This window comes from Rahnella sp. PD4, assembly GCF_049199325.1.
GTDB lineage: Bacteria > Pseudomonadota > Gammaproteobacteria > Enterobacterales > Enterobacteriaceae > Rahnella > Rahnella perminowiae.
Window position 1 is genome coordinate 172,484 of the sequence record NZ_JBLZQF010000004.1, and the last position, 57,671, is coordinate 230,154.

The following is a 57,671-nucleotide window of genomic DNA, read 5'->3' on the forward strand; positions in this document are numbered from 1 at the left end:
GCCAAACACCCTGAGATTTTCTTCTGTGTCGGTAAGCAGGATTTTATATCCTGCTTCTTTGGCTTCATCGAGTAAATCAGGCCCCTGTACCACGCTTGCCCCACCGAGTAATAACAACCAATTCTCTTGCACCCGTGAACCCTCATTTTCAAAATGCCTGAATAGAAATGTATTGCTTTCAGTCTCCAGGTATTCATAACAATACGTTAACTTGTTAGCAATAAATTACATCATAACCAAAATTTATCAAGATAGAAAAATGCATTTTTTTCATTAATAACAAGAAGATGAAAACATTTCATTCAGAGTTTTAATCCTGATATGGCAACATTAACCACTGTTTATGTTGTCACCTGAATTATTTAAGTTGAATACACTGGTGTCGGGGTCGCTGGATTCAAACATGCTTTTTTTTCCCGATCCCTCAGGTTCAGCCCTATTTATTAGCAAAATTTATAATTATCGCGGGTATCATTTTCTCTCCTTCTCCCGTTCCGCAGGCGAGACGGATCTCATCATGTTACCGGTATCACACAAATCAAAAATCATAAGAAATTTATGATATCTCGCAATTGTCGCTCTCTTTTAACCATTCTATAACAAGTCCTCGGGCCACGGACGGACTGACTTTTTTATGTTTAACCCTACAAAAGGCAGGACGAAAAATGACTGCGAAACTATCCGTAACGGCGAAACTATCCGTAAAAGAAAAGGTGAGCTACGGTCTGGGGGATATGGCGAGCCATATTGGCCTGGATAATGTGATTATATTTTTGACGTTTTATTACACCGATGTTGTGGGATTACCGGCAGTATTTGTCGGAACAATGTTTCTGGTTGCCCGCGTCGCTGACGCCATTGTGGACCCCGCGATGGGGCTGATCGCTGACCGGACGCAAACGCGTTTCGGTAAATTCCGGCCTTATATTCTCTGGCTTGCGTTACCTTTCGGAGCCAGCTGTTTGCTGGTTTATGCGGTACCGGAATCCCTGACCTTGGGCGGAAAGATGGTATACGCCAGCGTCACCTATTGCGTGATGATGCTGATGTATACCGCCATCAACATTCCTTATTGCTCGATGGGCGCGATCATCACGCCTGATAATACCCAGCGTATTTCCCTGCAATCCTATCGGTTCTTCCTTGCCACGCTGGGTGGTGCAATGTCCACCTTCCTGATGATGCCGCTGGCAGAGATGATGGGTGGCGGCAATAAACTTGACGGCTATTTTGGTGCGATGACAATCATGGCGTCGATCGCCGTGGTGATGTTCCTGTTGTGTTTTTTAAACACCAAAGAACGTATCAGTGCGCCGCCGACGCACGAGAATTTTCTCTCCGATTTACGTGATTTAGTGCGTAATGACCAGTGGCGCGTGGTGGCGGCGCTGATCTTCTTCAATATCTCCTTCGGCGTAGTACGCCTCGGCGCGATGATGTACTACGTCACCTATTATCTTGGCCACGCCAGCTACTTTATGTGGCTGCTGGCTGCACATATTGTGGGTAAGAGTCTCGGCAGTTTGCTGGTAAAACCGCTGACCCGCAACCGCAGCAAACTCGCGGCCTTCACGCTGTGCGCGGTGCTGACCGGTGCGCTGAGCGCGGCGATTTTCTTCGTTCCGGCATGGATTTCCCTGCTGGTGGGCATGACGTTGCTGGTTTCAACCTTCTATCAGGTCACTACCACACTGATGTGGGTGATGATGTCTGACGTGGTGGATTACGGCGAATACAAACAAGGCAAGCGCATGGATGGCACGGTGTTCTCCACTTTGCTGGCGATCCTCAAAATGGGGATGGCGGTGAGCGGAGCGGTGGTCGGCTGGACACTGGGCATAAGCGGTTACGTGCCCCATGCTGCCCAGCAGAATACCGTCGCGATGCTGTCGATTATCGCATTGTTCTCACTGGTGCCGGGCATCTTGTCGATGTTCAGTGCATTGTCGATGGGCTGGTACAAACTCGATGACGCCACCATGAAACAGATTAATCAGTCCAAAATTTCCCGGGAACATGAGCCTGAACGTCAGGCCACCTTGCATACACAGGAGTCCGCATGAGCGAATTAATCGCCGAAAAAAACCGTATCCTCTGGCATTTCGATCAACAAACGCTGGTGATTGAGCCCTGGGGAGAAAACAGCCTGCGCGTGCGGGCCACCTGCCGGCCTGAGCTCAATGATTCGTTATGGGCGCTACTGCCAGCGGATGTTCAGCCAAAAGCTGAGATCAGCCGCAGCGCAGAAACCCTGACGCTGCGCAACGGCAACATCACAGCATCGGTGAATATCAAAGGGCAGCTGGCGTTTTATAACTCACGCGGCGAGCTGATCCTTGAGGAATTCTGGCGTCAGCGTTCCACCGTCGGCATCGGTGCGACGGAGAAAAGTCAGGACAAATACATCAGTGCGCTAAAGATGGATGCCCGCGAATTTAAAGCCATTCCCGGCGGTAAACATCAACTGACCGTACGTTTTGAGTCGCGCGCGGATGAGAAAATTTATGGCATGGGGCAATACCAGCAAAATTGTCTGGATCTGAAAGGCTGCACACTGGAACTGGCACAGCGAAACTCCCAGGCCAGTGTGCCGTTTATGCTTTCGAGTCTGGGGTATGGCATGTTGTGGAACAATCCGGCGATTGGTGAGGCGACATTCGGCAAAAATATTACCCGCTGGGAAGCGCAGATCACGGAGCAGATGGATTACTGGATCACCGCTGGCGATACGCCCGCTGAGATCATGCATCAGTATGGCCGTGCAACCGGCACCGCGCCGCAGATGCCGGAATATGCCACGGGTTTCTGGCAGTGCAAATTGCGTTACCGCACACAGCAGGAGGTGCTGGAAGTCGCGCGTGAATACAAGCGCCGCAACCTGCCTGTTTCGGTTATTGTCATCGACTTCTTCCACTGGCCGAATCAGGGCACCTGGTGTTTTGACCCGGTGGATTGGCCGGATCCGAAAGCGATGGTCGCTGAGCTGAAATCACTGGGTATCGAAACCATGGTGTCGGTCTGGCCGACGGTTGACAACCGGACAGAAAATTATAAGGAGATGAAATCAAAAGGTTACCTGGTGAACACGGATCGTGGTGTATCGGTGAATCTTGATTTCCTTGGCAACTGCACCTTCTTTGACGCCACACATCCCGGCGCACGTCAGTTTGTCTGGGAGAAAGTAAAGCAAAACTATTACGATCTGGGGATCCGTACCTTCTGGCTGGATGAAGCTGAGCCGGAATACCGCGCCTATGATTTCGATAACTATCGCTATCATCTCGGGCCGGTGCTGGAAGTCGGCAACATTTATCCGCAGAAGTTCGCGCAGGGCTTTTACGAGGGGTTACAGCAGGAAGGCGAGCATGAGATCGTTAATCTGGTGCGCTGCGCCTGGGCGGGCAGTCAGCGATATGGTGTGCTGGCGTGGTCGGGCGATATCCATTCTTCTTTTCACGCGCTGCGTAATCAGATTGTCGCTGGCCTGAATATGGGGCTGGCGGGTATCCCGTGGTGGACGACGGATATAGGCGGGTTCCAGGGCGGGAATGTTAATGATCCGATATTTCAGGAGTTACTGATCCGCTGGTTCCAGTGGGGTGTGTTCTGCCCTGTTATGCGTCTGCATGGTTACCGTGAGCCACAAATTCAGCCGCCGGAACCGTGGCGTGACGGCATTGCGCAATGCAACAGCGGCGCACCAAATGAAGTCTGGAGCTACGGCGAAGAGAATTACACGCTGATGAAGAACGGGTTATTCCTGCGTGAGAAACTGCGTCCGTACATCAGCCATGTGATGCAGGAAGCGCATGAGAAGGGGGATCCTGTAATGCGCACGATGTTCTATCAGTATCCGGCTCAGGCTGAAAGCTGGCAGGTGGAAGATCAGTATATGCTTGGCGCCGATATTCTGGTCGCCCCGGTGTTGTACGCCGGTCAGCGCGAGCGGGAAGTGTGGTTACCGGCGGGAGAAACGTGGGTGGCGCTGAATGGAGAACGCTATGAAGGGGGGAGAGCGATTAGGGTCGCCGCCCCAATGAGTGAAATTCCTGTGTTTGTGCGGGAGGAGGCAGACCCGGCTGCACGGGCGATTTTGTAATCTGGTTGCAGATGGCCGCTGCAACGGGGCGGCTGCCTGAAACAGAAGGGTGACAGTTTCGGTTTTACAATAGCGGTGATCGCACAACGCGCTGCGCCTAAACCGCCCAAGAGAGGGAAGTGCTTTCCCTCTCTTAGATCTCTCCCCGCTTTTCTACTTCGCGCTCCGCTCGCTGGCACCGCACAGCGGTAATCTCCTACTTATCACAAAACCGTTAACTCTCCGCGAGGATTCCGTAATCCCTCCCCTTGTAGTCTGATGTCATCGACAGTAACCGCAACGGTGGCAACAATGATTAACAGACGTAATTTCCTGCTGGGCAGTGGTGCGGTCTCGGCCGCTGCGCTGATGGGGTTGGTCCCGTCACTGTTTTCCCGCAGCGCCGACGCACAGGCGAAAACTGCGAAATTCGACATCATGCTCACTGAGGCTCAGTGGCATCAGCGCCTCAGCGATGATCAATACCGCATTTTGCGTGAGGCGGGCACTGAACGGCCTTATTCCAGCCCGTTAAATGACGAACACCGGGTGGGTGAATTTGCCTGTGCAGGCTGCAATCTTGCTCTTTTCTCCTCGGCGACCAAATTCGACAGCCATACCGGCTGGCCAAGTTTCTGGAAACCTCTGGGCAACGCCGCGCAAATCAGCCGGGATACCTCGCTCGGTATGGTTCGCGATGAAGTGCATTGTCGCCGGTGTGGCGGACATCTGGGGCATGTGTTTGATGACGGTCCGCAGCCGACCGGCCTGCGCTATTGCATGAACGGGCTGGCGATGACGTTCACTCCACAAGCTTAATCAGTCAGGAAATTACCCATGAAAATTGCATCGAAAAAAATGCGTCATTACAGTCTGATCGCCGGACTGGTGCTGGCGTCAGCGTTCGCGTTCCAAAATAATGCCTGGTCATGGGGCGGGGGCGCTGAACCGGCGGTGATAATCCCTGCACCGGCAAAAGATGAACCTGCGGGTACGTCGCACAGCGAGACGGCGTTGTTTGCCGGTGGCTGTTTCTGGGGAATTCAGGGCGTGTTTCAACACGTGAAAGGCGTGACCAGCGCGGTGTCCGGTTATGCGGGCGGCGACGCGCAAACGGCGAGTTATGAACAGGTGAGTACCGGCGATACCGGCCACGCAGAATCGGTCAAAATTACCTTTGATCCGTCGCAGGTGACGTATGGCGAACTGCTGCATATTTTCTTCTCGGTGGGGCATAACCCGACAGAGTTAAACCGTCAGGGTCCGGATACCGGCAGTCAGTATCGCTCGGCGGTTTTCCCGCTCAGTCAGGCTCAGGCAGAAGTGGCGAAAGCGTATATCGCTCAGCTCGATGCCAGCCACAGTTACAGCGAGCCGCTGGTGACAAAAGTGGAAAGCAGTGCACACTTTTATCCGGCAGAGGCTTATCACCAGAACTTTTTAAACGATAATCCGGATTATCCGTACATCGTGGTGAACGACCTGCCAAAAATTAACGACTTAAAACAGCATTTCCCGGCGGATTATCGCGAACAGCCGGTGCTGGTGAAGCAATAACGGGGCATGATCTGTTTATCACTCAGCCCGGCAGGCTTCTGGTCTGACCGCCTGATCCGGGCTGAATTCTCTTCAGATTGATGCAATCGGGTGAATTTACTTCGCCAGCAGTTCTTTCCGGACGATTTCTGCGCCGGCACTTAACGCATCTAACTTGCCTCTTGCTACGCCACGCGGTAATGGGATCATGCCGCAGTTGGTGCAAGGATAGAGCTTGTCGGCGTCAACATATTGCAGTGCTTTTCGAAGCGTAGCGGCGACTTCCTCGGGTGTTTCAATAGTATTGGTTGCCACATCGATAGCACCGACCATCACTTTTTTACCCCGGATCAGCTCCATCAGCTCCATCGGAACATGGGAGTGATGACATTCCAGTGAAATAATATCGATATTAGATTTTTGTAGTTTTGGGAAAATCTCTTCGTATTGTCTCCACTCTGTTCCCAGCGTTTTTTTCCAGTCTGTATTGGCTTTGATACCATAGCCGTAGCAGATGTGGACAGCCGTTTCACATTTCAGCCCTTCAATGGCTCTTTCTAACGTGGCAATACCCCAGTCGTTCACTTCATCGAAGAACACGTTAAATGCCGGTTCATCAAACTGGATAATATCGACACCCACAGCCTCTAATTCCCGGGCTTCTTCATTGAGAATTTTAGCGAATTCCCAGGCGAGTTTTTCGCGACTTTTATAGTGATTATCATAGAGCGTGTCGATCATGGTCATCGGCCCCGGAAGAGCCCATTTGATCGGCTGTGTTGTTTGCTGGCGCAAAAACTTCGCATCTTCGACAAAAACGGCCTTTTGACGACTGACCGGGCCAACAACAGTCGGCACACTGGCTTCATAACGGTTGCGAATCTTAACGATCTCGCGGTTCTCGAAATCAACGCCGTTGAGGTGCTCAATAAAGGTCGTGACGAAATGCTGGCGCGTTTGCTCGCCATCGCTGACGATATCAATACCTGCCTGTTGCTGATCTTCCAGACACAAACGCAGCGCATCTTTTTTGCCGTCGAGTAACTCCTGACCTTCAAGCTTCCAGGGGGACCAGAGTGTCTCCGGCTGCGCAATCCAGGAGGGCTTAGGTAAACTGCCCGCAGTCGATGTCGGTAATAATTTTTTCATCACAGGTGACCTTATATTTTTAGTAAATCAAAGAACGGAATGAGCAGACCATTGTTTAAGAACAGTTTGGTAAGGTTTAATAAAATGTTCCTCGGTAAATTTCCCCTGCTCAACAGCCAGCTGGCTACGTTCTTCCCGGTCATAAATAATCCGGGTTAATGAATAATCCTGGAAATTCAGGCTTGGCTGATACTGTTTCCCGGCCGCGGAGTTAGCATTGTAAATTTCAGGGCGGTATATCTTCTGGAAAGTCTCCATCGTGCTGATGGTACTGATCAGCTCAAGATTGGTGTAATCGCTGAGCAAATCGCCACTGAAGTAAAACGCCAAAGGCGCAACGCTGTTTTCAGGCATGAAGTATCGCGCCCGCAATCCCATCTTGGCGAAATATTCATCAGTCAGGGAAGGTTCGTCCTGCTGATATTCGATGCCTAATACAGGATGTTGATTGCCGGTACGGTAATAAGTGTTTTTACTTGAGACGCTCAGGCAAATAACGGGTGTTTTATTAAAGAATTCTTTGTAAATATCGGAGTTAATGAAACGCTTAAAGATATCACCGTGTAATACACCAAAATCATCCGGCAGGCTAAATCCGGATTTATTCTTATTATGCTCCGGCAGTAAAACGCTAAAATCATAATCCCGTACATAAGAAGAAAAATTATTACCTAAAATACCGTCAAAACGTTCATGGGTTTTTTTATCAACGATAGTGGTTTTTAATACTTCAATCACCGGAAAAACGTCGCTCTTCCCTGCAATATTAATGTTTAACTGGGCTGTAATGATATCGAGTTCAACGGAGTAGCGGTCACCCACAGGGTTGTCCCAATGCGCCAGTGAATTGAAACGATTGTCAATCATCACTAAGGTGTTGCGCAGGTTTTCCTGGCGTTTTTCACCCCTTGCCAGATTGGCAAAGTTAGTCGTAATACGCGTATTTTCCGAGGGGTTATAGTCTTCGTCAAAACGAAGGCTTTTAATAGTGAATGTAATTTCTTTTTTCATTTTTATCAGGTGTCCTGGCTGCTGAAAAACCTAAATTATTTCAGTAGCCTTCATATTTTTAAGAGTGAATCGCGATGACTCTTTTATGCCTGAGTCATTGAGTGAAAAAAAGTGATTTAAATTCACTGAACATGAGCAAAGTTCATGATCCAGCTTGCGCGTCACCGACATACTTCGGCGCTGACCGAAGCATCCCCTTTTAGCCGGTAATAAGCTGAGCGAAATTCATGAGGGAGCAGAAAGATGATCGCAGTACTTTTTGAGGCAGACGCAGTAGCCGAATCAGACGCTTGTTTTTCGATGCGTCAGAAATATCCCCAAAAAAGGCCCAAGCCTGTCACGAACATCCGCAATAAAAAACGGGTTAAACACAGTGTCTGCAATGAACGAATCGACATATTTTACCCTTCAGCGTTATTAAACAGTTTCATACGCGATGAAGTATAAGCAGGATTTTTTCATCCGGGATGACAGGAATGTTAAAACTCAGGGTGTGGTTTTCAGCGTTGCAGTCCCTCCTTAACGCCAAAAGACATTGAGGAGGGGATTTTGTGAGGTATGGCAGTCTGAGTGTTCGTATTACCACTCCCCTCAGAGAGCGGCTTTCGCTCGTTGTTTCACGGCATAAATCAGTACCACGGCGAAGCACACCATTGGCAGGGCGTAGGAAACGGCGGTGTTGTAATGGTCAGCAATCGCACCCATCAGGTATGGCATCACCGCGCCACCCACAATCGCCATGATCATCACAGAGCTGGCGCGTTTGGTCTGTTTGCCCATATTCTTGACGCCCATTGCAAAAATGGTCGGGAACATGATCGACATGAAGAAGAAAATCGCCACCAGTGCAATCACCGACACGTTATCAATCCCCGCGACCACCACGCCGCACAGCACAATATTAATGATGGCGTAAACTACCAGCAGCGTGGCCGGACGGACAAAGCCCATCAGCCAGGTACTGAAGAAACGGCCAACCATAAAACTTACCATACCGACGGAAAGCAGGTAAGACGCATTCTGATTCGACAGTGTGTGCCAGTGTTCGGTGGTGTAGTTAATGAAGAACGCGCCGACACCTACCTGGGCCGCGACGTAGAAGAATTGTGCAATCACACCACCGGTGAAATGGGCATGCTGCCATAATCCTTTTCCGCCACCCTGATCCCCGGCCGCGCTTTGCTCACGAATATCCGGCAATTTGGTGCGCCCGAACAGGAAGGCAATCAGAAGCACTAACACGGCGATGGCGACGTAGGTAGTTTTTACAGATGACAAGCCGTCCGCCGTGGTGCCTTGCGTGGCAGAGAAGAACAGCGAACCGCCGATAATCGGGCCGATAAACTGTCCTAAACCATTGAATGACTGAGAAAGGTTCAGGCGACGTTCTGCTCCGGCCGGATCGCCCAGCACGGTAGCGAACGGGTTAGCGGCGGTTTCGAGACAGCCCAGACCGAGGGCGATCACGAACAGTGCGAACAGAAACATAGCGAAACTGCCTGCGGAGGCGGCAGGCACAAACAACAGCGCGCCCAGTGCATAGAGACATAATCCGACCAGGATCCCGGCTTTATAGCCAAACCTGTCCATGAAGAAACCGGCAGGCAGGGCGATGATAAAATATGCCCCGAAATAGGCGGCCTGTAACAGGCCAGACTGGGCTTTATTGACGTGTAAGACTTCCTGGAAATGTTTATTCAGGACATCCAGCAACCCGTAGGATAAACCCCACAGGAAAAACAGCGTGGTGACCAAAATGAACGCCAGGCGGAAACCGGACGTCGTTTTGCGCTGCGCATAAGCGGGCGCGGCAGTTTTATCGGCGAGCATAGTGTATTCCTCAGTATCTGGTAACGCATGTAGGGGGTCAGCTCAGGTGGCTGATTTTTATGTCAGATAACGTGAAAAACGTGATGAACTCCCTGAGAATAGGGAGAGCTTTTGCTCCTCCCACATTCACAGGGTTGAGCGGGTTTTGCTTTGCTCCTTCCCTTCGCAGGGGAGGGAGCCGACCGGGTTTTACTCAATCTGTTCAGCAAGCGAAAAGATCTTCTCCATTTCTACCCACTTTTTACCGGCGGGTGTCCACGGCGTGGGGCGCTGATATTTCCACATCAGGGCTTCCCACTCACACACTTTCGGATCCTCCAGACTGCGGCGTTCGAACAGCCCGCTGTCAAACTCTTCCGTGGTTTCCATCACCATCATCAGCCGGTTGCCCAGCCGGTAAATTTCCATCTCTGCGATGCCATAACGGCGCAGATGCGCGGTAATTTCCGGCCAGATTTTGCGGTGATGACGCTGATATTCTTCGATAAGCGCCGGATCGTCCGCCAGATCCAGCGCCTGACAATAGCGTCGCTTCATGTCAGCGCCCGGTCGAGATGCATATAACCACCGTCCACGGTCAGCCACTGGCCGGTGGTGTGAGACGCGCGGGAAGAGAGCAGGAATACCACGGTGTTGGCGATTTCCTGCGGCGTGGTCATCCGCTGTCCCAGCGGAATATGCGAGGTGATTTGTTGCAACTTTTCGTCGGGATGATCGAAGCTTTTGATCCAGCGTTCGTACAGTGGCGTCATGACCTCTGCCGGGATCACCGCGTTCACGCGGATGCCGTCGCCGAGCAGCGCCGCCGCCCATTCACGGGTCAGCGCCAGAATGCCGCCTTTGGCTGAAGCGTAACCGCTGGTGTTGCCTTGTCCGGTTAAGGCGGTTTTCGAGCTGATATTAACGATCGCCCCGTGGCTTGCGCGCAGGGCTTCCAGGCTCAGGTGTGCCATCAGGTAATAGTGGATCAGGTTTTGTTCTAACGATTGCACAAAGGCTTCCCGACCGGCGTCCAGTCCGACGCTGTCGTTGGCTCCGGCATTGTTCACCAGCCCGTCGATACTGCCGTAGCGGGTAAGCACCTCCTGTACCGCCGCCGTGCAACTGGCTTCGTCGCGCAGTTCGGTCAGCACAAAACTGGCCTGCGGAGAAAGCTTTTGCAGTTTATGCATCAGTTGATTGGCAGGTTCGGTATTGCTGATGATCACCGGAATGGCACCTTCTTCCGCCAGCGTCAGCGAAATCGCCGCGCCAATACCGGACCCGCCGCCGGTGACGATCACCACTTTATTTTGCAGATGCAGATTCATCAGTCATTTCCTGTAATCGGTAAAGGCTGTAATCGGTAAACCGTGCAGGCATTGCCGCCATATATGGCAGCCTGCTCGTCAGAACTGAGTGAGGCCGTGGCCTGTTCACATAAATCCCATGGATTCTCATCGCCGCCAGCCAGTAAGCACACCGGCCAGTCGGAGCCAAACATCAGGCGTCCGGGCCCGAAAACCTCCAGTGCGGCATCGAAATAGGGCAACAGGTCGCGGGCAGACATCCCCGCCGGGCGCGGCTCAGTCAGTAGCCCGGAAAGCTTACAACTGACGTGTTGTAACGCCGCCAGCGGGGCGATCTGTTTCTTCCAGTACGCAGCGCCCAGGCTGAGATCCGGCTTGCCGAGGTGATCGAGCACCAGAAAATGCCCGTCATGCCTTGTGGCAAACTGTACGGCTTCGGCAAGATGGCGGTGCGTCACCAGAATTTCATAAACATATTCCTGCTGCTGAAGCTGGCGAATACCGGCATTGATGGCCGGATCTGCCAGCCATTGTGCAGGCGAAGGTTCATCCTGAACCTGATGACGAAAGCCGCGCAGCAGCGGGTGTGAGAGAGCATCCAGCTCCCGTTGCAGCGCGGACGACGACAGTTCGACCCAGCCGGTCACGGCGCACACAAAGTCAGTTTTTCCGGCGATATCCAGCAGCCATCGGGTTTCACTGGTGCATGAGCATGCCTGAACCAGTACCGTGCCCTGAATGTTGTGACGTTGTAACGTTGACGTCAGTGTTTCCGGCAAGAAATTCTGTTTCAGCACCGTCATTTCATCGCTTATCCAGCGGTAGTCCTGCGGGGTGTAGCGCCAGAAATGCTGATGGCTGTCGATTCGCATCATCGGCCTCCTCCTTGCTGCTTTTTCGATCATTAAGGTCAGGCGTGATGGCGGTATTTTTCGACCGACGCCTGATGCATCTCGACAGAGAATCCCGGTGCCTGTGGGGGCATATAAGCTGCGCCGCGAATATCGCACGGGTGTACAAAATGCTCGTGAAGATGGTCAACGTATTCAATGACCCGACCGTCGTGCGTACCTGAAATGCACAGGTAATCAATCATAGACAGATGTTGGACGTATTCGCATAACCCGACGCCACCCGCGTGCGGGCACACCGGCAGATTGTATTTGGCGGCCATCAGCATCACGGCCAGCACCTCATTGACGCCGCCCATGCGACAGGCATCAATCTGCACCACGTCGATGGCTTCGCGCATAATGAACTGCTTAAACATGATGCGGTTCTGGCACATTTCGCCGGTGGCGACCTTAACCGGCGCAACGCCCTGACGGATTTTGCGGTGACCTTCGATGTCGTCCGGGCTGGTCGGTTCTTCGATAAACCAGGGTTTGGCAAAGGCGAGGGCATTGACCCACGGGATCGCCTCGTCGGTTTCCCACACCTGGTTGGCGTCGATCATCAGTTTGCGATCCGGGCCGATGACTTCGCGGGCAATGCGCACGCGGCGGATGTCGTCTTCGAGGTCGCGCCCGACTTTGAGTTTCAGATAATCGAAACCGGCGTCGACCGCTTCCTGGCATAAACGGCGCAGTTTGTCATCGGGATAGCCCAGCCAGCCTGCTGACGTGGTGTAGCACGGGTAGCCTTCTGCCAGCAGTTTCTCTCTGCGTTGGGCCTTGTTGTCAGCGCGTTGCCGCAATAAGGTCAGTGCCTCGTGTGGCGTAATGCAGTCGGTGATGTAGCGAAAATCGATGCAGCGCACCAGCTCTTCCGGTGACATGTCGGCCACCAGTTGCCACAGGGGTTTACCGGCGGCTTTGCTCCACAAATCCCACACCGCGTTAACTACCGCGCCGGTCGCCAGATGGATTGCGCCCTTATCCGGACCAATCCAGCGCAACTGACTGTCGCTGGTAAAATCGCGCCAGAATTTACCCATATCGGCGGTGATGTCTGCCAGTTCGCGCCCCACAATCAGGTGTTCCAGCGCCTTGATCGCTACGCAGCAGATTTCGTTGCCGCGCCCGATGGTAAAGGTCAGTCCGTGGCCTTTCAGCGCCGGATTGTCAGTGTCTAAAATCACATAGGCAGCGGAATAATCCGGATCCGGGTTCATGGCATCCGAGCCATCGAGCGCCAGCGAGGTCGGGAAGCGCACATCTTCAACACGTAAAGCCGTAATCGTTGTCATCGCAAAATTCCTTTAGCGTAAAGGGGCTATGCCTGCACTGTCTTCTGACGCTGTTCACCCAAACCTTCAATGCCAAGCCGCATGACCTGACCGGCTTTCAGGTATACCGGTGGTTTTTGCCCCAGTCCGACCCCCGGCGGTGTGCCGGTAGAAATGATGTCGCCGGGTTGCAGGCTCATGAAACGGCTGAGATAACTGATGATTTCGGGGATGCGGAAAATCATGGTGCGCGTATTGCCGTTCTGATAGCGTTTGCCGTCCACTTCCAGCCACAAATTCAGCTGGTGCGGGTCAGGAATTTCATCCGCCGTCACCAGCCACGGGCCGGTCGGACCAAAGGTGTCGCAGCCTTTGCCTTTGTCCCAGGTACCGCCGCGTTCAATCTGAAATTCGCGCTCAGATACATCGTTGATCACGCAGTAACCGGCGATGTGTGACATCGCATCGGTTTCGCTGATATAGCGCCCGCCGGTGCCGATCACGACACCAAGCTCTACTTCCCAGTCGGTTTTAACCGAATCCCGGGGGATCTCTACGTCATCGTTTGGTCCGACAATCGCACTGGTCCATTTGCTAAAAACTACCGGTTCTTGCGGGATTTCTGCGCCGGTTTCGGCCGCATGATCGGCGTAGTTCAGCCCGATACAGATGAATTTCCCCACACTACCCACACAGGCACCCAGACGGGGTTCGCCGCTGACCCGTGGCAGGCTGTGCGGATCGAGCTGGCGCAGCTTATCCAGCGTTTCGGGCTGTAAAAATTCGCCACGGATATCGGCGATATGTGCGCTGAGATCGCGTAACTGGCCGTTGTCATCCACCAGGCCCGGGCGCTCAGAACCCGGATTGCCGTAACGTAATAATTTCATGTGTCAGTATCCTTCTGTGAAAGTCAGATGTTGTTAGCCGCGGTCGACTCAGTTGCTCCAGCCGCCGTCAATAATTTGCACCGTGCCGGTGGTATAAGAACTGGCGTCGGAGGCCAGATACAGTGCCAGCCGGGCGATTTCTTCGGTTTTACCGATGCGCCCGATCGGCTGGCGGGCAACGAACGCGGCGTACACCTCAGCTTCGCTGCGGCCTTCGGCCTGCGCCTGTGCGGCAATACGCTGGCGCAGGGACGGAGATTCCACCGTGCCCGGACAAATCGCGTTACAGCGAATGCCTCGGGTGACGTAATCCGCAGCAACAGAGCGGGTCAGGCCAATCACAGCCGCTTTTGAGGCGCTGTATGCAAAGCGGTTCGGCACACCTTTGATGCTCGAGGCAACGGATGACATGTTGATCACTGAACCGCTGCCGCGCTCAAGCATGGCGGGCAGAAAAGCGCGGATCATGTGAAACATCGCAGTGACATTGAGATCGAGCGCAAACTGCCATTCGTTTTCTGTACAGGCGAGGATATCGCCGCTGTGGACCACCCCGGCGCAGTTGAACAGCACATCGAGCGGGCCGGTTTCTTCTGCCAAAGCAGCAATCGCCCGCGGGTCTGTCACATCAAGTAAGCGCGGGGTAATCCTCGGAATATCCTGTAACGCACCGATATTGATGTCGGTGGCAATTACCTCGGCACCCTCCAGGGCAAAAAGCGTGGCGGTGTTGAAGCCAATACCTTGTCCGGCGGCGGTGATCAGAACTTTTTTCCCTGCCAGGTTCATAACAATTCCCCATCAAATATTGCTTTATAGGTCTAATGGTCAGGCCATTGAAGGTGAAAAAAACGCGTTAAAAGCAGTGCTTTTTGCTAAGATGTCCGGCAAGCTTCTGCTTAAAACGCCATTCCCGTTAACCAATTTTTTACATGCATAAAACAAATCAGCAAGATTTTTGTCCGAAAAATGCTAGCTGAATCACTTAATGAGAATTGACCTCAGGTGTGCGATGCCGATAAAAAAGTTAGAAAATCCCAGAATATACAGGCAGATAGCTGACCAGCTAAAAACATTGATTGATAATAAAGAATTTCCACCCGGCAGTCGTCTTCCGGCTGAACGTGAACTGGCGAGTCAGTTACAGGTGAGCCGCGCCTCGGTGCGTGAAGCCCTGATTGCGCTGGAAGTGATCGGGCTGGTGGATGTGCGGGTGGGAAACGGCGTAATTGTCCGTCAGCCGCCTGTCGTTGCGGCTACGCCCTCGCTGGAGCCGGTGATGTCTCAGGCGGGACGCAACCAGTGGGCGGACGTGGATGATGAGCTGAATATCGCGCTGGATTTTACTGCTGAATTGCCCCCTTTTTCGCTGTTGCAAACCCGCCGTCTGATAGAACCTGAAACGGCCGCACTGGCGGCAAGAAACGCAACTGACGAGGAACTGGCGGCGATCAGGCAGGCATATGAGCAGAATTGTCGCGATAACCGTCATGGTTCAGCAACGCATCCCGGCGACCGTTTATTTCATATCCGCATCGCTCAGGCCAGCGGTAATCCGGCCTATGCATTTATCATCGCCCACCTGCTTGGCCACCGTTATGGCACCATGTTCCGTAGCCTGCAATTACATTACACCCCGCAGGACATGCCGCACCGTTCTGAGATTGAACACCTTGAGATCCTGACGGCGCTGGAGGCCAGAGACAGTCGCGCCGCCAGGAAGGCGATGAAGGAACATCTGGATGCGGTGATTAAGATTTTTGGGCAAGGGTAAGAAAAGCCGCTGCATGTCATCACTTATTTTTAATGCGATTTCATTCCGGCGGCTGTCATCATCATTCTGAATAAGAATGCCACCACAGCCAGCGATAATACACTTAACGTATAAATGATTATCAGCCAGACGACGCGCTTCCAGAATGGCTGCTTCCTATTGATTGTCTGATCCTGCATCAGGAACCTCCTGTGAAAACCGGGCGAAAATAATGCCGTCACGCCGCCCGGTAATATTCAGATCAATGATAACCCTCGTTTTCCTTGATTTTCCCGCGGAACACGTAATAACTCCAGAAGGTATAAATCAGGATAACGGGAATAATGACCATCGCGCCAACCAGCATAAATGCCAGACTTTTTGGAGACGACGCTGCATCCCAAATTGAGATGGACGGAGGAATAATATTCGGCCAGATACTGATCCCGAGCCCCGAAAATCCGAGGAAAACAAGCGCGAGAGTCAGCAGGAACGGCATATAGTGCGCGTGACTTTTTATCGCCCGCAAAATTCCCCAGGTACAGGCTAAGACCAGGATGGGTACAGGCAGAAATGCGATCAGATTTGGCATGCTGAACCAGCGATGCGCGATATCGGCATGCGTCAGCGGTGTCCAGATACTGATAATACCTATGATCGCCAGCAAGGTGATGACCAGGGGTCTGGCGAGTTTGCACATTTTCTGATGCAGGGAATTTTCGGTTTTCATGATAAGCCAGGTACAGCCGAGCAGCGCGTAGGCGACCACCAGGCCAACGCCACAGAAAAGGGGGAAGGGAGCCAGCCAGCTTAATGCCGGGCCGGTAAACGTCCTGCCCGTGACCTCAAAACCATTGAGCACGGTGCCGACGGCTACCCCCTGACTGAAGGTTGCCACGATCGAGCCTGCAATAAACGATTTATCCCAGAACGGACGATGCTTCTCCGTGGCTTTGAAACGAAATTCAAACGCCACACCGCGGAATATCAGACCGAAAAGCATCAGGGTTAACGGGACGGAAAGTGCATCGGCGATAACCGAATAGGCCAGCGGGAAGGCCCCGTATAAGGCTGCACCGCCCAGTACCAGCCAGGTTTCATTACCGTCCCAGACCGGCGCAACGGTGTTTACCATCATGTCGCGTTCGGTTTTGTCTTTATTGAACGGGAATAAAATGCCAATACCCAGATCAAAGCCATCCATCACGATGTACATCAGGTTCGCAAATACGATAATGGCAAACCATATAACAGTATAATCAATCATGGTTTTTATTTCCCCCGGCGGTGTTCAACCCTTCATGTGCAGCAGACAGCGGACGTGCGGGTGTGCTTTTCTTACCGGGTCCGCCGTGCGAAACCTCATCGCCTTCACCGGTCACCGGCCCTTTCTTAATCAGGCGCATAAGATAGACGTATCCGATACCAAAGACCGATGAATAAACCAGCAGGAAAGCTAACAGGCTGAGGCTCATGTGCATTTCACCGTGTGCGGAGACAGCATCACGGGTGCGCTGAACGCCATAAACGACCCATGGCTGTCGGCCAATTTCAGTGGTAAACCAGCCTGCCAGCAGGGCAATCAGACCGGAAGGCCCCATCAGCAAGGTAAACCAAAGGAACGGACGGGACTGATAAAGCCTCTTTTTATAACGCAGCCAGGCACCCAGCACACCGGCTGTGATCATCAGCAGACCGAGAGCCACCATCACCCGGAAAGACCAGAAAATGACCGGTGAGAAAGGGCGATCTTCTTTCGGGAAACTTTTCAGCGCGGGCACTTGTTTCTCCAAACTATGCGTGAGGATCAGGCTGCCCAGATAGGGGACCTCAAGCGCATATTTCGTCCGTTCCTGTTGCATATCCGGCATGCCGAACAGAATTAACGGCGTGGACTCTCCGGGCCGGTTTTCCCAGTGGCCTTCGATTGCTGCAATTTTCGCGGGTTGATGTTCCAGAGTATTCAGGCCGTGGGCATCGCCGACCATTGCCTGAATGGGGGCGACGAACAACGCCATCCACAACGCCATGGAAAACATTTTCCGAACCGCTGGTGTATCGTTGCCGCGAAGCAGGTGCCAGGCACCCGAGGCGCCGACAAAGAACGCACTGGCGAGGAATGCCGCGATGGACATATGGAACAGGCGATAAGGAAATGACGGATTAAAAATGATTTTAAACCAGTCCGTTGGCACTACGACGCCATTCAGAATTTCATAGCCTTGCGGGGTATGCATCCAGCTGTTCGACGCCAGGATCCAAAAGGTAGAGATAAGGGTGCCCAGCGCCACCATGCAGGTAGCAAAGAAATGCAGGCCCGGTCCGACCCGGTTCCAGCCAAACAACATCACGCCCAGAAAACCCGCTTCCAGGAAGAAGGCGGTGAGTACTTCATAAGTCAGTAAAGGGCCGGTGATACTGCCGGCAAATTGCGAGAACCCGCTCCAGTTAGTGCCGAACTGGTACGCCATGACCAGCCCTGACACAACGCCCATACCAAAGTTAACAGCAAAAATTTTGGACCAGAAATGATAGAGATCCCGATAACTGCGATGGCCAGTTTTCAGCCACATTCCTTCAAGCACAGCCAGAAAACTTGCCAGCCCGATCGTAATGGCAGGAAATATGATGTGAAAAGAAACGGTGAAAGCGAATTGTATTCTTGCCAGGTGAAAAGCATCTAATCCAAACATTGCTTACATCCCCTATAGAGAAAATGGGACAAGTTAATTAAACGTAACATAAATTGTATACTTGCGATTTATACGGATTTTAGTCGAAACGATTGTGCACTGAGATTATTTTTAGAAGTAGATACAGTTTCGTGAAAAAGTACTATAACAGTTCAGGTGATTTTATTTTTTATATTTATAATTCAATGGTTTGTTATCATGGTTGTTCACGGGTTCAAAATGATTTTATTTCCCGGCTACATTGTATGAAAATTGAAAACATTGTTGCTACCACAATATAGTCTATTGATTAATAAGTTTTTATGTCTTATCCGTTTGTTTTGCCTACGCCGGGAATAAAACGTACCTCTAAAACGCAGACTCAATTTTAATATAACTGTTATAGCCCTGACCTGTTCACGGAAATAAGCCGGAAACAGTTTTAACATGATGATAAATTGAGTATTTGAACACGATAGCAACAATGTTTGTGTGGAATTAATTTTAGTTATTTTTAGGAATTTACTGAAAGATTGTCAGCGTATTTCCTGACGCTATCCGTGCTGGAGGGACGCGCTTTCTGCACCGTCTCCGGACAGACCGACCCTGACGCACAAGGCAATGATCAGCGCGGCACTTAACATCACAATACCCGCGGTAATAAATACCCCGGAGATCCCCCCCAGTCCGAACATGACACCTCCCAGTGCCGCACCGGCCGCGATAGAAGATTGCACGGCAGCCACCACCATGCCTCCTGCGCTCTCAGCCTGATCGGGCACCGAGCGGGTTACCCAGTTTGACCAGGCGACGGGCACACCGCCGAATGCCAGCCCCCAGAGCAAAACCAGCAGAGTGAGCCCGGTTATCTGAACGGGCAGTAATATCATTCCCAATGCCGCGATGCCGACCAGGCAAGGCATTACAATGAGCGTCAGACGAAGGCTGTAAGTCATCACCCAGCCAGCCAGCAATGTACCTGCAAAATTGGCCACACCGAATCCGAGCAAGAGCAGGGCCAGTCCGCCCGCATCAATATGACTCACGCTTTCCAGAGAAGGGCGAATATACGTAAACAGGGCATACTGACCGGTATGTGCCAGCACGCAACCAAACATCCCCGTTGCAATGCCGGGACGGCGCAGTAAGGTTAAGACTGATTCTGTATGCGTAACCTGACGGGGAGCCATGCGCGGTAATGTGAACCACTGAAAAGCAAGCGTGACCCCTCCCACCAGAGCCGCGGCAATAAACGCGCTGCGCCAGCCATAGAGCTCACCAAGAAAACTTCCCAGCGGCACCGAAACGACGGTTCCTACGGCGATGCCACTGAAGATAACCGACAGGGCTCTCGGCACGAATTTCTCTGGAACCAGCCGCATCGCCACCGCTGCGGCCATACTCCAGAATCCGCCCAGCGCGACGCCAAGAAGGATCCGCATCACCAGCAACACGACAAGGCTTGAGGAAAGGGCGACCAGCAGGTTTGAGGCGATCATCAGCACGGTAAAACTTAACAGGACGGTTCTGCGGTCAAGCTTACGCGTCAGACCCGGAACCAGCAGCCCGGCAAACAGCGCGATAACAGCGGTGACCGTCACCGCCTGACCCGCTAAGGCTTCCGTCACCTGCAGATCTGAGGCCATGGGCGTTAACAGGCTGGCTGGCAGGTATTCCGCCGTGAGCAAGCCGAACACGCCCATGGTGAGGGAGAAGACGGCCATCCACGCCGGCGGAGCCTGTTGCACATCTCGTTGGATCGCGGGCGCTGAGCCCTGCGTTTTATGATTCATTTCAAACATTCCTGAAAATTAACGTAGCGCAAATTCTAGGCAGGATGGTTGAGATGATCTATGATTCGTAATCCTTGTTTTTTGACTATTACTCCTGAAATGACACAGCACGATCCCTTTGCCCTTTCTTCTGACCTGATCAGTGAACTCCTGACAGGCATGCGTCTGCGCGGTGTGCAATATCGTCGCATCCAGACCGGCCCTGAGTTTGGCATGGCTTTCAAACCGAGGCCCGGCCATGCTTATTTTCACTATCTTGCCGTCGGTTCTGCTGTCCTTAATACCGGGGATGGCGTGCTTCACCCCTTGTCTGCCGGGGATGTCGTTTTTCTGCCGCATGGAATGGCACATCAGCTTCTTTCTGAACCAGACAATACCGCTCAGGATATTGACGACTTCGATGTCGCGCCCCTGGGAGAAGCGGTGAGTGGTGTGGATACCTGCCCGAGTACGGACACGATACCGGGCGCGATTCTTTTTTATGGCTGCATGGAGTTTGATCTGGGCGGAATGCAAAGTCTGGGCAAACTGATGCCGGATACGATGGTGGCGGATGCCAAAGGCGAACGTTATCCCGGACTGTTGCCGGTAATTGACGCAATGAAACGTGAAATATGCTCCGGCCGCATCGGCTTTGCAGGCATTCTGGCCCGGCTTGCGGAAGTTGCCGCGGCAATGATTGTCCGGGGGTGGGTTGAATGCGGATGTGAAAATGCCTCGGGCATTGCCGCTGCATTGCGGGAGCCACGGCTGGCAAAGGCAATTCTGGCGCTGCACCGGCAGCCGGGCAGGAACTGGACAGTGGCGGAGCTGGCGGCAGAGTCGCACATCTCGCGCTCGGTTTTCGCCGCGCGTTTTCAAACCATGATTGGCGTATCGCCGTTGCGTTACGTGACAGAACTGCGGATGCAACTCGCCACGCAGTGGCTCGCAGACAGCAAGATCCCTATCGAGACCGTCGCATTTCGTCTGGGTTATACCTCACAGGCCGCTTTTAGCCGGGCTTATAAGCGCATTTCCGGGCAATCGCCCGGTGCCAGCCGTTAATCAATCTGCGAATAACTCCCTTTCAGGCTGCTTCGGCATAATGTCGACGCAGCCTTTAAGCGTTATCAGAGTGAGCCGTGGCTCGCCAAAAATCCTTCCACGCATTTCATACAGGCTTCACGTTCCTCGACGTGTGGCATGTGGCTCGAATTTTCGAAAATCACCCATTCGGCGTCTTTGATGAAATCCGCGAACGGTTGCACCACTTCGGGGGCCGCTTCGTCGTAGCGACCGGAAATTAGCAATACCGGCACATTAATGGCGGGCAGACGGTCGATCACCGTCCAGTTTTTCATGCTGCCGATAACGTGGAATTCGGTCGGGCCGTTCATGGCGAGATACACGGTCGGATCCTGGTCCATTGCCGCAAAAGTGCGTTTTACTTCCTCCGGCCACGGATCGAGGCGGCAGACATGACGGGCATAAAACACCTGCGACGCGGCTTTGTATTCCGCGCTGTCGAGGGTTCCGGCGGCTTCATGTGCCAGTAAGGTTTCCTGAACGTCCGGCGGCAGTTCGCTGCGCAGGCGGGCGGCGGCCTGCAGCCAGAGTGCCATTGAGGCCGGAGAGTTGGCAATGACCAGCGCTTTCAGGCCCGGGGGTTGGGTAACAGCGTGTTCAGCACCGAGCATGCCGCCCCAGGACTGACCGAGCAGCGCGTAATCCTTTTCAATACCCAGATGGCGTAGCAGATTGTCCAGTTCCGCCAGAAAAAATGACGGCTGCCAGAAGTCAGCCGGTTTGTCAGGAAGGTGCGTCGAGCGGCCATTACCAATCTGATCATAATGGATCACCGCGCGGCCGGTTTCGGCGATATCGCGGAAAGCATCGACGTAATCATGGGTGCAGCCGGGGCCGCCGTGGGCAATGACCAGCGGCGTTTTGCCACTGTTTAAATCGCCACAGATGCGATACCAGGTCTGGTATTCCTGAAACGATGCATAGCCTTCAGTGATGTTGTACATTTTGTTTCCCCTGCCGGTGAATAATCTTTACAGGGTAAACATCGGGGCTGCGCTGAACAGCTAGTAAAAAAGATAGAAAACCGGGCAGATCAGCTGTCGAGCAAACGGTAATGCATCGCGCGCACCACCGCCTGCACACGGTTACTGGCACCCAGTTTACGGGTTGCGGTATTAAGATGCAGCGTGACCGTGGCAATTGACCGGCTGAGTTTGCGGGCAATCTCTTTGGCGGTTAACCCTTGCGCGGCCCACGTCAGACATTCGCGTTCGCGCTTGCTTAAATGCACATGGCGGCAGGTGAGAATGCTGCTGTCGAACAGGGGAAACACGCACTCCTGAAAGGTCAGCGCCAGCAGGCTCAGTTCGGCCAGTACATCATGAATATCCAGCTCATGCCCCGCACCGGTATGAATGCCCGTGACGGTCACAAAGCCACCGTTCGGTAAATGCAGTGGCACCGTTGCACCGCTCGGCATGTTGTTATCGCACATGTAATGGGTAACCGGTTTATTGAGTTCACTGAGTCGGTTTTGCAGCGAAGTATTGTCCGGGCGCTGATAAGACCAGACAAAGGGTGCGCAGCTTTCGAGGGCGTAATGCTGTACCGGATCGACCTGATAATACCCGCTCTCCAGCCATAATCTCTGCATATCGCCGGGCACATTGCACATCCTCAACAACGACGGCGTGATCAGCTCGCCCTGGAGCGTTCGCGGTACCGGCGTGTAATCGTAAATCAGGGCATCAAACCCCAGGCGCGAGGTCTGGGCGAAAAGCTGATCAAACGCACCATCAACGGTGGTTTCCCGTAAAGACACTGCACTCTCTTGCACCGCGAGCTTCATGAATTTATCTCCACATCATTTCTTTCCGGGCTAAATAGGCTGATCGGGCATCGATTTTGCTCAACCTCACTTGTTAAAGAAAAGTTATGCAATCGCGGTGCCACATCGCTGCGGGTGCAAACCTAGTATTTTTGCTAACTACCGGGGGAGTCTGGCTGCGGCTAACGTAAAGCCACAGGGGAAAAGACTCTCGCTCTGCACCAGAAACTGCCATTAAGAGGATTGTCATGCACCGTTACCGATTTTTGTTATGGCGACCGCTGCAACTGCTGCCGGTGTTGCTGGGGATAAGTATGCTGACTTTCGCGATGGTGCGTGCCATACCTGGCGATCCGGCGCGGATCCTGCTCGGGGTGCGCAGCACACCGGAAGCTATTGCCCGCATCCGTTTGCAGTACGGGCTGGATCTGCCGGTCTGGCAGCAATATCTCTATTTTCTGCGCAATCTGTTTCATGGCGAGATGGGCAAATCACTGATTTACCGCGTGGATACGCTGAAGCTTATCATGTCGCGTATTGAACCCACGCTGTATCTGGTGCTCGGCAGCGTGGTGCTGGCGATGCTGTTCACCGTGCCGCTGGCGGCCGGGGCGGCGCGACATCGCGGGCGGCTGGCGGATCAGGTGATCCGTCTACTTTCTACTATCGGCCTCGGATTACCGGCGTTCTGGCTGGCGATCATGATGATTTTGCTGTTCAGCCTGTCACTCGGCTGGTTTCCGGTGTCGGGCTATGGCAGCGACTTTGGTGAGCGGGTTCATCATCTGTTTCTGCCGTGCCTGACCGTTGCGCTGGCGCTGTCGGCGGTACTGACCCGTAACCTTCGCGCCAGTCTGCTGATGGAGTTACAGAATGATTACGTTACCGCCGCCCGTGCGCGGGGACAGAACGAAAACCGTATTTTCTGGCGACATGTGATGCCCAACTCGCTGGTGCCGACGGTCAATCTGCTGGCGGTGAATATCGGCTGGCTGATTGGCAGCACGGTGGTGATTGAAAGCGTATTTGCCATTCCCGGCATGGGGCAACTGCTGGTGAAAGCCATTATCAGCCGCGATTACATGGTGGTGCAGGGGGTGGTACTGGTGTTTGCGCTGGCGACGGTCGCAGTGAATTTGCTGGCGGACTTACTGACTGTGGCGCTGGATCCGAGGGTGAAGCTATGAGCATGGCCGAAAAGATTGCGACACAGCGAATGGGATATTTTCATCTGCGCTGGTTGCCGCGCCAGCAGGCGTTACGGCTGGGGATTGTGATGCTCAGTGTCTGGGTTCTGATTGCGCTGCTCAGCCCGTGGATCGCGCCGTTTGACCCGATAGCGCAGGATGCATCAGTGACACTGTCACCGCCATCGTTCGCCCATCCTTTCGGCACCGATAACTTTGGCCGCGACATTCTTTCCCGTGTGATGTGGGGCGCACGGATTGATCTGCAAATCTGTCTGATTGGCGTCATTTTTCCGTTTATCTTCGGCACGCTGACCGGCGCGTTTGCGGGGTATCTCGGCGGTGCAGTGGACACCTTTTTCATGCGGGTGATAGACGTGGTGCTGGCGTTTCCTTTTCTGGTGCTGATGCTGTCGATTATTGCCATTCTCGGGCCGGGACTGGGCAGTTTTTATATCGCGATGGCCCTGGTCGGCTGGGTGTCGTATGCCCGTCTGGTGCGTTCCCAGGTGCTGACGCTTAAACACCGGGATTTTATTCTGGCCGCGCGCAGCCTGGGCTACAGCCATCCGCGTATCTTACTTTTGCATTTGCTGCCCAATGCGCTGACCAGTTCGCTGGTGTTCTCAATGTCCGACTGCGTGCTGGTGTTACTCAGCGGCGCGTCGGTGAGTTATCTCGGCCTCGGCGTTCAGCCGCCGGTCGCGGAATGGGGTGTGATGGTCGCTGAAGGCCAGAGTTTTATTACCACGGCGTGGTGGATAACAACCTTCCCCGGCCTGGCGATTGTGGTGCTGGCGATGAGTTTCAGCCTGCTGGCGGACGGACTGGGTGACAAACTGGGGGAGCGACCATGACGTTAATGCAGGTTTCCGGCCTGACCATTGAAGACCGGCAGGGTGTGGCGCTGGTAGACAGGCTTTCGCTGACGCTGAATGCGGGGGATATTCTCGGACTGGTCGGCGAAAGCGGTTCCGGTAAAACGCTGAGTTGCCGTGCCATGATGCGCCTGCTGCCGGGCGAAGGGCTGCATATCCGCACTGGCGAAATCCGCCTGAACGGTACCGATTTATTGACCCTGAGCGATAAACGCATGACGGCCATTCGCGGGCGCGAAATTGGCATGATTTTCCAGAATCCGGCCAGTCATCTGAATCCGGTGATGACCATCGGCCAGCAGATTGCTGAAAGCCGCCGTCTGCATTTTGGGGCCAGCCGCCGTGAGGCACAGGGACAGGCGGTGGAACTGCTGCGTCAGGTCGGTATTCCGGACCCGCAGCGACGGGCAGATAACTACCCGCATGAGTTTTCCGGCGGCATGCGTCAGCGGGCAATGATCGCCGTGGCGCTGGCCTGCGAACCAAAAATGCTGATTGCCGACGAACCGACCACGGCGCTGGATGTCACCGTACAGATGCAGATTTTGCATCTGCTCCGCGATCTGCGTGAGCGGCTGGGTATCGCCATCATTCTGATCACTCATGATCTGGGCGTGGTGGCACAAACCTGTGACCGCATTGCGGTGATGTACGGCGGACGTTTGTGTGAAACCGGTGAAAAACGCCCGGTACTGGCGCAGGCACTGCATCCGTACACCCGTGGCCTGATTGACTGCCAGCCGGTCAGCGAAGGTGGCGCCGGACGGCTGATCACGTTACCCGGTCAGCCGCCGGTAGCGGCACGATTCCCGTCCGGTTGCCGTTTTCATCCGCGCTGTGCGCAGGCGACGGCGTTGTGCCGGGACAGCCAGCCCGCGATGCAAACGGGCAGCCACGCCACCGCCTGTCATCATCCGCTGATCCACGGGAGGGGAAATGAATCATTTGCCTGATCTCACTGTGCAACCTTACCCGCTACTCGAAGTGGAAGATCTTTGCGTGACGTTTCCGGTTTCCGGTTTTGGTTTTAAAAAGCGCCACGTTCAGGCTGTGAATGGCGTATCACTGCACATCCGTGCAGGCGAAACGCTGGGGCTGGTTGGTGAATCAGGCAGCGGAAAAAGTACCCTTGGCCGGGCGATGTTGCAGCTGGAAAACACCAGCGCCGGACGGGTTCGCTTTAACGGGCAACTGATTACCGAAGGTATGAAACCCGACATTGCCCGTCTGCGCCGGCAAACCGCCATGATCTTTCAGGATCCGTTTTCCTCACTCAATCCGCGCCAGACGATTGGCGAAAGTATCGGCGAGGTGCTGCGGGTACACAGGAAAGTGACGAAAGCGGAGATTCCCGCGCGGATTAATACGCTGCTGACCCTGGTCGGGCTAAGCCCGGAACATGCCACACGCCGTCCGCAGGCATTGAGCGGCGGGCAATGTCAGCGCGCCGGTATTGCCCGTGCGCTGGCTATCGAACCGCGCCTGATCGTCGCCGATGAATGTGTTGCGGCGCTGGATGTGTCGATTCAGGCGCAGATTATCAATCTGCTGATGGATCTGCGTGAAAGTATGGGTCTGGCGATCCTGTTTATCGCCCATGATCTGGCGATTGTGCGCCGCCTGTGTGACCGCGTAGCGGTGATGTACCTCGGGCGTATTGTCGAAAGCGGGCCGACGCAAACGGTATTTAGCGCGCCGCGGCATCCGTATACCGCCGCGCTGGTGGCGGCCATTCCTGAAATCGACCCCGACCGGCCGCTGCCGGAGCATCCGTTACAGGGTGAACCACCCAGCCCGGTTTCGCTGCCTGCGGGCTGCGCTTTCCATCCACGCTGTGCCTTTGCGCTGCCTGAGTGCAGACAGGGTGCGGCACCCGAAACCCGGCACATTGCCGACCATGCCTTCGCCTGTGTTCTTGAAAACCACAAAAGCGACGGAATTAATCCGATGACTGAAGGAATGTTATATGAAACAAAAGCATTTTAACGTTGTGGCCGCCGGAGTGCTGCTGGCGCTGAGTCTGGTCAGCGAAATGGCGCAAGCGGCGGGGGTGCTGACCATTGGTCGTCGTGAAGACAGCACTACATTTGATCCGATCAGGTCAGCGCAAAACGCCGATAACTGGGTGTTCTCCAATGTCTTTGATCCGCTGGTGCGTGTTGATAACACCGGCACCAAACTGCTGCCGGGTCTGGCGGAAAGCTGGACGATTTCGCCGGACGGCAAAACCTATACGCTGAAAATGCGTGAGGCGAAATTCTCTGATGGCACGCCGGTGACCGCTTCCGATGCGGTGTTCAGCCTGACGCGTATCCGTGATGATGCCGGATCGCTGTGGAAGGATTCGTACAGTATTATCGATACGCTGAAAGCCCCCGACGCTCATACGTTGATCATTACCCTGAAAACACCGTCGGCGGCGTTTCTGTCGCAGCTGGCGCTGCCGAATGCCTCGGTGATTTCGCAACAGGCGCTGACCAAACAGGGTGCGGATGACTTTGCGGAACATCCGGTCGGTTCCGGCGCGTTCAGCGTGAAAGAGTGGACACGCGGCGAGAAAGTTGAACTGGTGAAAAACCCGTATTACTGGGATGCCGCGAAAGTGAAACTCGATGGTGTCGAGTGGCTGACGCTGCCGGATGACAATACCCGCATGCTGAAAGTGCAGGCCGGAGAAATTGACGCGGCGCTGTCGATCCCGTTCTCACGCATTTCATCGCTGCAAAAAGATCCGAAACTGGCGGTCGAACTGGATACCTCTACCCGTGAGGATCACCTGCTAATCAACCATTCCCACGGGGATTTGGGCAAAGTGGAAGTGCGTCAGGCGCTGGATTTCGCCATCGATAAAAAAGCCATTATCGATACCGTGACGTTCGGTTACGGCAAAATCGCCAACTCCTACATTCCTGACGGGGCGCTGTATCATTACGCCGGTAACCTGCAACGCCCGTATGATCCGGAAAAAGCCAAACAACTGCTGGCGGCGGCCGGGGTGAAAAACCTGACCCTGAAATATCTGGTGAATGCCGGTGATGAGGTGGATGAACAGATTGCCGTACTGCTGCAACAGCAACTGGCAAAAGCCGGGATCACTGCCAACTTGCAGAAAGTGGATCCGAGCCAGAGCTGGGACATGTTAGTGGCGGGAGACTATGACATTTCGGTGATGTACTGGACTAACGACATTCTCGACCCGGATCAGAAAACCACCTTTACGCTGGGCCACGACTCGAACATGAATTACATGACGCGTTATCACAATGACAAAGTGAAAGCGCTGGTGGCTGCCGCCCGGGTGGAAATGGATCCGAAGAAGCGTGAGCAGATGTACATCGATTTGCAGAAAATGGCGAAAGCCGACGTGAACTGGATTGACCTGTATTACAGCCCGTATCGCAACGTGACGCGTAAAAATATCAAAGATTTCCACCAGAATCCGTTAGGGCGTTTCACGCTTGAGGAGACGGTGAAAGAATAAGAAATCCTGCACCAGGGAGATAATAAGAAAGTTGAGACAAAAGTCTGTTTTGTTGTTTTTAGCCCGCTTCCGAGCGGGCTTTTTGTTGCCGAAATCTGCCATTTCCGGGTTTTTTCCGGCTGCTGCCGGAGAAATAAAAAGGGAGAAGGCAGAGCCGTGTCGTCTGCTAAACCCCCTCCGACTTTCTGCACTTAATGACTTCTCATTCCCGCCGCAAACATCAGCAGATGAAACACCGATGCCACAACAAATAACGCCAGCACGCTGCCGCCCCAGATGACGGCCATCCAGCCGACACGCTTTAAAAACGGGGCTTTAGTAATGTTATTGCCATCCATTTTTCTGATGAGATTCATAATGCGATTCCTCAGTGATAACCCTGATCCGGCGTGACTTTCCCGCGGAACACGTAGTAGCTCCAGAAGGTGTACACCAAAATAATCGGGATGATGAACAGGGCGCCGACCAGGATAAAGCCCTGACTTTGTGGCGGTGAAGCGGCCTCCCAGATAGAAATGGACGGCGGGATGATGTTCGGCCAGATGCTGATCCCCAGGCCGGTATAGCCCAGGAACACCAGTGCCAGCGTCAGCAGGAAGGGGGCATGATGCGCATTTTTACTGATGGCACGGAACATCCACACCGAGACCAGCACCACCAGCACCGGTACCGGCAGGAACCCATAAAGGTTAGGGCGCGAGAACCAGCGGGTGGCGATATCAGTGTGTGTCAGCGGCGTCCACAGGCTGACGGCCAGCGTCACCAGCAGGAATATCACCAGCAGCGGTTTGGCGATTTTGTGCATCGCTTCCTGCAATTCGCCCTGGGTTTTCATGATAAGCCAGGTGCAGCCAAGCAGGGCATAAGCCACCACCAGCGCAAAACCACAGAACAGCGTAAACGGTGTCAGCCAGTCCAGTGCGCCACCAGCGTAAGTGCGGTTCACTACCGGAATGCCGTTGATCACAGCACCCAGCACCACGCCCTGACAGAAGGTGGCGATCACCGATCCGCAGATAAAGGATTTATCCCACACGTGACGTTTGGCCGGGCTGGCTTTGAAACGAAATTCAAATGCCACACCACGGAAGATCAGACCAAACAGCATCAGGGTCAGCGGAATAGTCAGTGCATCCAGAATCACCGAGTAGGCCAGCGGGAATGCACCATAAAGCGCCGCACCGCCGAGCACCAGCCAGGTTTCGTTACCATCCCATACCGGCGCAACGGTGTTCATCATTACGTCACGGTCGTGCTCTTTTTTGACCAGCGGGAACAGCAGACCGATGCCCAGGTCGAAGCCGTCCATCACGATATACATCATCACGCCGAAGATGATGATCAAAAACCAGATCAGCGGTAAGTCGATACCCATTATCAAGCTTCCTTATTTTCGTCGGTCAGTGATTCGGAAATAGCAGACAGCGGACGTGCGGGCGTGCGGTGCTGGCCGGGACCTCCGTGATCAACAGCTTCTCCTTCATGCGCCTGCGGACCCTTGCGGATCAGACGCATCATATAGCCGTAACCGACACCAAACACCGAGCAATAGATGACGATGAACAGGATCAGACTGACGCTCATTTGCAGCACATTATGGTTAGAGACCGCATCTTTAGTACGCAGCAGGCCGTAAACCACCCACGGCTGACGCCCCATTTCCGTGGTGATCCACCCCGCCAGTAACGCCAGCAGACCGGAAGGCCCCATCAGGAAAGCAAAGCGCAGGAACGCTTTAGAGGTATACATTTTGCCGCCACGGCGCAGGATCAGGCTCAGTACACCCAGCAAAATCATCAGCATGCCGAGACCGGCCATAATGCGGAAGGTGTAGAAGATAACCGAAGAGTTCGGGCGGTCTTCTTTCGGGAAGGATTTCAGCGCCGGGATCTGATGCGTCAGGCTGTGCGTCAGGATCAGACTGCCCAGATACGGGATTTCAATCGCGTAACGGGTTTCTTCACGGTTCATATCCGGATAACCAATCAGCACCAGCGGGGACGGTTTGTTGTCTTTATTTTCCCAGTGGCCTTCAATGGCCGCGATTTTGGCGGGCTGATATTTCAGGGTATTCAGACCGTGGGCATCGCCGAGGAATGCCTGAATGGGCGAGACGATCAGCGCCATCCACATCGCCATCGATAACATGGTGCGGATGGCTGGCGTATCGCGACCGCGCAACAAATGCCAGGCCGCAGCAGACCCGACGAAGAATGCAGAGGCGAGGAACGCGGCAGTGGTCATATGCATTAAGCGGAACGGGAAGGACGGGTTGAAGATAATCTTCATCCAGCTGACCGGAACCACCAGATTATTAACAATTTCATAGCCCTGCGGAGTCTGCATCCAGCTGTTGGAGGCGAGGATCCAGAATGTCGACATCAATGTGCCGAGCGCTACCATACAGGTCGAGAAGAAGTGCAGGCCAGGTCCGACGCGGTTCCAGCCGAACAGCATCACGCCGAGGAAACCGGCTTCCAGGAAGAACGCGGTTAACACCTCGTACGTCAGCAGCGGGCCGGTAATACTGCCCGCAAAGGAGGAGAACATGCTCCAGTTGGTACCAAACTGGTAAGCCATCACCAGACCGGAGACCACGCCCATACCGAAGTTAACGGCAAAGATTTTCGACCAGAAATGATACAGGTCGCGATAAGCCTCTTTCTTTGTTTTCAGCCACATGCCTTCCAGGACAGCCAGAAAACTGGCAAGCCCGATAGTAATAGCGGGAAAAATGATATGAAAAGAGACGGTGAAGGCGAACTGGATACGGGCCAGTTCTAGCGCATCAAGACCAAACATAACAACCTCTTTTTGTGTGTCAGGTTACCCTTCCAAACAGTAATACCGGTACGGGAACCGGCGATGTCTGACATTCGCAGGTGAAGTCTAGAATGAAAGGGGGGACTGCCGGGGTTTCGCGAGAAGCCGATTTAAGCACAGCGTGTGAGGGGATTAACAGGGACGGTTCCGCAGGGAAATTAGTCGTTGAAACACTTTCAGCGTGGTTAAAACGCAAGAGTGGAAAAACTAATTTTGCGGGAAAGCGGCAGCAGGGGAATTAACCCCAAAAACTAAGGGGCCAAGTTGTTGCATTGATCTGGATCAAAAAGTTTTGATGTTTTTCAAATGTAATTTCTCTGCATCGGGTAATGGCTTGTTGTGTGCAAAATTGGTAACAAGAAAGTTAAATCAGCAGGGGCGACAGCGCATTCCTATTTTTAATGCAATGTAAATTTATGTCATCGATTTTGCCCAAAAAAGCAGCCGCAAGGTAATGCTTGTAGCATTTTTTTACATTTGAGCCGCAAGGCGGAATGAATAAAAAACAGCAGTGCTCCATGCTTTCGTCCGGCATTAACCGGACGGGTATATAAGAGGTAAGCCGCTGCGGGCGTCAGGGCCGGGCTGGTTTCCGCGCCACCTGTTATGCCCGGCCCCGGTAAAAAAACGGCGTGAATGTCAGCAGTCTGTTTTCACCGTGCAGCTACCGGTAAGGTCTCGATAAGTAAGGCGTACCGGTTCAGTAACTGCGTAAACTGATTGTCGAGTTGCAGTATCAGCTGTGGCGGGATAGCCGTATTCTGTTGCCGCATATCGGCGAGTTTTCTCAGTGATTCCTCAACCGGCGGGGCACTGTTCAGCGCCTGCTGGATAGCGAATACCGACGATTTGAGCTGTGAAACGGTCATGTATTTACCGCGTTGTTCATCCAGCCCGTTGAGTTTGTCCGCCAGTTGCTGCAACTGAGCATTCGCCTGTTGCCAGCCGTTGAGACTTTCCGGCGGCACGGCGCTGGCATTCAGTTGCTGTGTCCAGTTTTTTGCCAGTGCGGCGGTGGCGGGATTATCAGGCCACAGTATCAGTGCCTGGCTGACCAGATGTGACCCGGTATCCTGCGCCCAGTGCGGCGACAAGGCTGCCAGCTGGCGCGTTTGCTGCTGCGCGGCAGCCAGAAACGCCGGTGCTTCACGATGCAACATTTCAGCCTGCTGGTTTTTCATTGTTTCCAGTGTCTGGGCATTCAGGGGCTGTGGTATTACCGGCAGCGTCGCCATCAGTTGCTCACCGGACAGCGGATGATAAAACGCCGTGAAAGCTGCGCAGACTCCGCCACCAGCCAGCAACGTTGCCATGATGCCGGCGAGAAAACCTTTCCACTGAACCGGGTGTTTAATCGTCACGGGCGGGGCAACTTTCTCCTGCAGTTCTGCGGGCTCAGCCTGTGCGACATAAACCCACTGCTCGCGGGCTTGCGTAGCCCATCTTTTTTCTGTGTTCTCTGGTGCCGCCGCAGGCAATACGATTGTCGTATCACTGGCCGCGTGCATATTTTCCAGCCTCACGGCAGCACCGTGCAGAAAACTGCTCAGTGCTTCCAGCTGGCTGATGTGTTTAAGTTCAAGGCGCTGCAAAACATCACACAATGCAGTGATCAGTTTCTCCGCCTGATAAATAGCTGATAAATCATGATATTCCAGCGTCATGCTGCGCAATATTTGCTGCAGGCGCTGGCTCAGACCCGAGAGTATTTCCATCCGCGCGTGAGCCGGATGCGGCCATAATCCCGTCCACTGACGGGAGAGTAATGCCTCGAGGATCGCGAGCCCTTCATTTAATCCTGACATACCCGCTGACCGCGTTCTGGCCTGTGTGTACCACGACGCCGTTTGCAGTTCGATGCCATTTTGCTGGAACAGGTTCAGGCATAACTGCTCCACTTTTTGCCAGTGCACATCCGGGCGTGCCGGATGGGTTAACTTGCTCATTTCTTCGCGTAAAACGGCGTAATCAGCCAGCGCACGCGGGTCACCCCCGGTGCGCAGCTGGCGTTCAATCGACATAATCGTTTTCCTTAACTGACGTAATTCTGCTGTTTCATATGACGCATCAGCACACGGCCTTCCGGCATAAATTCCGTACCGAAACGCACTAAGCCGAGCTCTTTCAGCTCGGCGTCAATGGCATATTCAAGATGCCCTGGTCTGGATTGTGGCAATAAAATCACGTGCAGCTTTTTGATGCGCGGCTCGTATTTCAGCAGGGTTTCTGACAAGACATCCAGCAGTGAATGTGCCGTGCCGGGCATTCCGTGCAGGATTTTACTCATATCCGGCAGGCCGTAATCCGGCAGATGGCTGAGCGTTCCGGCGCGACAGTTGAGAATGCGCTGCATGTTGTCGAGCACGGAGAGGATCACCTGATTTTCTTCGCTGACGTTGTGCAGATCGAGGCCACCGGCAAAGTTGCCGAGCAGCATTTCGTAGAGTGAGGGTTGTGACATATCACTTGTCCTTCAGCGGCAGCAAACTCATTCCCTGGTTATTGAGTTCAATCTGGCGCGCCTTATCCGGATCCAGATCGACTCGGCTCAGCACGATACGCCAGGTATTGTTCTTCATATCTGGCGACAGGAACATGCCTGCGACTGCCACATACTGCGCTTTTTCATCCAACGGCGTGTCGATAGTGACAGCCGAACCCGGACGGATCCGAATGTCCTTTCCTGCCAGCAGATCGGCGTTAATTGCCTGACTGTCTTGTGCAAAAAGCGACGGATAATCAGTATCATCAAACACTTTGCGATCTTTTAACTGATAGATGCGCACTACGGTGGAGAGCGGAGCACCGTTGGTATTGTTGTTGATGGCGTCGCGCGCCTTAATATCCAGGTGCAGCGTTTTCACCTGCTTGTAAAAAATGGATTTGGTCATGGCGACGGTGCCGTTGCTGACTTTTTGGGTCAGTCCGCATCCGCCCAGTGTGGATACCATTGCCAGCATCAGTAATGTAAAACGGGTTTTACCAGCGATAGTCGCCATATTCATCAGTCTCCCTTCGATGAAGATTTTCCTGAGCGCGCTGATAGCGGCCCAGATTAATAGTGATCACTTCAGTTTTATTTTGGGCCGCAGATGTAATCCTTAACCTGCGCATCACTGCGGTTCTTCCCAGCAGCACACCGGATTTTTCCGGCTGGCAGGAAAGTTTTGCATCGGGCAGCAGCGCGCGTGACACCGACAGTTGTAAACGGACGTGCAACCGGGAGCCAAGATACACCTGCAACAACGCCAGCAAATCGGTGTAAAGCTGGCCACCCGGAAGCCATTCACGGGCTTCATCCGGATTTTCAGTGGTCAGTTTCAGCAGAACCTGACAGTTCACATCGACGGTCTGGCGGCCCATCACCGGGCTGCTGCTCATACTGACCGGCGCGCTGGCACTCATGGTCAATTGCTTGCGCAGGGGAATAATGCAGCGGTCATGCGCCAGTATCTGCGCCTGTGTATCCGGTGCCAGCAACTGAACCAGTGCGATAATGCCTTCGCTGGTGCGTGTCGGCAGCCGCATCATACTGGTGAGCGCCAGAAAGCGGGAAACCGGCGTGGCAATCTCTTGCGCACATCCTTCTATGCCCAGCCCGCAAAGACTCAGCAGATATTTCGAGGTTTTATCTGTCCCGCCGGGTGTAAAAGTGGCGGGATATGAGTATTTGCGCCAGATTCGGTAATACTGGGTGATCAGCCGGTGGTTGAAAATATCGAGAAAGTCGCTGACCGCTTCGTAACCGTCGCGACGTTGGGTAATGTCGTCGATATACGCGGTTGGCAGCGGTGATTCCACACCATACAGCCCCATAAATGTGGTGCGGATAGTCGGCGGAAGATGCGGATGTTCCGGCATTTCCACCCGTTTAAACTCGCTGGCCGGAAATCCCATCCCCGGATGCGGTCGAAAACGCACCGGGTCGTGTCTGACCTGCCATTGGCTGCCCAGCGCCGGGGCATCTGGCTGGCTTTGTTCCAGCAACTGACAAAAACGATAAAACTGGGTATAGGGCAGTTTATCTTGAAGTTGCTCGATCAGCCGGGCAGGCGCTGATTGTGATTCTCTTTCCATCGGATACATTTCCCGGCAGGCTGAACGATAAGGGTTAACTGATTGAATAAATGGATATCAGCATAAAGCGCAAAGAAGCGGTTGAGCATTTCCCCGAACAGATGAATATCGCCTTCACCGGTAAAGCCGTTGCCATCCAGCGTGACTTCGATATCAATGCCGCGCAGCAAAAAACCTTTCTCAAAACGTTGGATCTGGTGGTGTTGTACCCGCTGAATAGCATCCAGGCGGCGGTTGTTCAGCTCATCGCTCTGCCAGTTGTAAAGCTCCAGCGTGCCGCGCAACACTTTCGCGCTGCTCATCAGATTAAGGTAACTGGAGCCCAGGTGGCTGAGCACCCGCCACTGGAAGTGATCTTCCGCCGGAGGATAGGAGGGCAGCGTCGGTTTGCTGAGATTTCGGACTTTCAGTGGTATCTGTAATACGGCTTCACAACGGTCAAGCAAAGTGCTTTGCAACGCTTTGCGTGGCAACTGACCGTTAGTGCCGGTAATTTTCAGGGAGACGGGCTCGCGGGTGAATTCGCGATCGACTTCCCATTGCTGTCCGCCGAGGATCAACCATGTATCATGCAGCCCGGTCACGCCGCGTTTTACGCGAGTGTGGAAATAACGCTCCGGCGCATGGCGTCTTTGCATGCCGCCGCGATGACGGAAGCTGGTGAAGGGCACGTAGGTTGCGTCCGACGTTCGCTGTGAGCCTGTTACAGAATCGACAGAATAAATTTCGGTATGACCGTCCTGTAACCGGCGCGGCCGCAGCAGATATTCATTTTCCATTCCGTTAATAATCAGCGGATCGGCTTCCAGTGTGAACAGGTTGATCACCGGCACACAATGCAGCGCCATGGCTTCATCGGTGACAGGCAGGTCGTTTTGCCACTGACTGTTGAAAACCACCTCCAGATCCAAGTGAGCGATCCCGGCGGGCAAGGTCACTGATTCCAGTCCGTTAAGATGCACGAACATGAATTTTTCGCGGAAGGTGAAATACTCCAGCAGCAACTGATAGCCACTGAACGCACTTTCACCTTTTGGCCACAACAGATCTTCATCCGAAAATCCGCCGGGCGAGAACCAGCCATCCAGTTTGATACGGTCAGCCTGATTAGGCAGGCGTATATACAGCGCCGCCTGACGGCGGGTGAGGGCCAGATGCAGCGCACTGCTGACGGGAGCTTCTCCGGGCAGATAAAAACACAGACGATGTAAATCGACCTGCGACCAGTCAGTCTGCGTGCTGCAGGTTAGTCTTACTCGCAGCACCGAACGCCCGTCCGGCTCGGTCGCCATGACCACTTTCGAAACGGCCAACGGGTTAAGCGTCATGTCGCGCGTAGTGCGGTACTGACAGACGGTATTTTTAGGGCCGACAGGGCGGGAATAGATTTCCAAACCTGCGGGCACTGTTTCGGCCATCTTCATCAATGGTACGTCCGGGCTCAGCGACACAATGGAAAGCGACGGTATGGTACGCAGATAGTGCGGCCATAACATGCTCACCAGCCCTTCAGTAAATTCCGGCAGGTCATCATCAATTTTTTCACGCAGCCGTCCCATCGAGAAGGCAAAGCCCTCAAACAGGCGTTCAACATAAGGATCAGGTGTACCGGATTTATCGAGATCAAGCATCGCGGCGCGATCAGGATGAGTTTGTGCAAACTCTTTTGCCGCATCACGCAAATAGCGTAATTCGGCGTCGTAATAATGCAGGGTTTGGTCTTTCATTTTATTCTCTGTGAAAACGTCAATGATGTTTGCTAATTATTGTGAAAAAAACCAGCACCAAATAGAACAATAAATACCATTTGAGACAGTATATTCTGGTCAATGAAGCTCCATCGTTAGGATGCATTCATGAAAAATAGACATTTTAATTTCTGAATTAAATATTGCCCAACCACAATCTTTACTAATTAGGTTTTTCTTAGGTTGATAATTATTTCTAAAAAGTTTTTTTAAAACTTAAGATTTTGCATACCCAGTATGTCGTCATATTTGCTGGAAATTTTGCGTTGATTTTATTTGCGAAGGAAGATAAATCGCCATCAACTTCAGTAATAAAAATAACACCACCTTCTCCGACCATTTGTTGCAAGATATGAAAAATATGTGAATCCACCTCCAGAGGTTTAATAAAACTATATCTGAATACGTTATAATAGGGGTGTTACCTATTATAATAAATGCGCCTGCTTTTTTAAGGAAATAGTCACTATTGGGTCGCCCGCGTGACTATGGGCAAAACTCTTACCGTAAAGCAGTTCTGATTTCAGCCTTGTGGCAAGCATTTCTTTTTCTGATTTAGACTCTGGGGCGTATATAACAAGGTACTTATACCCTTTAATGCGTTGAGTCATTTTGTTCATCCCTGTTAATTCATCCGTTGCTGCTCTGAATCGCTGATTATTACGTGAAATTACGCTGCACCCACAAACCGCCAGTCAACGTGCTGCTCCTGATGGAACAGTTGGTCACTGAGCGGCCAGGGGCGTGAGCGGCAAAACTCCACCCGGTCAGTGGGCATAATCTCGCCTTCCCTGAGTGCAAGAATGGCGTTCCGGCTGAGTCCTTCACGCGGCAACCATGCAATCTGCCAGTAACCGCTTTTCGGACAAGGTTCACCGGTTTTACACAGCAGACTTAGTGAGGCACTTTTATCAAAATCCGGTGACGTCGGCAGCGGCCTGCCGGTTTCAGGGGTGAGCTGTTTGTCTTTCGCCAGCTTCTCAATCAGGGCTTCGCTGGGTTTGGTCGGCGGAATGTTCGCTTTGCGATCTTCCAGCCATTTTATCTTGCCATCCCAGGCAGGCAGCGGAGCCGGTGGGAGGGGGACGATATCGTTGATTTCTGGGACGGTGGGGCTGGCATAGGAGTAGTCGGAAAGTATTTTCCAGATTGCCTTGTAACGTTTAGAACGTTCAGGGTCTTTTTGCTGGTTCATAAAATTAAGGCTATCAGTAGGTTCTGGCCCAATGAATATATTACTTAACTTTCCAGCCGAAGTTTCATCTCCCGCCAACACTCCTAGTTGAAAAACTTCCAGTGCATTTTGATACATCTTGCGGTTTTTTAATATATACCCAAGAGTTCTGGCCGCATTTGCATCTCCTTGTTTAGATGCACAGTAATACATTTCTTCAACGATTTCTTGAGCCAAACTTACCTCTGCAAGTTTGTCGGCAACATAACTTTGTGCTTGGGGATTACCGTTATCCGCCGCTTTACGGTAGTAGCGAAGAGCCATTTCAGGATCTTTTTTCAGTCCAGCGGAACCGTTCTCTAAATAAATTGCTATAAAGTAATAACCGGTGGCGACATGCGCATTAATTAGTTGGATGCTCAAATGAAGCCTTTCGGTACTTGTAAGATTAAATTGGCCTCGGATGGCACCGTTTTGCAAGTTAATATTAGCTTTATAATGGTTATTAGATGAGGCAATGCGGTACAACCTTTCTATTTCAATATCCACCATTTCATCTTTTTTTAATTGATTATTAACCTGTAACCAACGACCGTATTTAAACAGTTTGTCAGCATCAGCAGATGGTTCGGGAATAACTTCATATTTACAGACAAATGCAAGTCTTACGTCAGTATTGGAAAGAGGGTCCATGGTGATATCCTTTTTTACAACAATGGGGGTAGCGGCCTGATCGCAGGCAGTCAGTAGCAAGCATAATAACAGTAACACTTGGCGCATTAGTCCATGTCCTTTAAGGTTGCTTCGACGTATAAAAAAGCAATTAGCGGCGCTGTAGGTTTGGCTTTCTTAGTTTTTTGAAGGCTTTTATTGTCCTCTAAAATATCTTGCCAAGCGAAAAATGCCTCTGCGGGATCATCTTGCGTGCCCCGATTATCAGTATGCAATTTCCAAAGTTTCTTACGTAAGCCCTTTGTCACGCTTTTCATCTCATGAGCAATATTCATTTCGCTGTCTACTTGCATACTGCGGGTGTTGATATTGGCGGAGCCATGAGTAGTGAAAACATCATTTATGATCATGAGCTTGGAGTGAATATAAACAGGCATCCATTTCTCTGCAGGTGAATCTTTCGCTACCAGTGAGCAAATATGAACTTTCAGACCGGGAACCGTTTCAGGTTTAATTGTGCTGTCCTGAATTTCCTGAGCCTGTTTTTCAAATTCTGCCGTTTTTCTTAGCAAGTCCTGATACCTTTTATTCGCATCGGCAGGATCGAGATATATAGCAGGCACAGTGGTGAAAACTTCTTCGCTGGCTTTGCCAATCCTGGTCAATTTTGTCACATTCGGAATTGTGTCGGCGCGGCCGAGAACTTCCAACATGCGCTGGGTATTCACCGTGCCAGCACCAATACCCTGATCGGTAACGTTGGTGACAACGAATAAATGTAATGAACCGTGTTCACCGGGATCCCTGCCCGCTTTGCTTTGAACTTCTGCTGTTTTTTTGATGGCTTCTGCCAATGGAGGCCAGCGAAAATATTGATTCTCTATATATAAACTGCGTCGCATTATTAACTGTTTTCAAATAGAGTTTTTCTATATCTCGTTTGCCTTCCTGCGCCTGAGTGCGCAAAAGTTGCGCCATGATCGGAGTGCCAAATTCTGAACGCTGTTGAAGCTTTTTAGCGACTTCTCTAGCATTACGCATAACGAGTAAATCTTGTCCCGTTTCTCTCAGCCACGCAGTGGCAAAGTTTTTATGCAAATGTTCCAGAATTGGCCCGGTTACCTGACTGGATATATCTTGTCTTGGCAGATCTCCGCGTGGTCCTGTGTTAGGTCCAACTTCTGATGGCATTTCAGTGTCAGCACTCGGGAAGCGAGGAAAGAGTTTATTCAAACTTGCCGGTCCCATCTTTTGCCTGTTGGTCGATTTAAACAGGATGTTTTGCGGATCGGCGATTTCAATGTTGCCGTCACTGAGTTTGATGTAGCCGCCGCCGCAGGTCTGGGTCAGCTCTCTGGCGGCGGTGATAGTGACGGTGCTTTCCGTGCTGGTCACGGTGATGTCGTTTATGGCCAGCGCCGATAATTCGTCACCCTGTGCCTGAATGTCGACTTTCCCTTTTCCGGCGAAGAGCTTTATGCCGGATTTTTGAGCAAACAAACTGATGCTTTCGCCTGCGGCGACGGTAAAGGATTTGCCGCTGCTGATGTCGGTATTGCCACCCGACATAATTCCGAATATGTTCTTCGCCACGTTTGTCTTCCATCCGCAGCTTATTGTTGGCTGGCGTTCGGATGACGTTACGGGTGTTGTTTTGCTCCGTGACGTGGTCGGTGTGGCGTGAGTCATGCAACGCATGCGCGATATACGGCCTGTCCGGATCGCCGTCGTGGAAGGCAATCGCCACTTCCGTGCCCTGTATCAGCGGGAAGTGGATACCATATTTCCTTCAAACTCCTCACCAGCTGCCGTAGGGATATTTTTTATCTTTTATAAAGGCTTTCATACCTTCGCTATATGCGTAACCATCCGGGAAGTTCGTTTCGTTTTTGCACATGACCAACTTATTCCCTGAAACAGTGGTTATTTGGGTGTTGGCCAGTAATAAATTAGGTTTACCATTATTTTGTAGCCACACTCTGACTTTCCCCTCTGGTGCCAGGCCAATCACTATATACCGGAAGTAATAAGTTTCCTTAGGATTTGCCCAGTCAGGCTCTGAACTCACCATTTTATGTTGTGTGTCCAAAGAGAAAAATAAGGTGGTTTCATACACTCTTTTATCAATAATAGAGTCCCAGCAAAACTTAATCATTTGCGGCGGGGATTTTGCCTTATTAAAAGGGGAATATCCTTTTCCAATATATTGACTCCATGTGTCTACACTTTTTCCTTGTGGTTGGTCTATAGTCTGGAAAACGTAACCATAACCGTCTGTATCCAGTAATTTGACCAGTTTGACCTGAGCAGGCAGAGCCTGAGGGGTTGAGAATGTGAAATACCATTCATCCCAAGGGGCTTTAATACTGCTCTGTTTTTCCTGTGCTTTACCACCGGTGCAACCCGCTAGCAGAAGAAGGGATAGCAGACCTGTTATTGCTTTCATGCTCGTTCTCCCTGCATATATTTATCTCCTTGAAATTCATCACCAGCTGCCGTAGGGATATTTTTTATCTTTAATGAACTCAGGCGTTTCGCCATAATAAACATACCCATCAGGGTGCTTTGTTACATTTTTGCACATGACCAACTTATTTCCTGAAACAGTGGTTATTTGGGTGCTGGCCAGTAATAAATTAGGATTACCATTATTTTGTAGCCACACTCTGACCTTTCCTTCTGGTGCCAGACCAATCACCATATACCGGAAGTAATAAGTCTCCTTCGGGTTTGCCCAGTCAGGCTCTGAACTCACCATTTTATGTTGTGTATCCTGAGAGAAAAATAAAGTAGTTTCATACACTTTTTTGTCAATAATAGAGTCCCAACAAAACTTAATTATTTGCGGTGGAGATTTTGCCTTATTAAAAGGGGAGTATCCTTTTCCAATATATTGACTCCATGTGCCGACACTTTTCCCTTGTGGCTGATCGATAGTCCGGAAAACGTAACCGTAACCGTCGGTATCCAGTAACTTCACCAGGGTGACCTGAGCAGGCAGGGCCTTAGGGGTTGAGAATGTGAAATACCATTCATCCCAGGGGGCTTTAATGCTTCTTTGTTGTTCGTGTGCTTTACTGCCGTTGCAACCCGCTAACAGAAGAAGGGATAGCAGACCTGTTATTGTTTTCATGCCTTTGCTCCTTGCATATTCCATACGGCGCGCACCCAGCCGGGATTAGGACGGTTAACAAAACCGACAAGTTCTACCGGTTTTACCGCGCCGTAAATTGCCTTGACCTTATTGCCATCGAGCCAGACGTCTTTAAATACCACTGCGTTCCAGTTCGCAGAACAATGGATGTATTTCCCAATCAATTGCATTTCTTCTAAAGTAAAAGAAACTGACTCCCCCCCGGTTATAACTGCTTTTCCCTGCTTAATAGCTTTATTGCACAATGATTCCAGTTCTTCAGGCAACTTCATGTCTGGGGAAGATGGGTCAATAGCTTGGAAAATAATACCAGCCGTTTGACCAACATCTAGCATCACGCGTAAACTTACCTTTGACCAGTCATTAGTGACGGTACGTTCCATTGTCACGGCCGCACCAACACGCTTTTCCGTCACACCCATACGATTTTTATTTGGATTGACCAAATAGTCATACCATGTTCCCAGGGTTATCACCCCGGAAAGCATGATGGGGCTCAGATTTGGCAGTACCCGCAGGTCAGGTATTTCCGCCGCTGAACTGCGATAAATATTCGTCATCTCGACGGGAATGCTATCCCTGACGGTCTCAAATCCAGGTTCAGAGAGGAACAGATATTCTTTTTCCTGCGGATTATAGCCACCGCCAATATCCGAATGTACACCGGGTAAGGCCAGTTCTGGCCACGACTCTTTAATGCTGTTCAGGCTGAAGTTATAGCGGCATTCATGCATTGCCGTAATCTGAAAGACTTTTTGTGCAATATCTTTTGGAAGCGCCAGCTCAATGCCGGGGTTTACACCGCCGTGGACGTCAAACAAATTTGTTACCGCACCGACCGCGCAGACAGTATCAAATAATCCCAGAAAGCGAACTTCTCCTGAAGGTTTGCCATGCTGATTTCGGCCATCCAGCCCTTTCGTGATGGCTTCCTGTATCGCCTGATCGTTGTTTCTGACACGATTCGCAAGGTGACGTGCAGCCGCAGCGCCACGGCTGAAGCCGAATATATCAAACTGGATTTTTTCAATTGCGCAGAGGGAGTTATTATTTTTTCTAAGGAATAAACTTATTTCACTTGCTATCTGAGAAATTCCTTCGTCAGTTTTATCAACAACTCCCTCAAACCATGCTCCTATGCCCATACCAACGAGGCTGTCTTGCTTATCTCTTTGGGTACCGACTCCCTGAATATAAATTGCGCGCTGATAAAGTAACTGTTCATTGGTTATTTCATCATCAACGATGTAAAGAGTATTCAACCAATGCAGATTCGAATAATACCCAAGATAGCTCCCTGCGCCATTGCCGCTTTTACCTAATTTTTCGACACAGGACACTGCATCTTCGGTTTTCATTCCCACATCCAGACTGGTGCAGGTTTCCAGAAGGCGTTTATCAGTATTAAAAACATTATTACCGGTACCATCAAAAAACATGCCAATAGTGATTGTGATGCCGGGAACTTCTTTACGCTTACAAATTACGATTTTTTCTGAAACGTTTACGTCAGAAATATGTTGCCCATCAGTGACTTCCCATGCGTTGCGTTGTGCCATTCTGTATATTCCTTGAATTAACTGTCGTCCTATTTGGTGCCCAGAATTTCTATATTCATTCTTTCAGGCGCATTGGTGTAAACCTTCATGGTCTTGCCGTTTTCATCAGAAACACCTGTATAAATTGTGCCTTCAGCGGTGGTGATGTGGTATTCCGTTGAAGGAATGGTGTTTCCTTCTTCATCCTGTAAGGCGTAAACCGCACCGTAACCTTTAGGGAACACAACTGGCGGAGTATTTACGCACGCCGGTCCCATCTTTTGCCAGTTGGTCGATTTAAACAGGATGTTTTGCGGATCGGCTATTTCAATGTTGCCGTCACTGAGTTTGATGTAGCCGCCGCCGCAGGTCAGGATCAGCTCTCTGGCGGCGGTGATAGTGACGGTGCTTTCCGTGCTGGTCACGGTGATGTCGTTTTTGGCCAGCGCCGATAATTCGTCACCCTGTGCCTGAATGTCGACTTTCCCTTTTCCGGCGAAGAGCTTTATGCCGGATTTTTGAGCAAACAAACTGATGCTTTCGCCTGCGGCGACGGTAAAGGATTTGCCGCTGCTGATGTCGGTATTGCTACCCGACATAATTCCGACGCTTTGGCTGCCGGAGGCAAGGCGCACCGCAGACGGGCTGACGATACCAATGCCCTGGGGTGCGGACATCAGGATGCCCGCGGCTTTCAGCTTTTCCAGTGAAGCATTGAGCGCTTTCTGGCTGTCGGTATCGCCCGGTGTGGCTTTGGCGATTTCCGCCATCTTCGCCAGACTGCGTGCCAGCGTCAGCGCCTGTTCAAGCTGGACAATGGCTTCGTCCATCTCCAGTTGTTTACCACTTGCAGCAGGTTGTTCATCGGCGCTGATGAATATCCCTTTTCCGGCCCGAATTGCGCCCCATTCATCGGTGCGCAGTTCGAAGCCTTCACCGCGCAGCGCACGGCTGGCATCGACGCTATGCCCGAGGTTGAGCTGTGTCTTGCTGCCGTATTCCGTGCTGAGCTTGATATGTTCTTCGCCACGTTTGTCTTCCATCCGCAGCTTATTGTTGGCTGGCGTTCGGATGACGTTACGGGTGTTGTTGTGCTCCGTGACGTGGTCGGTGTGGCGTGAGTCATGCAACGCATGCGCGATATACGGCCTGTCCGGATCGCCGTCGTGGAAGGCAATCGCCACTTCCGTGCCCTGTATCAGCGGGAAGTGGATACCATACTCGTCACCGCCATAAGGTCTGGCGAAGCGCACCGGCATACTTTCCTGACCCTGCGCTTTACCATCCTGGTCGGCATCGAATCTGACCCGATACAGCCCTGATGTATCCTGCCAGGCATAAATATCATTGGCTTTGGCGCTGGTGACACGCGCCATCAGGGTGCCGCTGACCACGGGACGGAGCAGCAGAGCAGGGCGCCAGCACAGGGTTTCACTGTAAGGTACCGCGTTGAGCCTGACTTTCAGGGCATTCTGCCGGCTGCCGCTGAAGTGGGTGTGGATCAATACGACCGCGGATGACAGCAATTCCGGCAGCGTTGAAGGGATCGCACTGTCGGTAATCGTCAGCACCTGCGCGGGTTGCAATGTGGCATCGTTACTAAAAAAGGAAAGGATTGTTTGTTGTGACAAAACGCGTTCGTGGTCGAGACGCGCCATAAAGTTGGCGGTTTCAGCCGCAGGGTCGGTTTTGTCGCCCGTTTCCGGATGGCGCGGTTTGTAGTGATACACCTCTCCGTAAGTGATGCTTTCGCCCGCTCCGCGGGTCATGTCTGCTCTGGCAGACTGTAAAACCCGCTGCGCCTCACGGTAGTTGTAATCTTTACTGGTGACGGATGCCTGAACTACGCTGTGCTGAATATTTACGCCCCAGACGGAGTCCGCACCGCTGTCGCTCATCCCGGACGGACTGTTCAGCGGCAGAGTTTTACCGAAATAGTAAGCACTTTGCTTATCGGCAAAGTGGATGATTTCAGTCTGCGCATCAGGTTGCAGGGTGAAGAAATAAAATATCCCCAGTTCAGAAAGCAGGCGCTCGATAAAGGCCAGATCGCTTTCCTGAAACTGGTTTATCTGTTCGCGCTTCGGGTATACCTGTTTCAGCGAAAATTCATACTCCCAGCCTTTGAGGCCGTGTTCGGTCAGCACCTGTTCAATAACGTCAGGAACGGATTTGTTCACAAAGAAGCGGTGTGTACGAAACTGATTTGCAAGCAGTGCCAGAAAGGGCTCAAGCGTTACCTGATATTGCACCTGATCCGCTGAGCCTGATATCCGGCTAAAATCCGTGATCACACCATGTACGATTTTTTGTGCAGACAGGCTTTCCAGCGGACCTGTGCCCATGGTGAACGTCGCCGGCTGGCGGAGTAGCTGGCGGGGATCGATATCTTTTTCCGTACTGGTAAAGGTGAGGGTGTAGCGATAAAGCTGGCTCATGCCTTCGTTGCCGGTGAAACTCTCCATATCCAGCAAGGCCTGACAGGAAGGTACTGTCAGGCGATAACGGTTCAGGGTGGTTTTCGAGAGCGACAGCAGGTTTTGTGCAATATCCATCATGCGGGTATCTCCTTATATTTATTAGCCACACAACACCGCAGCACGTGCAGGATCAATAGCAATTAACCCCACCAGCAGATTCTCCATTTCACCATGCAGCCGCGATTTGTCGGTGTCTGCGCGCCCGGATTTCATGCGCAGGAGTTTCAGGCGTCTGGCTTTCACTTCAAACAGCAGTTCAGGTTCCCATTGCGTGAGGGTGAGCGTGGAGCCATTGCTGTCCAGTTCCCCCAGCAGATGCAGTGCCATGTCATTTTTGCCGTATTGCTCGGCAACGCGGGCCATCAGCAGACGTACCAACCATTGATGGCGGGGCGTGCGGGCACCGGGGCGGTTTTGCAGCCAGTTCAGGGCGGCTTCTACGCCGCTACTGTCAGCCTGTGCCAGCGCTTCCGGTTCAAGTTGCAGAATATCGTCATTGCCTGCTGTGGACGCCGATGCAGAGGGTTCGTTACCCCAGCTTTCCTGAGATGTCATAACCTGTTGATTGATCCAATTCAGTGTGACTTCATCGGCGAACGGGGTGCCATCATCAAATGCCAGCCCTTCGAGACCGGGTAAGCGGGTGAGCATTCCGTTTAAATCCTGCTTAATGATGTCAGCCCAGGCTTCATAGGGTGCGCCCGCTTTGATCAGCGCCTGATGGAGATACCATTGCAAATCCAGCCAGAGATGATTCACGCCCTGAGCGAACAGGCTGTCTGTCTGCTCCAGCAACTCCAGCCAGCTTTGCTGCAGATAAAGTCGCTTGAGCAACGCGCGGTGTTCCGGTTTCGGAGGCGCCAGACGGGTCCGGCCATCAGCGGCAAGGGGAGGCAGTTCATGCACTGTATCCAGGCGGATGCTTTTAATCAGATGATGACCTGAGAGCCAGCCGGATGGCTGATCACGCAGGTATTGCGCCAGCAATCTGGCCTGTTCTAAGAGTTCACGCCCGGAGGTGACCGGCTTCAGTACCGGGGATTCTCCGGTTGCAGCTGAATGCTGAATGCTTGTAGTTCTGCTGTTTTGCGGAATGACAGCGTCAAAACCGCCGGACTGTGCAAGGCGGTTTTCCAGCGCGGCATAGAGTGCCCCAAACTGCGGTCGGGAGGATTGCTCCCACGTACTTAATCCTTGCTCAATTAAAGCCAGTGCGCCCACGATGCGGGAAAAATCAGCCTTATCCACTTCCGGGAACAGCGAGAGACTGTCGAGCATGCGTGAACCCGACAGCCATTCCATCGAGGCTTTCCTGCTGGCTGGCCGCAACGGATGCAGGGTTTCACCAAAGCGTGAGATCAACCCGGCCAGCAGGGAAAGGCCATCGGCCAGCCCGGCTTCACCGTCGCGATGCAAGCGCGCCCAGATGTAATAGGTGGCAACGCGGACGTCCTTGCAGTGCGTGATGAGCAGATTTTCCGCCAGTTCGCAGGTCAGAGAAGTATCCGCGCCGGAAAGTTTGTTTACCTCTTCACGCATCTGCTGGAAGCTATCGTCATAACCCGGGTCTTCGCCAGTTGGCGCTTCTGCGGTTACCGGATGGAGCCAGTTATCCCAAAGCAAGGCTTGCTGTTGTGCCTGTGCTAACAGAGACGAAGTTTCAGCAGAACATGCATTCTGTAGGGTAATTAATGTGGACATTACGGCTCCTCAGCGACAGCGTCGGGATCAAAAGGTTTTTCTACAGAGGCAACCCGTGCCGCCTTAACCTGGAAAATCTGCGCGGGGAGAGTGAAGTTTCGCAATCTCAGCAACGCCAGCGGACCTTCACCCGCCTCCGTGCGCAGGGTGTAATTCAGCCGTCTGCCATCCGGTGCTTTCCAGGTAATGTTAAAGCTGCTGCTCACGCCCTGATACGGCGCAACGGCGGCTTTATCGAGCAGACGTATCAACCCCCAGGCACCCGGCAGATCGGCGAACTGACGTGTGCCTGCCTGTGTGCTTATCCAGCTCAGGCTTGCGCCGGGCGCTTCGGTATCATTCGGCCAGGTGAAGCGTTTCCACGTCGGAAGCTGGTTGTAATAGCTGAGTTTCTGACTGTCGATCACCAGATCTGTCTGCATGACATCTTTGGCTGTCCCCGGACGCAGTTCAAAATGCACACCCGCTTCGCCGTTGGTGAAAACCACGTCAGACAGGTAGCTCAGGGTATCCAGAGCTTTCAGGAAGACAGGACTGAAGGTCAGTCCTTGTGCATTGATACTGTCCGGCACCCAGTGGCTGCCTTCTTTGTGCAGGACGCCGTTCAGACGGGTTTGCATGAAGCGGGCGATGCGACCGCTGTCGCTGTTGAGATAGCGGGCCATCAGCGGCAGTGACACTTCGCTGCTGGTATTTTTTAACGGATAACGACCACCGAATGCGCTGTTCCAGTCATTGACGATGGCTGTCTGCCATTGCGCGTTCAGACTTTCTGCCGCCGGGGTCAGAACTTGCTGCCATGCCTGCTCCATCGGCCGGACAAATATTGTCTGTCCGAATCCGCTCCATTCCTGACCCAGACTCGCGGCCACCAGACTGCCGTAATCGCGGGTTTCTGTCAGATCAACCGCTTTGCCCTGAAATACTGTCTGTGCCAGTGTTTGCGTCATTGCCTGCGGATCGGCGGCATTCACAACTTGCTGAAGTTTAAGACGCACCTGCGTAACCCGCGTCAGGAAGGTTTGCAGACTGAGACTGGCATTGCCTTGCCCACTGGCTTTCTTGTCCATCAATGTCAGTATCGGACCAAACGTTGCATTCAGCGGACCTTGTGCACCGGCCTGCTGATCTATGGCCGGTTGTTCATCACGGTTTAAGAGATTTTTTGCAGATTTCACCAGCGAGTCAGATAAAGCTTCGCCGCTTTGACCGGTTTTGCCTTGTATGTTAAGGGTATTCATCAGCGCCACCAGTGGCGACTGACGCACGTCCGCCATCAGGGTCAACTGATCGATAGCATCTGACAGTGTTTGTGCCTGTTGCCAGTGCAGACTGTTCAAGAAATCCAGCCAGCTTGCAGAGAAGTCTGCGAAATAGCGTTCTTTCAGGCGTGCCTGAAGTGCTTCAGGTGAATCCTGCTGCAACACGGCGGTTTTGTTGTCACTCAGCACCCAGTCCATTTCTTCACGTCGTCCATTGACCACTTTATCAATCGCCGGTTTGACGGACTCCTCCCAGGCTTTACGGGTGAACATGCCCGGCACCACGGCATCCGTGGTCAATATCTTTTCAGCATCCGTATCGCCAGCCATATCAGCCAGCGTCATATCTGCATACTGGTGAGCGACCTGTAGAAGCATTTTCTGATAAAGCGAGGATTCACTGTTACGGGCACCCATCATGCGAACCAGTAAGGTACGAACCTGACCGATAAGATTTTCATCTGCAGAAAGTTGCCATTCCGGATGACGGGAAAGGTTACGGCCATAAAAATCCAGAAGGAGAGGACCTTCTCCCTGCCATACACCTTCCGGTGCTCCTTTGCGTTGCGGCCAGTCGCTTAATAGCGTTTTGCTGAACCATGCCGCATCCATTTTTTCAGGGCGTGACAGCATCAGGTAGAGCTTTAACTGGTCGTAAGCGGGCTTCACCAATGCATCCCGGCGCAGATCATCCGGTGGAAGACCGGTGAATGTGGTGAGCTTGTCTTCAAGGTACTGAGCGGCGGCGTCACGTAACAGAGGCATCGCACTGGCGGCATACTGTGGCCAAAGTGCAGCCAGCAGAGGATCATTCTGATTCAGTCCGAACCGGCTAAACCAGGGTGCATGCTGCTGGCGGTATTGAAGCCTGTCGAGCGTGTTTTGCAGTTCGCGCTGGGCTTTGAGTCGCGGTGGTAGCGCCTGCTTCACATCCGCAGCCTGTTTCACCTGCGCTTCGCTGGTATTAATCGTCTGGCGGTTAACGATAAAGGACATCACCATTCCCGCGCCCCATAACACCATCACACCTGCTGCAATCATGCCGCACGTTTTACCCCACGCGAACCCGAGCTTTTTGACCGCCAGCCCTGCGGGTAATGACGACAGTGAGCCGAGCAAAACATCCCAACGGTTATCCTTGCCCCAGTGATGTTTTACCGTGCGCTGTGCATTGACAGATGCCGGGCTGAACATGATGCCTGCAAGGGGAGAAGGGCGGTAAGGGTTGAGCAACGCGGCCACAGGTTCAGCAATAAAGTCCGGTTTATGTGCGAGTTGATCAGCAAGCTGCAACAAAAACAGATTCTGCCTGCTGACGCCGATTTGCTGCATGCCTTGTTCGATCAACGTCGGCACCAGCGCGGTAAGTTGTTTTCTCAGTTCATCCGGTTTGCAGGCGGCAGGCAGCAGGCAGCCCACAGGTTGCGTGATACGGGCTTTATTTTGATTTCCCGCTGAATGCAGTGACCACACGTACAACGGCAGTCGCCATCCCAGCAGATCAAAGCGAACTGAAAACGCTTTCGCGGCGCTATCCATCATGTCGGCAGAGAGAGGTGTTTGCGTCTGCAACTGACCATTCTCCGTATGCTGCGCCAGTGCAGATGTCACCCAAACCAGGCCATCCAGCGGGCGGCGGCGCAAATGGCGCAGTGCAACAAGCCATGCGCTGTCGGCCTGCGCGGCCAGATCGCCACCCCACAACAACACGGTGCCGCTGTCTTCCTGCCAGTATTGCGATGTCAGGCCGGGAGTCAGACGCTCAACATCGGCAGCGCTGCCGGTAAGCAGCAAAATACGGACTTTGTGTGACCAGAAGCGGCCGTAAGTCTGGCGCAGGGCTTCGCGGATTTCGGTTACCGTGACGTGGCGCGGCGGTGTTTGCAGCAGACGTTCTTCACTTCCCGGCAGGACGTTCTGCTTTTTTTCTTCTTCGCGGTGCATGAGTTGTTGCACCAGTCGCAGCAGCGCAGGGCCAAAACGCAGCACTGCTCCTAGCAAGCAGATCATCAGGAAGGCTGCGGCTTTTTTGCCGGTAGTATCGAGACCGAGTCGTTCCCCGTGATGCCAGACAGCCCATCCAATGAGGCTGAATACAGCCAGCAGCAGAACCGTCAGGCCCCCAAAACGCCAGAGCCTACTTAATACGCTCATCCCCACTCCCTGTTGCGATGGTGTAAACAAAATTTTCTGCTCCTGTTGTGGATAACGCTAACCAAGATTGTTGTCCGATATGAACAAAATCAGCCCCCAGCGCGAGGGTAAACCAGGGAGAGTAAGGTCCCTGAATGCCGCAATATGTTTCGACTGTCAGAATATTTTCTGCCTGCCATCGGGTGCCAACTGCATTTCCGATGGTGATAACTGCGGCGGAGGACGCGGTCCATTTTTGGTGATCACCCAGGACGCTAGTAGTCTGGCAAGCCTGCGTTTGTGTTGTAAGAAGCAATGTCAGCTCTTCGTTGAGATTATCCACATGCAGCGGCATAGGACGCAGTACACGGACGATGTGTGGCAGAGCATATTTTTGCGCGACATCATCACTGGTGAACAACAATGCGGCCAGACCGTCGGAATAACGTGTATCCCCGTGCATCTGCATCACCAAAATCAACTGCACCGTAGATTCCGGTTGCCCGAGTCTTTCATCAAGTGACCGGAATGAAAGCTGATCGATGATGTTCAGCGATGCAGGACGAAGGTTTTCAGGCGCACGGGTCTGCCAGCACTCATCAAACAGGGCGAATAATTTCTGCCTGCCTGATTCGGGTTCATCGGTTAATACCGTGACCTGAAGTGCTAACTCAGGGGGGAGTATCTGCAGGGCACTCTGAATACCTTCCAGCAACGTATTAATTACCGACTTGTTATCTTTCAAATAATCAATGTGGCGAACCAACCCCTGTTGCTGCGGTAAATCTCTCAGATTTTGTTGTAACAGTGCTGCTGAAATACTGTCCGGTAGCATCACGCAACTTGCGGATACTGCGATATAGCGTTCTGCCCACGCGGTCCATTGTTGCTGAGCGTGTTCAGCCTCACGCTGGAAGAACTGGAAACGCTCCATTTCGCGGCCATAAAGATAACCACAGGTACTGAAAGTCAGTATCCAGAGCACGACGGGAATCAGCGCGAATAACCAGATATTGATCGGTTTCAGCACGCTTAGTGATCCGGAAGCATGTAAAACGAATAGCAACACACTGGCAATCACCGCCAGCACACCACTGATTAACCAGCCGCCGGAAGAAGGAGGTGAGGGTTGTTCAGTCGTAAAGGGTTTTTGACGTTCCCAGCCCATGACTTATCCTATTGCGCAATCCGGAGCACTGGAGATGACCTGACAACCGCAAAGGCATTTACAGCCATCCACCACAATGGCTTTACCGTCTGAGGACCATTCGGGTGAACCTTCTACAATAGGGTTAACACCGTGAAAGGGAACAGGGCAACTGACTTTGTCACCTATTAAGGCGACAGGTTTTCCGTTTACAATCATGGTTGAAGAGGCTGAAATAACAGAGCCACCGTGTGTGGTTTTATCGCCGAGTAATACGAAACCTTTTGGCATGAGAATTCCTTTTATTTGAGGTTTAAGTAATATTGATGAAATAACGTTAAAGGTAATTTAAATATGCGAATTTTAAATTTTGTCTTAATTTTTTTGTCGGGAGAAATTACGTAATTCTGTTTAATGTTATTGGAGTTTGTTTTTTCGTAAAATATCCATGGCGGTGTTAATCAATATGGTATCCATAAATCCTACCTCTCATTCATACATTTATGAGAAATATATCAGACCTCAAGTGGAAAGGGTTTTTGATTTCCTTTTCTACCCATTGACTATCAGAGGGTGGAGACAGTGTTTTATCCGTTGCTCTGGTGCAGCTGCTTAAAATAAGTACTGAATAAGTAATGTTATACCTACCCATGTAATAACTATCTAAAGTAACGGAATGTGTTGGGAGGCTTGCATTGTTTTTAGGTATAGCACAGCGTTCACCATACTTTTCTAAGCAGAAATCACCCATTTCGAAAGTGCCGCCTATGACATAAACCATATTTTTTATGGTTTCTTTAAGGAATTGTTCTTTCTGTTCACAACCAGCAATAAGAAATAAACTCAGAGGGATTATTATTATTTTTCTGTAGGACATAAGGCGCATTCCTTCGCATTAATTGTTAGCGATACTTTTCTGGTAAGGATTGGGCGTTAATTACGCAGCGGAAGGTAATGTTAGGGAAAAATCCTTGCTCGGCTACTTTGTAAGGATCTATTTTTGGTTCCGATTCAGACGCTTTACGAATATCCCCATTATATTTTATAAGGACATCTACTGGAAAAATTCTTAACAACGGTTCTTTTCCCGTTCTGAACATAGTTGTTGCCGTCGGTGTTGCATCATCTTTACGGCTATCTCCTAGCGGCATTCCCCTCAATACTTTTTCAATACCTAATTGTGGGCCAGTAGGATTATGCGCGGGACTATGTTGATAAAATGTATCGCTGAACCAGTCAAACATCCATTCTTGTCCATTTCCTGCCATATCAAATATTCCTAAGGGCGACGCTGGAAATTTCCCTACTGGGTATAAGCCGGCATAATAACCTGAGTATCCTTTTTCTTGTTCATATGAGGGAACATTAATACCAACTCTAAAATGCCCATCGTTAGTGCCATACTGAGTATCTTGACCGCGATTCCGAGCAGCGTATTCCCATTGAGCTTCTGTTGGTAAGTTAAATGGTAGGCTAGTTTTTTTTGCTAACCACTGACAATAGTCCATACTCAACTGCCAGTTAGCGGTAGCTGGGTAATCATCACCTCGTAACGAAGGGTATTTTTTTAACCATGTTTGATCAATCTTTAGCTTAGGGAGTGATTGGTCATTTGTAAAATGATCATATTCACTGTAAGTGACCTTATACTTAGCCATGTAAAAACTATCAAGTGTTACCGAGTGGACTGGCAGACTTGCATTATTATTGGAAAGAGCACAGTGTGTTCCATATTCTTTGACGCAAAAATCACCCATTTCGAAAGTGCCGCCTTTGACATAAACCATATTTTTCATGGTCTCTTTAAGGAATTGTTTTTTCTGTTCACAACCAGCAATATGAAATAAAATCAGGGGGATGATGATTATTTTTCTGTAGGGCATAAGACGCATTCCTTCGCATTAATTGTTAGCGATATTTTTCTGGTAAGGATTGGACATTAATTACGCAACGGAAAGTGATTTTCGGAACGAATCCGCGTTCAGCAATCTTATAAGGATCAGTTTCGGTGTCTGCCTCAGTTGCCTTTTCAATATCGCCATTAAATTTATCCCATAAGTCGGGTGGTAAATCTTTTAATAATGGATCTTTGCCAGTTCTAAACATCGTTGTCGCGGTTGGTGTTGCGTCATCATCAACACTATCACCTGCAGGAAAGCCCCTCAGTGATTTTTCATTGCCACTAACAGGACCAACGGGATTTTGTGCAGAGCTATTTTGATAGTAAGTCTTGCTATACCAATCCAGCATCCACTCTTGCCCATTGCCTGCCATATCATATAGCCCTAATGGAGTCGCTGAAAATTGTCCTACTGGGTACAAACCAGCTGCAAAACCAGCATATTGTTTTCTCTGTTCATAGCCAGGAACTGTTTTACCTTGAATAAGGTGTCCGTCTACGGTTCCATATATTATATCTTGTCCGCGATTGCGTGCCGCATACTCCCATTGTGCTTCTGTAGGAAGGCTAAACGGAAGGTTTGTTTTATTGGCTAGCCATTGGCAATAATCACTACTTAGCTGCCAATTTGCAGTCGCTGGATAGTCCGCATTTCTCAAATTAGGATAACGCTTAAGAAAACCTTCTGAGATTTTCAGTTTTGGTATCTTGTTGGCACTTGTATAAAAATCATAATCCCTATACGTGACTTTATACTTCGCCATATAAAATCCATCTAGCGTCACGTCATGAACTGGTAAGCTGGCATTATCGTTATGAATAACACATCTTTGCCCGTATTTTTTAAGGCATACATCTCCCATTTCAAAGGTTCCGCCCTGGACAAATACCATGTTTTGTAATGTTTTCGTAATAAATTCATCACTCCTATCACATCCTATTAAGCTCAAAATTAAGGCTGCAAGTATTGGTGGTTTAAAGTTTCGCATTTCTAAAATCTCCATTTCTATGTTAAAGCTTCATTTTTATAGTAAAGTCTACAAATCATATTTACTGCCAATTTATAATCGTATGTATCATTTGCCATTATTTCATAACCTGCCATTGGCGTGGTGCTAAGTCTCTGATAGATTGATTCAAACGATTCTCCGAAACCATCGCTTATCAAGGTTATAGTACCAAACTCTACTTTTGATCTATCGCCAAAATACATACGACTTGCCAGGCGAGTTTGCTTTTTTTTCCAGTCTGGGTATTTTTTTTCAGCTAGTACCAGTGAACAATGCTGAATGACATTTTCGTATTCTGATTTTGATTGAATCCAGCGAAATATATTGATGACTCCCTGTTTAAACTTAGCATTGTTTTCATTCCACATATCTTGTAGGGCATCTACAAAGTCTTCTTCCGTTAACATTGCAAGCATATTGCCTTTTACTTCAGGAGTTGAATATTTGCATAGATTTTTGTCAGACGATATTTTTTCAATAAAAGCAATCCTTTCGTCTTTTGTCTCTAAATAATTATTAATGGCAGCATCAATGTCTGAAGCGGATTTATATAGTTTTTTAACATTTTCGCTATTATTGATCAGGGTTAATAAATTTATTTTAGCTAAATAGTCAAATGCATCTTTTTTAATTACGACTGCCAATTTCTGATAATCAGCATCTCGTAATAAATAATAAACATATTTTAAAAAATCAAAAAGCATTTCGCCATCTACTTCAAAATCAATGCCACCGCTTGCACCTACACCCCAACATAATCCAGCATGGCAGGCGATATAAAGTTTTCCATCTGATAACTTAATTTCGAACGTCGCTTCAAAACCTGCACCATTAAGGTACGATACGCTTTCACTGATCTTAGCAATCGCTTTATAATCCTCTTCTTTTGTCGAGGACATCTTTTCAGGCTCTTTCCACATAACAGCACCTGAAACCTCGCCTTTTGCTTCGATGCCGGCAAAAGCACGAATACCGCCTCTGACTTCTGAGTTTTCATTAACTTTGGTTAAACTGATTTTTCTTTCGCCAGGTGGCGGAGTGGGTTGGTAGTCTGAACCGCTGCCTCTTATACCAGCCGTTTTGTCTCCATCAGGTTTTTTATTTATTGTGATGCCTAGTTCCGCAGTTAAGGACGCCCCCACACTGCTGGTAGCTACCACTTCCAGATCCAGTCGAAAATATCCCAGTAGACAATCACCTCCGCCACGCTTCGGCACTGAAGGTAACCAGCCTAAACGGTGGGGGAACATCACTTTAAAATTTGCTTTCGCTTCCCAGATGGCGAATTCGGCACTGCCACTGACTTTGGCCTGTGCCTCCATATTGACAGGGTCGAATTCCAGATTAGCGCCGACACCGGCGGTATACCGTAAAAGCTGAGCACCGGCGGAAGCATCGAAATGATCTGATCCTGACTGATCTTTCTCATCATGCAGTTGAAATTTAGCCGCTTTGTTCCATTTATCCGACCAGGCGAATAATGAACCTGTGTGGTCGGCAGGATCGACGATATCCCAGTCTTTTTTAATTTTAACGCTGACGTCTTTAAGCTGATTATGCAGTTCTTCCTTATCAATTTTCCCATCTTTGATAAAGCTGCCTTTTCCGCTTTCTGCCTGTTCCGGAATGTAAGGTTCCCATCTTTTACTGTTCAGGCTCGGGCGAACATAAATAACTTTTCCTTTACCACCAGATTTGCGTATTGGCAGCACCTCGATTAATTTTTCAGTGTTATTGCCAATTTCACTTAGTGAGTGAGGTTTATCTTCAGTATCGTCAGCAGCCTGCATGGGTTCGAGGAAGTTCAGGCCACGTTTCAGATTTTTATTGGCATCAAACAGAGTCTGTTCAAGCTGACTGTATTTCGAACTAAGCGCCGGGTCTTTTGGCGAAGCCAGGCATTGTCCCTGAATATCGGCAAAGGCTTTTGCTGCACTGATTTGTTTCTCAACGAGTCCTTGCAGGCGGTTGTTTTCATCTTCAATGGAAGTGGCTGTTTCACCGTCCACGACATAATAGTATCCGGTTGAAAGCTCGAAATAGACGACACCTTTATCTTTGGACTTGATATGCGCGTCTGTGCCCGTTCCCAGTGCTTTGGTCTGAGCTTCGGCAACGGGTTTGCTTGAATCCGTCATGTTAACTCCCTGTTATTCATCTTCCGTGTAGAGCCTGATACTGCCAGGTGTTGCGCCGTATACCGTTGTTGTCTTCCCTTCAGCATCCGTTCTGCCGTGTATCTCTTCGCCTTCGGCGGTGATTAATTTATACAGATAGTTCGGACGGGGTTTACCGGTGTTTT

Annotated in this window: 51 protein-coding genes and 1 pseudogene (2 of these 52 running past the window's edge); 11 read left to right on the forward strand and 41 right to left on the reverse strand. The window is 51.5% G+C overall.

What is annotated here, in order from left to right:
* Window positions 1–132, reverse strand: partial view of an ATP-grasp domain-containing protein gene (locus tag ACOZIO_RS12610; protein WP_129953474.1) — the 5' end (the start) only. It extends 1,002 nt beyond the left edge of the window; the window shows 132 of its 1,134 coding nt (coding positions 1–132); the start codon lies at window positions 130–132; its stop codon lies off the left edge, out of view.
* A 533-nt stretch (window positions 133–665) separates the two neighbouring features.
* On the opposite strand from ACOZIO_RS12610, the gene ACOZIO_RS12615 reads away from it, so the two are divergent.
* The 4 genes from ACOZIO_RS12615 (at window position 666) to msrA (ending at window position 5,635) form a co-directional block, all read left to right on the forward strand.
* The gene (locus tag ACOZIO_RS12615; RefSeq protein WP_421595334.1) at window positions 666–2,063 is read left to right on the forward strand and encodes a glycoside-pentoside-hexuronide (GPH):cation symporter; all 1,398 of its coding nucleotides are present in this window, start codon (window positions 666–668) and stop codon (window positions 2,061–2,063) included.
* Window positions 2,060–4,099, forward strand: a complete 2,040-nt coding sequence (locus ACOZIO_RS12620; protein ID WP_421595335.1) for a TIM-barrel domain-containing protein — start codon at window positions 2,060–2,062, stop codon at window positions 4,097–4,099. Before ACOZIO_RS12615 ends, ACOZIO_RS12620 begins: the two co-directional genes overlap by 4 nt.
* Window positions 4,100–4,390: 291 nt before the next feature.
* The gene (gene msrB, locus ACOZIO_RS12625; RefSeq protein WP_129953477.1) at window positions 4,391–4,897 is read left to right on the forward strand and encodes a peptide-methionine (R)-S-oxide reductase MsrB; all 507 of its coding nucleotides are present in this window, start codon (window positions 4,391–4,393) and stop codon (window positions 4,895–4,897) included.
* Between the two features lie 18 nt (window positions 4,898–4,915).
* Window positions 4,916–5,635: a peptide-methionine (S)-S-oxide reductase MsrA gene (gene msrA, locus ACOZIO_RS12630; RefSeq protein WP_421595336.1), complete on the forward strand. Its 720-nt coding sequence runs from the start codon at window positions 4,916–4,918 to the stop codon at window positions 5,633–5,635.
* Window positions 5,636–5,731: 96 nt separating this feature from the next.
* Here the strand turns inward: msrA and ACOZIO_RS12635 are convergent, their stop codons facing one another.
* The 9 genes from ACOZIO_RS12635 to ACOZIO_RS12675 all read right to left on the reverse strand — a co-directional run bounded on the left by ACOZIO_RS12635 (window position 5,732) and on the right by ACOZIO_RS12675 (window position 14,739).
* Window positions 5,732–6,763 carry a methionine synthase gene (locus tag ACOZIO_RS12635; RefSeq protein ID WP_129953479.1) on the reverse strand — a complete coding sequence of 344 codons (1,032 nt, stop codon included), beginning with the start codon at window positions 6,761–6,763 and terminating at the stop codon, window positions 5,732–5,734.
* A gap of 27 nt (window positions 6,764–6,790) precedes the next feature.
* Window positions 6,791–7,774, reverse strand: a complete 984-nt coding sequence (locus ACOZIO_RS12640) for a DUF1852 domain-containing protein (protein WP_421595337.1) — start codon at window positions 7,772–7,774, stop codon at window positions 6,791–6,793.
* 591 nt (window positions 7,775–8,365) lie between these two features.
* A complete protein-coding gene (fucP, locus tag ACOZIO_RS12645; protein ID WP_266058935.1) occupies window positions 8,366–9,604 on the reverse strand; it encodes an L-fucose:H+ symporter permease in 1,239 nt (412 codons plus the stop codon).
* 189 nt (window positions 9,605–9,793) lie between these two features.
* Window positions 9,794–10,141, reverse strand: coding sequence for an L-rhamnose mutarotase (locus ACOZIO_RS12650; RefSeq protein WP_217157210.1), 348 nt, complete (start codon window positions 10,139–10,141; stop codon window positions 9,794–9,796).
* Window positions 10,138–10,914: an SDR family oxidoreductase gene (locus tag ACOZIO_RS12655; protein WP_421595338.1), complete on the reverse strand. Its 777-nt coding sequence runs from the start codon at window positions 10,912–10,914 to the stop codon at window positions 10,138–10,140. Before ACOZIO_RS12655 ends, ACOZIO_RS12650 begins: the two co-directional genes overlap by 4 nt.
* Window positions 10,914–11,768 carry an amidohydrolase family protein gene (locus tag ACOZIO_RS12660; protein WP_421595339.1) on the reverse strand — a complete coding sequence of 285 codons (855 nt, stop codon included), beginning with the start codon at window positions 11,766–11,768 and terminating at the stop codon, window positions 10,914–10,916. The genes ACOZIO_RS12655 and ACOZIO_RS12660 overlap by 1 nt, the downstream gene beginning before the upstream one ends.
* Window positions 11,769–11,803: 35 nt before the next feature.
* A complete protein-coding gene (locus ACOZIO_RS12665) occupies window positions 11,804–13,081 on the reverse strand; it encodes an L-fuconate dehydratase (RefSeq protein ID WP_129953485.1) in 1,278 nt (425 codons plus the stop codon).
* A 26-nt stretch (window positions 13,082–13,107) separates the two neighbouring features.
* A complete protein-coding gene (locus ACOZIO_RS12670) occupies window positions 13,108–13,950 on the reverse strand; it encodes a fumarylacetoacetate hydrolase family protein (protein ID WP_129953486.1) in 843 nt (280 codons plus the stop codon).
* Between the two features lie 48 nt (window positions 13,951–13,998).
* Complete coding sequence (locus ACOZIO_RS12675; protein WP_421595340.1) at window positions 13,999–14,739, reverse strand: SDR family oxidoreductase; 741 nt, start codon at window positions 14,737–14,739, stop codon at window positions 13,999–14,001.
* 223 nt (window positions 14,740–14,962) lie between these two features.
* On the opposite strand from ACOZIO_RS12675, the gene ACOZIO_RS12680 reads away from it, so the two are divergent.
* Window positions 14,963–15,724 (forward strand): FadR/GntR family transcriptional regulator, encoded by a 762-nt coding sequence (locus ACOZIO_RS12680; RefSeq protein WP_129991049.1) that lies wholly within the window; start codon window positions 14,963–14,965, stop codon window positions 15,722–15,724.
* Window positions 15,725–15,753: 29 nt separating this feature from the next.
* On the opposite strand, the gene ACOZIO_RS12685 is transcribed toward ACOZIO_RS12680, so the two are convergent.
* From ACOZIO_RS12685 to ACOZIO_RS12700, 4 genes are all read right to left on the reverse strand, one after another.
* Complete coding sequence (locus ACOZIO_RS12685) at window positions 15,754–15,903, reverse strand: DUF2474 domain-containing protein (RefSeq protein WP_129953489.1); 150 nt, start codon at window positions 15,901–15,903, stop codon at window positions 15,754–15,756.
* 62 nt (window positions 15,904–15,965) lie between these two features.
* On the reverse strand, window positions 15,966–16,970 hold the full coding sequence (cydB, locus tag ACOZIO_RS12690; RefSeq protein ID WP_421595341.1) for a cytochrome d ubiquinol oxidase subunit II: 1,005 nt from the start codon (window positions 16,968–16,970) through the stop codon (window positions 15,966–15,968).
* A complete protein-coding gene (locus ACOZIO_RS12695; protein ID WP_421595342.1) occupies window positions 16,963–18,396 on the reverse strand; it encodes a cytochrome ubiquinol oxidase subunit I in 1,434 nt (477 codons plus the stop codon). Before ACOZIO_RS12695 ends, cydB (ACOZIO_RS12690) begins: the two co-directional genes overlap by 8 nt.
* 533 nt (window positions 18,397–18,929) lie before the next feature.
* Window positions 18,930–20,168: an MFS transporter gene (locus ACOZIO_RS12700; protein ID WP_217138942.1), complete on the reverse strand. Its 1,239-nt coding sequence runs from the start codon at window positions 20,166–20,168 to the stop codon at window positions 18,930–18,932.
* Between the two features lie 60 nt (window positions 20,169–20,228).
* Here ACOZIO_RS12700 and ACOZIO_RS12705 point away from each other — a divergent pair, with 60 nt between their 5' ends.
* Window positions 20,229–21,215 carry an AraC family transcriptional regulator gene (locus tag ACOZIO_RS12705; RefSeq protein WP_421595343.1) on the forward strand — a complete coding sequence of 329 codons (987 nt, stop codon included), beginning with the start codon at window positions 20,229–20,231 and terminating at the stop codon, window positions 21,213–21,215.
* A gap of 65 nt (window positions 21,216–21,280) precedes the next feature.
* On the opposite strand, the gene ACOZIO_RS12710 is transcribed toward ACOZIO_RS12705, so the two are convergent.
* A complete protein-coding gene (locus tag ACOZIO_RS12710; protein WP_129953494.1) occupies window positions 21,281–22,180 on the reverse strand; it encodes a proline iminopeptidase-family hydrolase in 900 nt (299 codons plus the stop codon).
* Between the two features lie 89 nt (window positions 22,181–22,269).
* On the reverse strand, window positions 22,270–23,025 hold the full coding sequence (locus ACOZIO_RS12715) for a LuxR family transcriptional regulator (protein WP_129953495.1): 756 nt from the start codon (window positions 23,023–23,025) through the stop codon (window positions 22,270–22,272).
* Window positions 23,026–23,252: 227 nt separating this feature from the next.
* Here ACOZIO_RS12715 and ACOZIO_RS12720 point away from each other — a divergent pair, with 227 nt between their 5' ends.
* The 5 genes from ACOZIO_RS12720 to ACOZIO_RS12740 are packed head-to-tail and all read left to right on the forward strand — an operon-like array spanning window position 23,253 to window position 28,550.
* Complete coding sequence (locus tag ACOZIO_RS12720; RefSeq protein ID WP_129953496.1) at window positions 23,253–24,191, forward strand: ABC transporter permease; 939 nt, start codon at window positions 23,253–23,255, stop codon at window positions 24,189–24,191.
* Complete coding sequence (locus tag ACOZIO_RS12725; RefSeq protein ID WP_421595344.1) at window positions 24,188–25,048, forward strand: ABC transporter permease; 861 nt, start codon at window positions 24,188–24,190, stop codon at window positions 25,046–25,048. Before ACOZIO_RS12720 ends, ACOZIO_RS12725 begins: the two co-directional genes overlap by 4 nt.
* Window positions 25,045–26,022: an ABC transporter ATP-binding protein gene (locus ACOZIO_RS12730; protein WP_421595345.1), complete on the forward strand. Its 978-nt coding sequence runs from the start codon at window positions 25,045–25,047 to the stop codon at window positions 26,020–26,022. Before ACOZIO_RS12725 ends, ACOZIO_RS12730 begins: the two co-directional genes overlap by 4 nt.
* Window positions 26,006–27,055, forward strand: coding sequence for an ABC transporter ATP-binding protein (locus tag ACOZIO_RS12735; protein ID WP_129953499.1), 1,050 nt, complete (start codon window positions 26,006–26,008; stop codon window positions 27,053–27,055). The genes ACOZIO_RS12730 and ACOZIO_RS12735 overlap by 17 nt, the downstream gene beginning before the upstream one ends.
* Window positions 27,036–28,550 (forward strand): ABC transporter substrate-binding protein, encoded by a 1,515-nt coding sequence (locus ACOZIO_RS12740; protein WP_129953500.1) that lies wholly within the window; start codon window positions 27,036–27,038, stop codon window positions 28,548–28,550. Before ACOZIO_RS12735 ends, ACOZIO_RS12740 begins: the two co-directional genes overlap by 20 nt.
* Before the next feature lie 191 nt (window positions 28,551–28,741).
* On the opposite strand, the gene ACOZIO_RS12745 is transcribed toward ACOZIO_RS12740, so the two are convergent.
* From ACOZIO_RS12745 to ACOZIO_RS12865, 25 genes and pseudogenes are all read right to left on the reverse strand, one after another.
* The gene (locus tag ACOZIO_RS12745; protein ID WP_129953501.1) at window positions 28,742–28,906 is read right to left on the reverse strand and encodes a DUF2474 domain-containing protein; all 165 of its coding nucleotides are present in this window, start codon (window positions 28,904–28,906) and stop codon (window positions 28,742–28,744) included.
* A gap of 11 nt (window positions 28,907–28,917) precedes the next feature.
* On the reverse strand, window positions 28,918–29,925 hold the full coding sequence (gene cydB, locus ACOZIO_RS12750) for a cytochrome d ubiquinol oxidase subunit II (RefSeq protein WP_421595346.1): 1,008 nt from the start codon (window positions 29,923–29,925) through the stop codon (window positions 28,918–28,920).
* 2 nt (window positions 29,926–29,927) lie between these two features.
* Window positions 29,928–31,352 carry a cytochrome ubiquinol oxidase subunit I gene (locus ACOZIO_RS12755; RefSeq protein ID WP_129953503.1) on the reverse strand — a complete coding sequence of 475 codons (1,425 nt, stop codon included), beginning with the start codon at window positions 31,350–31,352 and terminating at the stop codon, window positions 29,928–29,930.
* 674 nt (window positions 31,353–32,026) lie between these two features.
* Window positions 32,027–33,394, reverse strand: coding sequence for a VasL domain-containing protein (locus tag ACOZIO_RS12760; RefSeq protein ID WP_421595347.1), 1,368 nt, complete (start codon window positions 33,392–33,394; stop codon window positions 32,027–32,029).
* A gap of 11 nt (window positions 33,395–33,405) precedes the next feature.
* Window positions 33,406–33,834, reverse strand: a complete 429-nt coding sequence (tssE, locus tag ACOZIO_RS12765; protein ID WP_129953505.1) for a type VI secretion system baseplate subunit TssE — start codon at window positions 33,832–33,834, stop codon at window positions 33,406–33,408.
* 1 nt (window position 33,835) lies between these two features.
* Window positions 33,836–34,372, reverse strand: coding sequence for a type VI secretion system lipoprotein TssJ (gene tssJ, locus ACOZIO_RS12770; RefSeq protein ID WP_421595348.1), 537 nt, complete (start codon window positions 34,370–34,372; stop codon window positions 33,836–33,838).
* Window positions 34,353–35,450, reverse strand: a complete 1,098-nt coding sequence (tssG, locus tag ACOZIO_RS12775; RefSeq protein ID WP_129991043.1) for a type VI secretion system baseplate subunit TssG — start codon at window positions 35,448–35,450, stop codon at window positions 34,353–34,355. Before tssG ends, tssJ begins: the two co-directional genes overlap by 20 nt.
* The gene (gene tssF / locus ACOZIO_RS12780; protein WP_129991042.1) at window positions 35,414–37,177 is read right to left on the reverse strand and encodes a type VI secretion system baseplate subunit TssF; all 1,764 of its coding nucleotides are present in this window, start codon (window positions 37,175–37,177) and stop codon (window positions 35,414–35,416) included. Before tssF ends, tssG begins: the two co-directional genes overlap by 37 nt.
* Window positions 37,178–37,626: 449 nt before the next feature.
* Entirely contained in the window at window positions 37,627–37,809 is a 183-nt protein-coding gene (locus ACOZIO_RS12785) for a hypothetical protein (protein WP_129953508.1), read from the reverse strand.
* Window positions 37,810–37,868: 59 nt separating this feature from the next.
* Window positions 37,869–39,152: an SEL1-like repeat protein gene (locus ACOZIO_RS12790; protein ID WP_129991041.1), complete on the reverse strand. Its 1,284-nt coding sequence runs from the start codon at window positions 39,150–39,152 to the stop codon at window positions 37,869–37,871.
* Window positions 39,152–39,898, reverse strand: coding sequence for a phospholipase D-like domain-containing protein (locus tag ACOZIO_RS12795; protein WP_129991040.1), 747 nt, complete (start codon window positions 39,896–39,898; stop codon window positions 39,152–39,154). The genes ACOZIO_RS12790 and ACOZIO_RS12795 overlap by 1 nt, the downstream gene beginning before the upstream one ends.
* Window positions 39,837–40,827 (reverse strand): annotated as a pseudogene (locus ACOZIO_RS12800) (DUF2345 domain-containing protein); the annotation flags it as partial. The pseudogene ACOZIO_RS12800 and the gene ACOZIO_RS12795, both read right to left, overlap by 62 nt.
* A gap of 15 nt (window positions 40,828–40,842) precedes the next feature.
* Window positions 40,843–41,490: a DUF2931 family protein gene (locus ACOZIO_RS12805; protein ID WP_421595349.1), complete on the reverse strand. Its 648-nt coding sequence runs from the start codon at window positions 41,488–41,490 to the stop codon at window positions 40,843–40,845.
* A 39-nt stretch (window positions 41,491–41,529) separates the two neighbouring features.
* Complete coding sequence (locus ACOZIO_RS12810; RefSeq protein WP_421595350.1) at window positions 41,530–42,177, reverse strand: DUF2931 family protein; 648 nt, start codon at window positions 42,175–42,177, stop codon at window positions 41,530–41,532.
* The gene (locus tag ACOZIO_RS12815) at window positions 42,174–43,757 is read right to left on the reverse strand and encodes a T6SS phospholipase effector Tle1-like catalytic domain-containing protein (RefSeq protein WP_421595351.1); all 1,584 of its coding nucleotides are present in this window, start codon (window positions 43,755–43,757) and stop codon (window positions 42,174–42,176) included. Before ACOZIO_RS12815 ends, ACOZIO_RS12810 begins: the two co-directional genes overlap by 4 nt.
* Window positions 43,758–43,786: 29 nt before the next feature.
* Complete coding sequence (locus ACOZIO_RS12820; RefSeq protein WP_421595352.1) at window positions 43,787–46,294, reverse strand: type VI secretion system Vgr family protein; 2,508 nt, start codon at window positions 46,292–46,294, stop codon at window positions 43,787–43,789.
* A gap of 21 nt (window positions 46,295–46,315) precedes the next feature.
* Complete coding sequence (gene tssA / locus ACOZIO_RS12825) at window positions 46,316–47,917, reverse strand: type VI secretion system protein TssA (protein ID WP_421595353.1); 1,602 nt, start codon at window positions 47,915–47,917, stop codon at window positions 46,316–46,318.
* Window positions 47,917–51,333, reverse strand: coding sequence for an ImcF-related family protein (locus ACOZIO_RS12830; protein WP_421595354.1), 3,417 nt, complete (start codon window positions 51,331–51,333; stop codon window positions 47,917–47,919). The genes tssA and ACOZIO_RS12830 overlap by 1 nt, the downstream gene beginning before the upstream one ends.
* The gene (locus ACOZIO_RS12835) at window positions 51,317–52,480 is read right to left on the reverse strand and encodes a type VI secretion protein (RefSeq protein ID WP_421595355.1); all 1,164 of its coding nucleotides are present in this window, start codon (window positions 52,478–52,480) and stop codon (window positions 51,317–51,319) included. The genes ACOZIO_RS12830 and ACOZIO_RS12835 overlap by 17 nt, the downstream gene beginning before the upstream one ends.
* Window positions 52,481–52,483: 3 nt before the next feature.
* Complete coding sequence (locus ACOZIO_RS12840) at window positions 52,484–52,750, reverse strand: PAAR domain-containing protein (RefSeq protein ID WP_129953516.1); 267 nt, start codon at window positions 52,748–52,750, stop codon at window positions 52,484–52,486.
* A gap of 202 nt (window positions 52,751–52,952) precedes the next feature.
* The gene (locus tag ACOZIO_RS12845) at window positions 52,953–53,336 is read right to left on the reverse strand and encodes a hypothetical protein (protein WP_421595356.1); all 384 of its coding nucleotides are present in this window, start codon (window positions 53,334–53,336) and stop codon (window positions 52,953–52,955) included.
* A 25-nt stretch (window positions 53,337–53,361) separates the two neighbouring features.
* Window positions 53,362–54,342 (reverse strand): formylglycine-generating enzyme family protein, encoded by a 981-nt coding sequence (locus tag ACOZIO_RS12850; protein ID WP_217156531.1) that lies wholly within the window; start codon window positions 54,340–54,342, stop codon window positions 53,362–53,364.
* 25 nt (window positions 54,343–54,367) lie between these two features.
* Entirely contained in the window at window positions 54,368–55,348 is a 981-nt protein-coding gene (locus ACOZIO_RS12855; RefSeq protein ID WP_165383743.1) for a formylglycine-generating enzyme family protein, read from the reverse strand.
* Window positions 55,349–55,365: 17 nt separating this feature from the next.
* Window positions 55,366–57,507, reverse strand: a complete 2,142-nt coding sequence (locus ACOZIO_RS12860) for a hypothetical protein (RefSeq protein ID WP_421595357.1) — start codon at window positions 57,505–57,507, stop codon at window positions 55,366–55,368.
* A 12-nt stretch (window positions 57,508–57,519) separates the two neighbouring features.
* A protein-coding gene (locus ACOZIO_RS12865) for a DUF2345 domain-containing protein (protein WP_421595358.1) crosses the window boundary here: on the reverse strand, window positions 57,520–57,671 show its 3' portion. Its footprint extends 2,374 nt past the window's final position; the window shows 152 of its 2,526 coding nt (coding positions 2,375–2,526); its start codon lies beyond the right edge, outside the window; its stop codon occupies window positions 57,520–57,522.

Bases quoted from the DNA above. Each gene is read 5' to 3' on its own strand.
- tssE (WP_129953505.1), bottom strand. From the start codon at position 33,834: ATGTCACAACCCTCACTCTACGAAATGCTGCTCGGCAACTTTGCCGGT.
- tssA (WP_421595353.1), bottom strand. From the start codon at position 47,917: ATGTCCACATTAATTACCCTACAGAATGCATGTTCTGCTGAAACTTCG.
- ACOZIO_RS12810 (WP_421595350.1), bottom strand. From the start codon at position 42,177: ATGAAAACAATAACAGGTCTGCTATCCCTTCTTCTGTTAGCGGGTTGC.
- ACOZIO_RS12685 (WP_129953489.1), bottom strand. From the start codon at position 15,903: ATGCAGGATCAGACAATCAATAGGAAGCAGCCATTCTGGAAGCGCGTC.
- ACOZIO_RS12710 (WP_129953494.1), bottom strand. From the start codon at position 22,180: ATGTACAACATCACTGAAGGCTATGCATCGTTTCAGGAATACCAGACC.
- msrA (WP_421595336.1), top strand. From the start codon at position 4,916: ATGAAAATTGCATCGAAAAAAATGCGTCATTACAGTCTGATCGCCGGA.
- tssF (WP_129991042.1), bottom strand. From the start codon at position 37,177: ATGAAAGACCAAACCCTGCATTATTACGACGCCGAATTACGCTATTTG.
- ACOZIO_RS12665 (WP_129953485.1), bottom strand. From the start codon at position 13,081: ATGACAACGATTACGGCTTTACGTGTTGAAGATGTGCGCTTCCCGACC.
- ACOZIO_RS12850 (WP_217156531.1), bottom strand. From the start codon at position 54,342: ATGCCCTACAGAAAAATAATCATCATCCCCCTGATTTTATTTCATATT.
- ACOZIO_RS12860 (WP_421595357.1), bottom strand. From the start codon at position 57,507: ATGACGGATTCAAGCAAACCCGTTGCCGAAGCTCAGACCAAAGCACTG.
- ACOZIO_RS12805 (WP_421595349.1), bottom strand. From the start codon at position 41,490: ATGAAAGCAATAACAGGTCTGCTATCCCTTCTTCTGCTAGCGGGTTGC.
- ACOZIO_RS12760 (WP_421595347.1), bottom strand. From the start codon at position 33,394: ATGTCGATTGAACGCCAGCTGCGCACCGGGGGTGACCCGCGTGCGCTG.
- ACOZIO_RS12820 (WP_421595352.1), bottom strand. From the start codon at position 46,294: ATGATGGATATTGCACAAAACCTGCTGTCGCTCTCGAAAACCACCCTG.
- ACOZIO_RS12680 (WP_129991049.1), top strand. From the start codon at position 14,963: ATGCCGATAAAAAAGTTAGAAAATCCCAGAATATACAGGCAGATAGCT.
- ACOZIO_RS12730 (WP_421595345.1), top strand. From the start codon at position 25,045: ATGACGTTAATGCAGGTTTCCGGCCTGACCATTGAAGACCGGCAGGGT.
- ACOZIO_RS12725 (WP_421595344.1), top strand. From the start codon at position 24,188: ATGAGCATGGCCGAAAAGATTGCGACACAGCGAATGGGATATTTTCAT.
- ACOZIO_RS12615 (WP_421595334.1), top strand. From the start codon at position 666: ATGACTGCGAAACTATCCGTAACGGCGAAACTATCCGTAAAAGAAAAG.
- ACOZIO_RS12845 (WP_421595356.1), bottom strand. From the start codon at position 53,336: ATGTCCTACAGAAAAATAATAATAATCCCTCTGAGTTTATTTCTTATT.
- ACOZIO_RS12705 (WP_421595343.1), top strand. From the start codon at position 20,229: ATGATTCGTAATCCTTGTTTTTTGACTATTACTCCTGAAATGACACAG.
- ACOZIO_RS12640 (WP_421595337.1), bottom strand. From the start codon at position 7,774: ATGAAAAAAGAAATTACATTCACTATTAAAAGCCTTCGTTTTGACGAA.
- ACOZIO_RS12655 (WP_421595338.1), bottom strand. From the start codon at position 10,914: ATGAATCTGCATCTGCAAAATAAAGTGGTGATCGTCACCGGCGGCGGG.
- ACOZIO_RS12745 (WP_129953501.1), bottom strand. From the start codon at position 28,906: ATGAATCTCATCAGAAAAATGGATGGCAATAACATTACTAAAGCCCCG.
- ACOZIO_RS12830 (WP_421595354.1), bottom strand. From the start codon at position 51,333: ATGAGCGTATTAAGTAGGCTCTGGCGTTTTGGGGGCCTGACGGTTCTG.
- ACOZIO_RS12695 (WP_421595342.1), bottom strand. From the start codon at position 18,396: ATGTTTGGATTAGATGCTTTTCACCTGGCAAGAATACAATTCGCTTTC.
- ACOZIO_RS12790 (WP_129991041.1), bottom strand. From the start codon at position 39,152: ATGCGCCAAGTGTTACTGTTATTATGCTTGCTACTGACTGCCTGCGAT.
- ACOZIO_RS12835 (WP_421595355.1), bottom strand. From the start codon at position 52,480: ATGGGCTGGGAACGTCAAAAACCCTTTACGACTGAACAACCCTCACCT.
- ACOZIO_RS12715 (WP_129953495.1), bottom strand. From the start codon at position 23,025: ATGAAGCTCGCGGTGCAAGAGAGTGCAGTGTCTTTACGGGAAACCACC.
- ACOZIO_RS12855 (WP_165383743.1), bottom strand. From the start codon at position 55,348: ATGCGAAACTTTAAACCACCAATACTTGCAGCCTTAATTTTGAGCTTA.
- ACOZIO_RS12785 (WP_129953508.1), bottom strand. From the start codon at position 37,809: ATGACTCAACGCATTAAAGGGTATAAGTACCTTGTTATATACGCCCCA.
- ACOZIO_RS12675 (WP_421595340.1), bottom strand. From the start codon at position 14,739: ATGAACCTGGCAGGGAAAAAAGTTCTGATCACCGCCGCCGGACAAGGT.
- ACOZIO_RS12740 (WP_129953500.1), top strand. From the start codon at position 27,036: ATGAAACAAAAGCATTTTAACGTTGTGGCCGCCGGAGTGCTGCTGGCG.
- cydB (WP_421595346.1), bottom strand. From the start codon at position 29,925: ATGGGTATCGACTTACCGCTGATCTGGTTTTTGATCATCATCTTCGGC.
- ACOZIO_RS12700 (WP_217138942.1), bottom strand. From the start codon at position 20,168: ATGAATCATAAAACGCAGGGCTCAGCGCCCGCGATCCAACGAGATGTG.
- ACOZIO_RS12650 (WP_217157210.1), bottom strand. From the start codon at position 10,141: ATGAAGCGACGCTATTGTCAGGCGCTGGATCTGGCGGACGATCCGGCG.
- ACOZIO_RS12755 (WP_129953503.1), bottom strand. From the start codon at position 31,352: ATGTTTGGTCTTGATGCGCTAGAACTGGCCCGTATCCAGTTCGCCTTC.
- cydB (WP_421595341.1), bottom strand. From the start codon at position 16,970: ATGATTGATTATACTGTTATATGGTTTGCCATTATCGTATTTGCGAAC.
- ACOZIO_RS12815 (WP_421595351.1), bottom strand. From the start codon at position 43,757: ATGGCACAACGCAACGCATGGGAAGTCACTGATGGGCAACATATTTCT.
- ACOZIO_RS12840 (WP_129953516.1), bottom strand. From the start codon at position 52,750: ATGCCAAAAGGTTTCGTATTACTCGGCGATAAAACCACACACGGTGGC.
- ACOZIO_RS12620 (WP_421595335.1), top strand. From the start codon at position 2,060: ATGAGCGAATTAATCGCCGAAAAAAACCGTATCCTCTGGCATTTCGAT.
- fucP (WP_266058935.1), bottom strand. From the start codon at position 9,604: ATGCTCGCCGATAAAACTGCCGCGCCCGCTTATGCGCAGCGCAAAACG.
- ACOZIO_RS12735 (WP_129953499.1), top strand. From the start codon at position 26,006: ATGAATCATTTGCCTGATCTCACTGTGCAACCTTACCCGCTACTCGAA.
- msrB (WP_129953477.1), top strand. From the start codon at position 4,391: ATGATTAACAGACGTAATTTCCTGCTGGGCAGTGGTGCGGTCTCGGCC.
- ACOZIO_RS12720 (WP_129953496.1), top strand. From the start codon at position 23,253: ATGCACCGTTACCGATTTTTGTTATGGCGACCGCTGCAACTGCTGCCG.
- ACOZIO_RS12670 (WP_129953486.1), bottom strand. From the start codon at position 13,950: ATGAAATTATTACGTTACGGCAATCCGGGTTCTGAGCGCCCGGGCCTG.
- tssJ (WP_421595348.1), bottom strand. From the start codon at position 34,372: ATGGCGACTATCGCTGGTAAAACCCGTTTTACATTACTGATGCTGGCA.
- ACOZIO_RS12660 (WP_421595339.1), bottom strand. From the start codon at position 11,768: ATGATGCGAATCGACAGCCATCAGCATTTCTGGCGCTACACCCCGCAG.
- tssG (WP_129991043.1), bottom strand. From the start codon at position 35,450: ATGGAAAGAGAATCACAATCAGCGCCTGCCCGGCTGATCGAGCAACTT.
- ACOZIO_RS12635 (WP_129953479.1), bottom strand. From the start codon at position 6,763: ATGAAAAAATTATTACCGACATCGACTGCGGGCAGTTTACCTAAGCCC.